This window comes from Yoonia sp. JB2-21, from assembly GCF_055693545.1.
Window position 1 is genome coordinate 2,861,065 of record NZ_JBVFUC010000001.1, and the last position, 55,049, is coordinate 2,916,113.

Annotated in this window: 62 protein-coding genes (2 of these 62 only partly in view); 39 read left to right on the forward strand and 23 right to left on the reverse strand. The window is 56.4% G+C overall.

Annotated features, from left to right (window positions below; genetic code table 11):
* Positions 1-166: the start of a choline ABC transporter substrate-binding protein gene (gene choX / locus ACZ1G5_RS14470; RefSeq protein WP_472733508.1), read on the reverse strand. 758 nt of this gene lie to the left of the window's left edge; the window shows 166 of its 924 coding nt (coding positions 1-166); its start codon is at positions 164-166; the stop codon falls past the left edge of the window.
* 80 nt (positions 167-246) lie between these two features.
* On the opposite strand from choX, the gene betI reads away from it, so the two are divergent.
* The 5 genes from betI (at position 247) to ACZ1G5_RS14495 (ending at position 5,109) form a co-directional block, all read left to right on the forward strand.
* Positions 247-831 (forward strand): choline-binding transcriptional repressor BetI, encoded by a 585-nt coding sequence (gene betI / locus ACZ1G5_RS14475; RefSeq protein ID WP_472733509.1) that lies wholly within the window; start codon positions 247-249, stop codon positions 829-831.
* On the forward strand, positions 828-2,336 hold the full coding sequence (betC, locus tag ACZ1G5_RS14480; RefSeq protein WP_472733510.1) for a choline-sulfatase: 1,509 nt from the start codon (positions 828-830) through the stop codon (positions 2,334-2,336). The genes betI and betC overlap by 4 nt, the downstream gene beginning before the upstream one ends.
* A 62-nt stretch (positions 2,337-2,398) precedes the next feature.
* Positions 2,399-4,057 carry a choline dehydrogenase gene (betA, locus tag ACZ1G5_RS14485; RefSeq protein WP_472733511.1) on the forward strand — a complete coding sequence of 553 codons (1,659 nt, stop codon included), beginning with the start codon at positions 2,399-2,401 and terminating at the stop codon, positions 4,055-4,057.
* Positions 4,058-4,143: 86 nt separating this feature from the next.
* Positions 4,144-4,788: a thermonuclease family protein gene (locus tag ACZ1G5_RS14490; protein WP_472733512.1), complete on the forward strand. Its 645-nt coding sequence runs from the start codon at positions 4,144-4,146 to the stop codon at positions 4,786-4,788.
* An 81-nt stretch (positions 4,789-4,869) separates the two neighbouring features.
* Positions 4,870-5,109, forward strand: a complete 240-nt coding sequence (locus ACZ1G5_RS14495; protein ID WP_472733513.1) for a YdcH family protein — start codon at positions 4,870-4,872, stop codon at positions 5,107-5,109.
* Here ACZ1G5_RS14495 and ACZ1G5_RS14500 read toward each other — a convergent pair whose 3' ends face one another.
* Genes ACZ1G5_RS14500 through ACZ1G5_RS14510 form a run of 3 tightly spaced genes read right to left on the reverse strand, consistent with a single transcriptional unit; the run spans position 5,110 to position 8,270 of the window.
* A complete protein-coding gene (locus ACZ1G5_RS14500) occupies positions 5,110-5,562 on the reverse strand; it encodes a CoxG family protein (protein WP_472733514.1) in 453 nt (150 codons plus the stop codon).
* Positions 5,563-5,606: 44 nt separating this feature from the next.
* Positions 5,607-7,007 (reverse strand): helix-turn-helix domain-containing protein, encoded by a 1,401-nt coding sequence (locus ACZ1G5_RS14505; protein ID WP_472733515.1) that lies wholly within the window; start codon positions 7,005-7,007, stop codon positions 5,607-5,609.
* 51 nt (positions 7,008-7,058) lie between these two features.
* Complete coding sequence (locus ACZ1G5_RS14510; protein ID WP_472733516.1) at positions 7,059-8,270, reverse strand: multidrug effflux MFS transporter; 1,212 nt, start codon at positions 8,268-8,270, stop codon at positions 7,059-7,061.
* Between the two features lie 174 nt (positions 8,271-8,444).
* Between ACZ1G5_RS14510 and ACZ1G5_RS14515 the strand changes: the two genes are divergently transcribed.
* The 6 genes from ACZ1G5_RS14515 (at position 8,445) to ACZ1G5_RS14540 (ending at position 13,887) form a co-directional block, all read left to right on the forward strand.
* Positions 8,445-9,974 (forward strand): acyl-CoA carboxylase subunit beta, encoded by a 1,530-nt coding sequence (locus ACZ1G5_RS14515; protein WP_472733517.1) that lies wholly within the window; start codon positions 8,445-8,447, stop codon positions 9,972-9,974.
* A 330-nt stretch (positions 9,975-10,304) separates the two neighbouring features.
* Positions 10,305-10,448 carry a hypothetical protein gene (locus ACZ1G5_RS14520; RefSeq protein ID WP_472733518.1) on the forward strand — a complete coding sequence of 48 codons (144 nt, stop codon included), beginning with the start codon at positions 10,305-10,307 and terminating at the stop codon, positions 10,446-10,448.
* 83 nt (positions 10,449-10,531) lie between these two features.
* Positions 10,532-10,885: a hypothetical protein gene (locus tag ACZ1G5_RS14525; RefSeq protein ID WP_472734347.1), complete on the forward strand. Its 354-nt coding sequence runs from the start codon at positions 10,532-10,534 to the stop codon at positions 10,883-10,885.
* A 336-nt stretch (positions 10,886-11,221) separates the two neighbouring features.
* A complete protein-coding gene (locus ACZ1G5_RS14530; protein WP_472733519.1) occupies positions 11,222-11,428 on the forward strand; it encodes a hypothetical protein in 207 nt (68 codons plus the stop codon).
* A gap of 96 nt (positions 11,429-11,524) precedes the next feature.
* Entirely contained in the window at positions 11,525-13,522 is a 1,998-nt protein-coding gene (locus ACZ1G5_RS14535; protein WP_472733520.1) for an acetyl-CoA carboxylase biotin carboxylase subunit, read from the forward strand.
* Positions 13,519-13,887, forward strand: coding sequence for a hypothetical protein (locus ACZ1G5_RS14540; protein WP_472733521.1), 369 nt, complete (start codon positions 13,519-13,521; stop codon positions 13,885-13,887). Before ACZ1G5_RS14535 ends, ACZ1G5_RS14540 begins: the two co-directional genes overlap by 4 nt.
* Before the next feature lie 10 nt (positions 13,888-13,897).
* On the opposite strand, the gene ACZ1G5_RS14545 is transcribed toward ACZ1G5_RS14540, so the two are convergent.
* Positions 13,898-14,359, reverse strand: coding sequence for a DUF4174 domain-containing protein (locus ACZ1G5_RS14545; RefSeq protein ID WP_472733522.1), 462 nt, complete (start codon positions 14,357-14,359; stop codon positions 13,898-13,900).
* 101 nt (positions 14,360-14,460) lie between these two features.
* Between ACZ1G5_RS14545 and scpA the strand changes: the two genes are divergently transcribed.
* From scpA to ACZ1G5_RS14575, 6 genes are read left to right on the forward strand one after another with little or no spacing between them, the layout of a single operon-like run.
* Positions 14,461-16,587, forward strand: coding sequence for a methylmalonyl-CoA mutase (scpA, locus tag ACZ1G5_RS14550; protein WP_472733523.1), 2,127 nt, complete (start codon positions 14,461-14,463; stop codon positions 16,585-16,587).
* A gap of 8 nt (positions 16,588-16,595) precedes the next feature.
* Entirely contained in the window at positions 16,596-17,195 is a 600-nt protein-coding gene (locus ACZ1G5_RS14555; protein ID WP_472733524.1) for a VOC family protein, read from the forward strand.
* On the forward strand, positions 17,192-17,659 hold the full coding sequence (locus tag ACZ1G5_RS14560; RefSeq protein WP_472733525.1) for a GNAT family N-acetyltransferase: 468 nt from the start codon (positions 17,192-17,194) through the stop codon (positions 17,657-17,659). The genes ACZ1G5_RS14555 and ACZ1G5_RS14560 overlap by 4 nt, the downstream gene beginning before the upstream one ends.
* 12 nt (positions 17,660-17,671) lie before the next feature.
* Positions 17,672-18,352 carry a TerB family tellurite resistance protein gene (locus ACZ1G5_RS14565; RefSeq protein WP_472733526.1) on the forward strand — a complete coding sequence of 227 codons (681 nt, stop codon included), beginning with the start codon at positions 17,672-17,674 and terminating at the stop codon, positions 18,350-18,352.
* Entirely contained in the window at positions 18,349-19,347 is a 999-nt protein-coding gene (locus ACZ1G5_RS14570) for an endonuclease/exonuclease/phosphatase family protein (protein WP_472733527.1), read from the forward strand. The genes ACZ1G5_RS14565 and ACZ1G5_RS14570 overlap by 4 nt, the downstream gene beginning before the upstream one ends.
* Positions 19,348-19,383: 36 nt before the next feature.
* Positions 19,384-19,761 carry an AAA+ family ATPase gene (locus ACZ1G5_RS14575; RefSeq protein WP_472733528.1) on the forward strand — a complete coding sequence of 126 codons (378 nt, stop codon included), beginning with the start codon at positions 19,384-19,386 and terminating at the stop codon, positions 19,759-19,761.
* A 21-nt stretch (positions 19,762-19,782) separates the two neighbouring features.
* On the opposite strand, the gene ACZ1G5_RS14580 is transcribed toward ACZ1G5_RS14575, so the two are convergent.
* Positions 19,783-20,985 (reverse strand): PP2C family protein-serine/threonine phosphatase, encoded by a 1,203-nt coding sequence (locus ACZ1G5_RS14580; RefSeq protein ID WP_472733529.1) that lies wholly within the window; start codon positions 20,983-20,985, stop codon positions 19,783-19,785.
* A gap of 320 nt (positions 20,986-21,305) precedes the next feature.
* Positions 21,306-22,928, reverse strand: a complete 1,623-nt coding sequence (locus ACZ1G5_RS14585; RefSeq protein ID WP_472734348.1) for a Ppx/GppA family phosphatase — start codon at positions 22,926-22,928, stop codon at positions 21,306-21,308.
* Positions 22,929-22,972: 44 nt separating this feature from the next.
* Between ACZ1G5_RS14585 and ACZ1G5_RS14590 the strand changes: the two genes are divergently transcribed.
* A complete protein-coding gene (locus tag ACZ1G5_RS14590) occupies positions 22,973-24,013 on the forward strand; it encodes a glycosyltransferase family 2 protein (protein ID WP_472733530.1) in 1,041 nt (346 codons plus the stop codon).
* On the opposite strand, the gene ACZ1G5_RS14595 is transcribed toward ACZ1G5_RS14590, so the two are convergent.
* The 5 genes from ACZ1G5_RS14595 to ACZ1G5_RS14615 all read right to left on the reverse strand — a co-directional run bounded on the left by ACZ1G5_RS14595 (position 24,010) and on the right by ACZ1G5_RS14615 (position 28,649).
* Complete coding sequence (locus ACZ1G5_RS14595) at positions 24,010-26,178, reverse strand: RNA degradosome polyphosphate kinase (RefSeq protein WP_472733531.1); 2,169 nt, start codon at positions 26,176-26,178, stop codon at positions 24,010-24,012. The genes ACZ1G5_RS14590 and ACZ1G5_RS14595 overlap by 4 nt on opposite strands.
* A 51-nt stretch (positions 26,179-26,229) precedes the next feature.
* Positions 26,230-26,538, reverse strand: a complete 309-nt coding sequence (locus ACZ1G5_RS14600) for a P-loop NTPase family protein (RefSeq protein ID WP_472733532.1) — start codon at positions 26,536-26,538, stop codon at positions 26,230-26,232.
* The gene (locus ACZ1G5_RS14605; protein WP_472733533.1) at positions 26,535-26,888 is read right to left on the reverse strand and encodes a P-loop NTPase family protein; all 354 of its coding nucleotides are present in this window, start codon (positions 26,886-26,888) and stop codon (positions 26,535-26,537) included. The genes ACZ1G5_RS14600 and ACZ1G5_RS14605 overlap by 4 nt, the downstream gene beginning before the upstream one ends.
* A complete protein-coding gene (locus ACZ1G5_RS14610; RefSeq protein WP_472733534.1) occupies positions 26,889-27,992 on the reverse strand; it encodes an AI-2E family transporter in 1,104 nt (367 codons plus the stop codon).
* A gap of 69 nt (positions 27,993-28,061) precedes the next feature.
* A complete protein-coding gene (locus ACZ1G5_RS14615) occupies positions 28,062-28,649 on the reverse strand; it encodes a YceI family protein (protein WP_472733535.1) in 588 nt (195 codons plus the stop codon).
* Between the two features lie 157 nt (positions 28,650-28,806).
* On the opposite strand from ACZ1G5_RS14615, the gene proS reads away from it, so the two are divergent.
* The 7 genes from proS to ACZ1G5_RS14650 all read left to right on the forward strand — a co-directional run bounded on the left by proS (position 28,807) and on the right by ACZ1G5_RS14650 (position 35,105).
* Positions 28,807-30,147 carry a proline--tRNA ligase gene (gene proS, locus ACZ1G5_RS14620; RefSeq protein ID WP_472734349.1) on the forward strand — a complete coding sequence of 447 codons (1,341 nt, stop codon included), beginning with the start codon at positions 28,807-28,809 and terminating at the stop codon, positions 30,145-30,147.
* Positions 30,144-30,716, forward strand: coding sequence for a peroxiredoxin (locus ACZ1G5_RS14625; protein WP_472733536.1), 573 nt, complete (start codon positions 30,144-30,146; stop codon positions 30,714-30,716). Before proS ends, ACZ1G5_RS14625 begins: the two co-directional genes overlap by 4 nt.
* A 103-nt stretch (positions 30,717-30,819) precedes the next feature.
* Positions 30,820-31,428: a DUF2937 family protein gene (locus ACZ1G5_RS14630; protein WP_472733537.1), complete on the forward strand. Its 609-nt coding sequence runs from the start codon at positions 30,820-30,822 to the stop codon at positions 31,426-31,428.
* On the forward strand, positions 31,425-32,135 hold the full coding sequence (locus ACZ1G5_RS14635; RefSeq protein WP_472733538.1) for a ThuA domain-containing protein: 711 nt from the start codon (positions 31,425-31,427) through the stop codon (positions 32,133-32,135). The genes ACZ1G5_RS14630 and ACZ1G5_RS14635 overlap by 4 nt, the downstream gene beginning before the upstream one ends.
* A gap of 57 nt (positions 32,136-32,192) precedes the next feature.
* Positions 32,193-33,458: an ABC transporter permease gene (locus ACZ1G5_RS14640; protein WP_472733539.1), complete on the forward strand. Its 1,266-nt coding sequence runs from the start codon at positions 32,193-32,195 to the stop codon at positions 33,456-33,458.
* Positions 33,451-34,131, forward strand: coding sequence for an ABC transporter ATP-binding protein (locus tag ACZ1G5_RS14645; RefSeq protein ID WP_472733540.1), 681 nt, complete (start codon positions 33,451-33,453; stop codon positions 34,129-34,131). Before ACZ1G5_RS14640 ends, ACZ1G5_RS14645 begins: the two co-directional genes overlap by 8 nt.
* Positions 34,131-35,105, forward strand: coding sequence for an Ldh family oxidoreductase (locus ACZ1G5_RS14650; RefSeq protein WP_472733541.1), 975 nt, complete (start codon positions 34,131-34,133; stop codon positions 35,103-35,105). Before ACZ1G5_RS14645 ends, ACZ1G5_RS14650 begins: the two co-directional genes overlap by 1 nt.
* On the opposite strand, the gene ACZ1G5_RS14655 is transcribed toward ACZ1G5_RS14650, so the two are convergent.
* Positions 35,089-35,523: a DMT family transporter gene (locus tag ACZ1G5_RS14655; protein ID WP_472734350.1), complete on the reverse strand. Its 435-nt coding sequence runs from the start codon at positions 35,521-35,523 to the stop codon at positions 35,089-35,091. The two genes, ACZ1G5_RS14650 and ACZ1G5_RS14655, sit on opposite strands and share 17 nt — an antisense overlap.
* A 106-nt stretch (positions 35,524-35,629) precedes the next feature.
* On the opposite strand from ACZ1G5_RS14655, the gene ACZ1G5_RS14660 reads away from it, so the two are divergent.
* Together ACZ1G5_RS14660 and ACZ1G5_RS14665 are read left to right on the forward strand one after the other, a co-directional pair.
* Positions 35,630-36,013, forward strand: coding sequence for a c-type cytochrome (locus tag ACZ1G5_RS14660; RefSeq protein ID WP_472733542.1), 384 nt, complete (start codon positions 35,630-35,632; stop codon positions 36,011-36,013).
* A 96-nt stretch (positions 36,014-36,109) separates the two neighbouring features.
* A complete protein-coding gene (locus tag ACZ1G5_RS14665; protein ID WP_472733543.1) occupies positions 36,110-36,751 on the forward strand; it encodes a DUF3047 domain-containing protein in 642 nt (213 codons plus the stop codon).
* On the opposite strand, the gene ACZ1G5_RS14670 is transcribed toward ACZ1G5_RS14665, so the two are convergent.
* Positions 36,748-37,461, reverse strand: a complete 714-nt coding sequence (locus tag ACZ1G5_RS14670) for a DUF1194 domain-containing protein (RefSeq protein WP_472733544.1) — start codon at positions 37,459-37,461, stop codon at positions 36,748-36,750. The genes ACZ1G5_RS14665 and ACZ1G5_RS14670 overlap by 4 nt on opposite strands.
* 168 nt (positions 37,462-37,629) lie before the next feature.
* Between ACZ1G5_RS14670 and ACZ1G5_RS14675 the strand changes: the two genes are divergently transcribed.
* A complete protein-coding gene (locus ACZ1G5_RS14675; RefSeq protein WP_472733545.1) occupies positions 37,630-38,607 on the forward strand; it encodes a hypothetical protein in 978 nt (325 codons plus the stop codon).
* A 4-nt stretch (positions 38,608-38,611) separates the two neighbouring features.
* On the opposite strand, the gene ACZ1G5_RS14680 is transcribed toward ACZ1G5_RS14675, so the two are convergent.
* On the reverse strand, positions 38,612-38,821 hold the full coding sequence (locus ACZ1G5_RS14680) for a cold-shock protein (RefSeq protein ID WP_472733546.1): 210 nt from the start codon (positions 38,819-38,821) through the stop codon (positions 38,612-38,614).
* Between the two features lie 176 nt (positions 38,822-38,997).
* On the opposite strand from ACZ1G5_RS14680, the gene ACZ1G5_RS14685 reads away from it, so the two are divergent.
* A complete protein-coding gene (locus ACZ1G5_RS14685) occupies positions 38,998-39,327 on the forward strand; it encodes an arsenate reductase family protein (protein ID WP_472733547.1) in 330 nt (109 codons plus the stop codon).
* 45 nt (positions 39,328-39,372) lie between these two features.
* Entirely contained in the window at positions 39,373-39,741 is a 369-nt protein-coding gene (locus ACZ1G5_RS14690) for a hypothetical protein (protein WP_472733548.1), read from the forward strand.
* Here ACZ1G5_RS14690 and ACZ1G5_RS14695 read toward each other — a convergent pair.
* The 5 genes from ACZ1G5_RS14695 to thrS form a co-directional block, all read right to left on the reverse strand.
* Entirely contained in the window at positions 39,725-40,273 is a 549-nt protein-coding gene (locus ACZ1G5_RS14695) for a DoxX family protein (RefSeq protein WP_472733549.1), read from the reverse strand. The genes ACZ1G5_RS14690 and ACZ1G5_RS14695 overlap by 17 nt on opposite strands.
* A 14-nt stretch (positions 40,274-40,287) precedes the next feature.
* On the reverse strand, positions 40,288-41,025 hold the full coding sequence (locus tag ACZ1G5_RS14700; protein ID WP_472733550.1) for an HvfC/BufC N-terminal domain-containing protein: 738 nt from the start codon (positions 41,023-41,025) through the stop codon (positions 40,288-40,290).
* On the reverse strand, positions 41,022-41,801 hold the full coding sequence (gene bufB, locus ACZ1G5_RS14705) for an MNIO family bufferin maturase (protein WP_472734351.1): 780 nt from the start codon (positions 41,799-41,801) through the stop codon (positions 41,022-41,024). The genes ACZ1G5_RS14700 and bufB overlap by 4 nt, the downstream gene beginning before the upstream one ends.
* A gap of 136 nt (positions 41,802-41,937) precedes the next feature.
* On the reverse strand, positions 41,938-42,240 hold the full coding sequence (locus ACZ1G5_RS14710) for a BufA1 family periplasmic bufferin-type metallophore (protein WP_472733551.1): 303 nt from the start codon (positions 42,238-42,240) through the stop codon (positions 41,938-41,940).
* Positions 42,241-42,477: 237 nt separating this feature from the next.
* Positions 42,478-44,424, reverse strand: coding sequence for a threonine--tRNA ligase (thrS, locus tag ACZ1G5_RS14715; RefSeq protein WP_472733552.1), 1,947 nt, complete (start codon positions 44,422-44,424; stop codon positions 42,478-42,480).
* Positions 44,425-44,631: 207 nt separating this feature from the next.
* On the opposite strand from thrS, the gene ACZ1G5_RS14720 reads away from it, so the two are divergent.
* Entirely contained in the window at positions 44,632-45,222 is a 591-nt protein-coding gene (locus ACZ1G5_RS14720; RefSeq protein ID WP_472733553.1) for a HupA family protein, read from the forward strand.
* Positions 45,223-45,331: 109 nt separating this feature from the next.
* Positions 45,332-45,577, forward strand: coding sequence for a hypothetical protein (locus ACZ1G5_RS14725; protein WP_472733554.1), 246 nt, complete (start codon positions 45,332-45,334; stop codon positions 45,575-45,577).
* Between the two features lie 66 nt (positions 45,578-45,643).
* Here the strand turns inward: ACZ1G5_RS14725 and ACZ1G5_RS14730 are convergent, their stop codons facing one another.
* Entirely contained in the window at positions 45,644-46,075 is a 432-nt protein-coding gene (locus ACZ1G5_RS14730) for an MAPEG family protein (protein ID WP_472733555.1), read from the reverse strand.
* An 11-nt stretch (positions 46,076-46,086) separates the two neighbouring features.
* Entirely contained in the window at positions 46,087-46,830 is a 744-nt protein-coding gene (locus ACZ1G5_RS14735; protein ID WP_472733556.1) for an ArsR/SmtB family transcription factor, read from the reverse strand.
* 91 nt (positions 46,831-46,921) lie between these two features.
* On the opposite strand from ACZ1G5_RS14735, the gene ACZ1G5_RS14740 reads away from it, so the two are divergent.
* The 5 genes from ACZ1G5_RS14740 (at position 46,922) to ACZ1G5_RS14760 (ending at position 51,420) form a co-directional block, all read left to right on the forward strand.
* Positions 46,922-47,677, forward strand: a complete 756-nt coding sequence (locus ACZ1G5_RS14740; RefSeq protein WP_472733557.1) for an alpha/beta hydrolase — start codon at positions 46,922-46,924, stop codon at positions 47,675-47,677.
* An 89-nt stretch (positions 47,678-47,766) separates the two neighbouring features.
* A complete protein-coding gene (locus ACZ1G5_RS14745; protein ID WP_472733558.1) occupies positions 47,767-49,104 on the forward strand; it encodes an MFS transporter in 1,338 nt (445 codons plus the stop codon).
* Positions 49,097-49,963 carry an alpha/beta hydrolase gene (locus tag ACZ1G5_RS14750; protein WP_472733559.1) on the forward strand — a complete coding sequence of 289 codons (867 nt, stop codon included), beginning with the start codon at positions 49,097-49,099 and terminating at the stop codon, positions 49,961-49,963. Before ACZ1G5_RS14745 ends, ACZ1G5_RS14750 begins: the two co-directional genes overlap by 8 nt.
* Before the next feature lie 80 nt (positions 49,964-50,043).
* Positions 50,044-50,760, forward strand: coding sequence for an alpha/beta fold hydrolase (locus tag ACZ1G5_RS14755; RefSeq protein WP_472733560.1), 717 nt, complete (start codon positions 50,044-50,046; stop codon positions 50,758-50,760).
* A 384-nt stretch (positions 50,761-51,144) separates the two neighbouring features.
* On the forward strand, positions 51,145-51,420 hold the full coding sequence (locus ACZ1G5_RS14760) for a hypothetical protein (RefSeq protein WP_472733561.1): 276 nt from the start codon (positions 51,145-51,147) through the stop codon (positions 51,418-51,420).
* Positions 51,421-51,578: 158 nt separating this feature from the next.
* On the opposite strand, the gene phaZ is transcribed toward ACZ1G5_RS14760, so the two are convergent.
* Positions 51,579-52,850 (reverse strand): polyhydroxyalkanoate depolymerase, encoded by a 1,272-nt coding sequence (gene phaZ / locus ACZ1G5_RS14765; protein ID WP_472733562.1) that lies wholly within the window; start codon positions 52,848-52,850, stop codon positions 51,579-51,581.
* A gap of 66 nt (positions 52,851-52,916) precedes the next feature.
* Here phaZ and ACZ1G5_RS14770 point away from each other — a divergent pair, with 66 nt between their 5' ends.
* Positions 52,917-54,713 (forward strand): PHA/PHB synthase family protein, encoded by a 1,797-nt coding sequence (locus tag ACZ1G5_RS14770; RefSeq protein ID WP_472733563.1) that lies wholly within the window; start codon positions 52,917-52,919, stop codon positions 54,711-54,713.
* Between the two features lie 145 nt (positions 54,714-54,858).
* Positions 54,859-55,049 carry the 5' portion of a phasin family protein gene (locus ACZ1G5_RS14775; RefSeq protein ID WP_472733564.1) on the forward strand. 259 nt of this gene lie beyond the right edge of the window, so the window shows 191 of its 450 coding nt (coding positions 1-191); it begins with the start codon at positions 54,859-54,861; its stop codon lies off the right edge, out of view.

The window sequence follows — 55,049 nt, forward strand, 5'->3', positions numbered from 1 at the left end:
TGATGTCGGTTTCATAGCCCAACGCTTCGAGAACGACCGTCGTGGCGGCGGTTGTTGCGGTGATGTCGGTCCAGCCCACGTCAGAGAATGTCACAGTGTCGCAATCGGCCAACGCCGGTGCCGCGGCGCAAATGGCCAGAACGGAAAGTGTGGATTTGAGGTTCATCAGTTTCTCCCAGGTTTTTCTTGATTGACGAGTCAATAAAGAACGATTTAAGTGCTCAGGTCCAGTACATTGAGGATCAGATGCCCAAGCTTGGAATGGAACCTATCCGCCGCGCGGCACTTGTTAAAGCCACGATTGACGAAATCGGGGCAGTCGGCAATCTGGACGTGACCGTCAGCAATATTGCCAAGCGCGCCGGCATGTCCTCGGCGCTGGCGCATCACTATTTTGGCGGCAAGGAACAGATTTTTCTGGCGGCGATGCGGCACACGCTGGCGCTCTATGCCGCCGAGGTGTGCGGCGCGCTGAAGGGGGCCAAGGGCCATCAGGCGCGGTTAGAGGCGATTATTCGCGCAGGGTTCACCTCATCCAACTTCCAGCCAGAGGTGATCGCGGCCTGGCTGAATTTCTATGTGCTCGCGCAGACGTCCACTCCCGCGCACGATCTGTTGCGCATCTACCAGCGGCGTCTGCACAGTAATCTAATGTATGATCTGCGCCCCCTGTTGGGCAACAGGTCCGCGGGGGCAGCTGCCCGGATTGCGGCACTGATCGACGGACTGTACCTGCGCCAAGGGCTATCGCGGGCCAAGAGCGAAGAATCGGATGCCACGACACAGGCGCTGGCCTTGCTGCACATTGAACTTGAAGGGCGAACCCAATGACCAAACCCAACATCCTGATCATCATGGTCGATCAGCTGAACGGAACGCTCTTTCCCGATGGGCCAGTTGACTGGTTGCACGCGCCAAACCTGAAAAAGCTCGCCGCCAGATCCACGCGTTTCGCCAATAGCTATACCGCGTCGCCGCTTTGCGCACCGGGGCGGGCATCATTCATGTCTGGGCTGCTGCCATCACGCACTGGTGTCTATGACAACGCTGCTGAATTTGCTTCATCCATACCGACCTACGCCCACCATCTGCGCCGCGCGGGCTACCAAACCTGCCTTTCAGGCAAAATGCACTTTGTGGGTCCCGACCAGATGCACGGGTTTGAAGAACGGCTGACGACCGATATCTACCCCCCTGATTTCGGCTGGACGCCGGACTATCGTGAACCGGGTGAGCGTATTGACTGGTGGTATCATAACATGGGCTCCGTCACCGGGGCTGGTGTGGCCGAGATCACCAACCAAATGGAGTACGACGACGAGGTTTGCTATAATGCGACCCGCAAACTTTATGATCTGTCACGCGGGCACGACGATCGGCCATGGTGCCTGACAGTCAGCTTCACGCATCCGCATGATCCCTATGTCGCGCGGAAAAAATACTGGGACCTTTACGCCGATTGCGATCACCTGCTGCCGCAGGTCGGTCCAATCCCATACGAGGACCAAGACGCCCACTCTCAGCGCATCCTCGATGCCAATGATCGCGATAATTTCGACATTAGCGAGGACGATATCAAACGCGCACGACGCGCCTATTTCGCGAATATCTCATACCTCGACGACAAAATCGGTGAGGTGTTGCAAACGCTCAAAGACACGAGGCAAGAGGCCACGATCCTCTTTGTGTCCGACCACGGCGATATGCTGGGGGAACGAGGGCTGTGGTTCAAAATGTCGTTCTATGAGGGGTCAGCACGTGTCCCGCTGATGATCGCCAGCCCGCAGATGGAACCGGGGCTGAACACCACGCCCGTCAGCAACATCGACGTGGCACCGACACTTTGTGATCTGGCAGGGATCGACATGTCCGAGGTGGAACCTTGGACGACCGGTGAAAGCCTCGTGCACCTAGGCCAAGGCGGCAGCCGCGACACGCCAGTGGCAATGGAATATGCCGCCGAAGGCAGCTACGCGCCACTGGTCTGCTTGCGCTATGGCAAATGGAAATACACGCGCTGCGCGCTTGACCCCGATCAACTCTTTGATCTGGACGCCGACCCGCACGAACTGACCAACCTCGCAGACGTCCCCGCTCATCAAGGCGCGCTCACCCAGTTGCGCGCCAAGTCAGAGGCGCGCTGGGACCTTGTCCAATTCGATGCCGCCGTACGCCAATCACAAGCCTGCCGCTGGGTGGTCTATGAGGCCCTGCGCAACGGCAGTTATTTCCCATGGGACTATCAACCGCTGCAAAAAGCGTCTGAGCGGTACATGCGCAACCATATGGACCTCAACGTCTTGGAAGAAAACCAACGCTTCCCCCGTGGTGAATAACCCCGTCTTTCTTCGTCCCTTCAAACTTCCGCCGGAGGCATCGGCCCTATGAAAGAATACCAATGCAAGCTGATTATGTGATCATCGGCGCAGGCTCTGCCGGTTGCGCCATCGCCTACCGTCTGGCCGAGGCGGGTAAACAAGTGCTGGTCATCGAACATGGCGGATCAGATGCAGGGCCATTTATCCAGATGCCGGCGGCCCTGTCCTATCCGATGAATATGAAACGCTATGACTGGGGTATGAAATCCGAACCCGAACCACATTTGGGCGGGCGTGAGATGGTCACGCCACGCGGCAAAGTCGTCGGCGGATCATCCTCAATCAACGGGATGATCTACGTCCGCGGTCACGCCTGCGATTACGACTATTGGGCTGAAAGTGGGGCACACGGCTGGTCCTATGCCGACGTGCTCCCGTACTTCAAACGGATGGAGCATTGGCACGACGGCGGGCACGGCGGTGACCCGGACTGGCGGGGCAAAGATGGTCCGCTGCATGTGACCCGTGGGCCCCGCAAGAACCCACTGACCCGGGCTTTTGTGGAGGCCGGACAGCAGGCAGGCTATCCCGTCACCGACGATTACAACGGCGAACAGCAAGAAGGCTTCGGTCCCTTTGATGCCACCATCTACAAGGGGAGACGCTGGTCTGCGGCAACGGCCTATCTGCGTCCGGCGCTCAAACGCCCCAACTGTACTATCACCCGCGCGCTGGCACGGCGTATCGTGATCGAAGACGGTCGCGCGACAGGCGTCGAGGTCAGCCGCGGCAGCAAGATCGAAGTGATCACCGCCAACAAGGAAGTCATTGTCGCTGCATCATCACTGAATTCACCAAAGCTTTTGATGCTGTCAGGGATCGGTCCCGCAAAACACCTGCAAGAGCACGGCATCGATGTGGTCGCCGATCGTCCCGGCGTGGGCCAAAACCTGCAAGACCATCTGGAACTCTATATCCAGCAATCAGCGACCAAACCGGTCTCGCTGTTCTCTTACTGGAATATCCGCGGCAAAGCCAAAATCGGGCTGGAATGGCTCTTGTGGAAAACTGGCCTCGGCAGTTCAAACCAGTTCGAAAGTGCCGGGTTCATCCGCTCCAAGGCGGGCGTCAAATACCCTGACATTCAATACCATTTCCTGCCTATCGCGGTCAGCTATGACGGTAAAATCATCCCCGAAGGCCACGGCTACCAAGCCCACGTTGGCCCTATGCGATCCCAATCGCGGGGGCAAGTCACCTTGCGATCCGCCGATCCCAATGACCACCCGAAAATCGCATTCAACTATATGTCTCACTCGCAAGATTGGGAAGATTTCCGCACCTGTATCCGGCTGACCCGCGAGATCTTTGCCCAGCCAGCCTTCGACGAATTCCGCGGCAAGGAAATCCAACCGGGCGACGATGCGCAAAGCGACGACGAACTGGATGCCGTCATCCGCGAACATGCCGAAAGTGCCTATCACCCTTGCGGGACCTGCAAGATGGGCGATCCAAATGATCCAATGGCGGTGGTGGACCCTGAAACACGGGTGATCGGGGTCGAGGGGTTGCGGGTCGCAGACAGCTCCATCTTCCCGCGTGTCACGAACGGGAACACCAATGGACCGTCGATCATGGTGGGTGAAAAGGCGGCGGATCATATCCTGCAACGCAACCCGCTCGCACCATCCAATGACAAACCGTGGATCCACCCTGATTGGGAAAGGGCGCAACGCTAAACGCGCTGTAACAGCGTTGACACATTATTAACCTTTCTTAACAAATTGGCTTGAAGGGCGGGGTGTAGACTCCCTAACTCGGGCGTATGGTCCGGCTCCTCACACTTCTGCTTATCATCCTCAGCGCGCCCGCATTGGCCGCCCCAAATGGTACCATCCGCGTCATTGATGCGGACACTATCGACGTAGGCGGCACCCGCGTGCGCCTGTTTGGGATTGACGCTCCGGAAATGGGTCAGCCATGTTCTGCAGATGGACGCGAATGGGATTGCGGCGCCTGGACCCGTGACGCAGTAAGCAACCGTTTCGAAGGTGCTTTTGCAGCTTGCCAAGCCCGCGACACTGACCGCTATGGCCGGGTTGTTGCGCAATGCACCGTTGATGGTCAGGACATGGGGCAGATGATTGTTTATTCTGGTCTGGCTTGGGCCTTTCGACGGTACTCTTCGCTCTACGACCTTGATGAAAAAGCGGCGGCGGTTGCAGGGCGCGGGGTGTGGGCCGTCGATGTTGAAACACCGTCTGACTACCGGGCGGCCCAAGTATCCGATCAGTCGGCACCGGAGCAGAACTGCGCGATCAAGGGCAACATCTCATCGGGTGGGCGGATCTATCACGTTCCGGGCCAAGAGCATTACAGTCGCACCCGGATCAATCCAACAAGTGGAGAGCGCTGGTTTTGTTCCCGGGCTGAGGCGGAAGCTGCTGGCTGGCGCGCCGCGCGCCGGTAAGCTCTGATTGTTGATCGGGATCAAGGCCGAAACCGGGTTCTTTGACTAAACTGGGACGGACACCAATCACAGGAGTCTATAATGTCCCATACGCCGCACGAACTTGTTGAAGAGTTCCCACACCAAATTGATGCGATACATGCGCTTAAGGAAAGCAACGCGCATTTTGCAAACCTGTCGGATGCCTACCATACGCTTAATCGCGCTATTCATCGGGCTGAGACTGACATCGAACCAACCGATGATCTGCACATGATCGAAATGCGGCAACAGCGTCTGGCGCTGAAGGATCAGATCGCCGCGATCTTGCGGGATGCTTGATCAAGCGGCTTCGGTATCTTCCACGGTTGTCTGAAAACGCTCAAAGAACTCGTCGGCCATCTTGCGGGCGAAACCACCGATAATCCGGCTCCCGAGTTGTGCCAACTTGCCCCCGACTTTGGCTTGGGCGGTATAAGTCAGTTCGGTGCCGCCTTCGACTGTTGCCAAAACCACGTCCGCTCCGCCTTTTGCAAAGCCGGCAACGCCGCCCTTGCCTTCTCCGGTGATTGTATAGCTCTGTCCCGGAACGACGTTTTCCAACGTCACTTCGCCTTTGAAGGTCGCTTTCACCGGACCGACCTTTTGTTTCACAACGGCGGCAAAACCCTCTTCGGGCGATCCGGTCAATTCCTCGCAGCCCGGAATACACGCTTTGAGGGTTTCAGGGTTATTGAGATGCGCCCACACCGTCTCAATATTGGCGGCGATGACTTTGGTGCCGTTCAGTTCCATCTTCAATCCTCCCAGAGACCACCATTGCAGCCAGATTTTGACGCCTAGTCAAGCTGATACGGCAATATGCCACGACGATCCGGATCAACCCGCAATTGGCGTTCCAGCGGCGGAACCGACCTTTGGTGGCAATGCCGCCGTTCACAAATGCGGCATGAAATTCCGATGGGCGCGTAGGCTTTTGCCGCGCCCACATCCATATGGTCAGCGTAGACGAGCGCGGGTGCATGGCGCACTTCGCAGCCGAGGCCGATCGCATAGCGTCGGGTAGGAACATCATAGGCACCGCCGGATTTGCTGACGTCCCGGGCAAGGCAGAAGTAGCGCGCACCGTCGGGGGTTTCGGCCAGCTGCCGCAGAAACTGTCCCGGCAATTCAAACGCCTGATGCACGTTCCACAAGGGACAAGCACCCCCATAACGCGCAAACTGGAGGGTCGTCGCCGAGTGGCGTTTGGTGATTGTACCTGCCTGATCGACCCGCACAAAAAAGAAAGGAATGCCTTTGGCACCCGGACGTTGCAACGTGGAGAGACGATGCGCGACCTGCTCAAGCGACGCGCCAAATCGGGCCGACAGGAGTTCGAGATCATGTCGTGTGCTTTGCGCCGCTGACAGGAAAGCAGCATAGGGCATCAAGGCTGCTCCTGCGAAGTAATTTGCCAGACCCACCTTCGCGATGCTGCGCGCCTCATCAGACTGAAAGCGGGCCAGATCCAAAGTGGCTTCCAGCAGGGGTTCTTGGCCCACCAATGCCAATTGCAGCAAAAGCTGAAAGGTCTGGGTCGCACTGCTGGCAACTTGCGAAATTGTCAGGGTTTTTGTGGTGGCATTGTAGTGTCTTACATCTGCGGCATCCCGGAACACCGTTTTGATCCCGTGGCTTTCAAGCATGCGGATCGCCGCGTCTGCCATCGCCTCTCCGGGGCTGGTGCGGGCGGCAAACCTTTCAGCGGCACGATCAACAGCGTCGATGTAGTTGTCGCAGTAGTGGAAAAAATCGCGCACTTCTTCCCAGGGGCTGGGTTGCAAGCGGGCGTCTTCGCGGCCAAGCGCTTCGTCGAGCGACGCCAGTCGTTCATGGGTTTGGCGGTAGGCGGCATGCAAATCCAGAAACGCGCGCGCCAACGCGGGTGCATTGGCGGCCGCAAGGCGCATGTCGGCAAGGGCGGGGGCGGGGCCGGTGAAGACCGGATCAGCAAGCGCTTCGCGCATGTCACCGACAAGACGGGCCTCATCTCCAGATTGCAGTTCGGTGACGTCAAACCCGAATTCCTGCGCCAATCCCAAAACCACCGCCGTAGAGACAGGCCGGTTGTTGTTTTCCATCTGATTGAGGTACGGCAGCGAAACGCTGAGTTTTTCTGCAAAGGCTTTTTGTGTCAGCCCAAGTCTGCCGCGCAGTTCGCGCAGCTTCGCACCCGCATAGAGTTTTTGAACAGCCATTTCGTTCCTTTGCAGATTTGCTAACAGACATTAGCTACTGCAAACTCGGCGTCAACCGACCCGCTTTTCCCGCCACACAACAAACAAAACCGACAAAAGCGCAAGGATGGATGTGCCAAGCATGATCAATTGCAAAGGCATCGTGCCAGTTTCGATCGTCAAAATTCCGCCAGCAAGCTGCGAAAGTGCCGCGCCGCCGCCAATCATGATCGCCCCGCCCAGACCGCTCGCTGTTCCTGCCAGATGCGGGCGCACGGAAATAGAGCCTGCCATCACGTTTGGTAGCATCACGCCATTGCCAAGCCCCAGAAATACGCAAAAGCCAAAGAAATTCAGCGGATGGTTCAGACCGCTGAGGGTCAGGGCGGCCGACAACCCAAGGCCAAGTATCGTGATGCCGGTACCGATAATGGCCATACGGTTGACACCAACGCGCACCGAATACCGCCCGGACCAATAGTTTCCGACAGCATACCCGATCGCGGGCGCGCCAAGAGCGATACCGCTCCACAGCGGGGATAATCCAAAAATTTCACTGGCAACAAAGGATGCGCCGCCCAACAGCGCAAAGAACGCACCAGAGCCGAATGCGGCACATAGCACATAGCCCCAGAACCGGGGTGAGCGAAACAGTTCAGGGTAGGTTTTGACTTGATCACGAAAGCTGGTGCCTGCGCCTTTGACGGTTTCGCCAAGATCGAAATACACAAGGGCCAAAGTGCCAAGCCCTGCGGCAGCCAGAAACACAAAGGTCGCGTGCCAGCTAAAGCTCTGTTCCAGTGCGCCGCCAATCATTGGGCCAACCATAGGCACCAAGGCCATGCCCATCGTGACATAGCCAATCATTGAGGCGGCTTCGTTCTGAGGAACGATGTCACGCACAATCGCCCGTCCAAGCGCCATTGAGGTAGCGACAGCCGCTTGCAGGATGCGGAAGAACAGGAAAACCTCAACTGTGGTTGCAAACAGCGCCCCAATGCTAGCGAGGACGAACACCGTTAATGAGCCCAGGACCAGAATGCGTCGACCAAACCGATCGGAAATCGGCCCGATAAAGACCTGTAGCACGGCTGTCGCTGCAAGATACCCTGACAGGGCAATCTGCATGATCGCATAATCGGTCTGGAAATAGGTTGTCATCGCCGAAAGTGACGGCAGAAAGATCGACATGCTTAACGCTGACATGCCGGTGATCAGCACGAGCGTGACGATATGAGGTGGTGTGGTCCGATCCAGAAAACGGATCGCCGGAAGAGTGGTCATGCACCAGATGTAGGCGTCCTGTGCTGGGTTGTCTATCGCGGTGTTCCACAAGTTAATTTGCGGATTTGCAAAAAATGAAATTAGCAAATCGGTAAGTTTGCAAATATGCCCTTTGCCCCTTCTGTCGGCCCGCACTTCGCGTTATGACACTCCAAAGTTGCAGGGGGCGATCCTATGGATGTGTTGCAAGAGCTGGAAACGCGGCGTGAAGCGGCGCGATTGGGTGGCGGCGAAAAGCGGATCGCTGCACAGCACAGCAAAGGTAAGCTGACAGCACGCGAACGCGTTGAGCTGCTATTGGACAATGGGTCATTCGAAGAGTTTGACATGTTCGTCGCGCACCGTTGTACAGACTTCGGTATGGAAAAAGAGCGGCCTGCGGGTGACGGCGTTGTCACCGGCTGGGGCACGATAAATGGTCGGTTGGTTTATGTTTTCAGTCAGGATTTTACTGTCATGGGCGGCTCTGTTTCTGAAACCCACGGACAGAAGATCTGCAAGATCATGGATATGGCGGTGCAGAACGGCGCGCCGATTATTGGGATCAACGATTCCGGTGGGGCACGTATTCAGGAAGGTGTCGCCAGTCTCGCCGCCTATGGCGAGGTCTTCCAGCGCAACATCACGGCCTCTGGTGTGGTTCCGCAGATCAGCTTGATCATGGGGCCGACGGCGGGTGGGGCGGTATATTCGCCTGCGATGACCGACTTTATCTTCATGGTCAAAGACAGCTCTTATATGTTTGTGACAGGACCTGATGTTGTCAAGACGGTCACTAACGAGCACGTCACAGCAGAAGAGTTGGGCGGTGCCGCGACGCATACACGCAAATCATCTGTCGCCGATGCGGCGTTTGAAAATGATGTTGAGGCCTTGGCCGAAGCGCGCCGCCTGATCGACTTCCTGCCGCTCAACAACCGTCAGAAGGCGCCAGTACGGCCCTTCTTTGATGATGTGAACCGGATGGAGGAAAGCCTCGACACGCTTGTGCCCGACAATCCCAACATGCCCTACGACATGAAAGAGCTGATCACGAAGCTGGCTGACGAAGGTGATTTTTACGAGATACAGGAAGAGTTTGCGAAGAACATCCTGACGGGTTTTATCCGGCTCGAAGGGTCAACCGTTGGCGTGGTGGCCAACCAGCCGATGGTTTTGGCCGGTTGTCTGGACATTGATGCCTCACGCAAAGCCGCGCGCTTCGTGCGGTTCTGTGATGCCTTTGAAATTCCGCTGCTGACGCTTGTGGATGTACCCGGCTTTTTGCCCGGCACGAGCCAGGAATATGGCGGTGTGATCAAGCACGGGGCCAAGCTGCTTTATGCGTATGGCGAAGCGACAGTGCCCAAAGTGACCGTTATCACCCGCAAAGCCTACGGTGGCGCATATGTTGTGATGGCGTCCAAGCACCTCAATGGTGATTTCAACTATGCGTGGCCCACGTCCGAGATTGCCGTCATGGGGGCCAAAGGCGCGACCGAGATTATTCACCGCGCCGATCTGAATGACCCTGAAAAGCTGGCGCAGCATACGCAGGACTATGAAGATCGCTTTGCGAACCCGTTTGTTGCGGCCGAAAAAGGTGTCATCGACGAGGTGATCATGCCGCAGTCGACTCGTAAGCGGGTGTGCCGGGCTTTTGCGTCTTTACGTGGAAAACAGGTGCACACGCCTTGGAAAAAGCACGACAATATCCCGCTGTGACGCCGATTTGCGCGCATATTGGCACGTTACTCGTGCCCCGGATCGCGTCTCTCAGCGAGAATACGCCATGCAGGCGCGCACAGCGTCGCGTCCAACGCTACCATATCTGGAGTGTAAGTTGAGTTTCGCCCAAAATATGGACGTTTGTGCAGTATTGCGCCGAAGGCTTGAGTCTTTGTTGCAACATTGCGCGCAGTTCGCCTCAGAGACCTTTGAGAATAAAGCGTTTTTGCCTAATATGATGTCACGCGAAGTGGATATCGCGCTCTCGTGGGGTCAAGGCGGCACAGATCGTCGAACACCCTGCACAACCAGAGGCAGGCAAGAAAAATGGTACAAGGACTTTTGGCTTTCACAGTTGCAGCGCTCATGGCGTTGGTTGCTGTGTCGGGCAGCCAAGACCGTGCTTTGCTGCAAGTTACGTCGGACGCAGCCGCACAACAGACGGTTGATTACAACCAGTTGGTTTACTAACGATTGCTTTTTTGGGCGGGCTTTCGGGCCCGTCCAATCCCACCTCCGACCACACGGAGGCGTATATGGCTAACCTTCCTTACATGGAAAAGCACCGGGGTTTTCCCGGGCGACTGCCGGGAACAGACTTTCAGTATACGCTGCGCCGGGCCAACAAAGGTGGCGCTACGCCCTTAATGCAACGTGTGCGCTACCCCGATCGAAGACCGCCAGACAAGCGCGCCGATGCAGGCTTTTTGCAGGCCTTGTGGGAGCATTTTGGCGAAGAGCCTTTTGTTCGTGGCAACCTAGATGCAGGCCGATTGAGCTGGTTTTTTGGTCGCGAAGTCGTTGCCGCGGAAGATCCGTTCGATCCCGAAAGTTATGAAGCGTTGCTGCGTATTGATGTGTCAGTGGCGCGGCAAAGCTTTCCTGAGATTTTGGGTGATGCCACATGAGCGCCCCATCGGTTCAAAAAGAACAGGAGAAACAATCTAAGCGGGAAGTCGCTTATTTGCCTGTTGCGCTGCGACAATGCTGTTCAATGAAGGCGTCTTCGGTCAGGGTTAACGCTGTAGATGTGCAGTCCAGCAATTGTACGTCTGCAAATTCTCTATACCGTTACCCTTCCCTAATCGGCCTGCTTACTCACCAAGCAGGCCGATAACGGTTTTCCGCCTGTCTGATGGAAAAATGACCGATGATATTGGATATCAAGCGGGAATTGCTATTCATCGGGGCGCAGTCGGCACCAATTCTGGGGCGACTTACAAAACAACGATAGGCTTAAGATTATGCAAAAGACATCAATCATCCTTGCAACAGTGGCAGTATTTGGTTTGGCGGGTTGCCTCGAAGGTGACGTGGAGCGCGGCGTGGCCGGCGCAGGTGCAGGTTTTGTTGCCGCAGAAGTGCTTGGCACAGACCGCACAGGTACAGTGCTTGCCGGTGCAGCCGCAGGCGTACTTTGCGACGACGCAGGCTTGCGCGCCTGTAAGTAAAACAGACACGCGCGCCCATGCCGGGCGCGCAATTTCTACAAACCGCCGTCGGGGTCATGCCTCGGCGGCGGTTTTGCGTTTTGGGGACGGATACTAATGTTCAAGAAAATTCTCATCGCCAACCGTGGTGAAATCGCCTGCCGTGTCATTAAGACGGCCCGTAAAATGGGGATCAAGACCGTTGCCATTTATTCAGATGCGGACCGCAATGCGCTGCATGTGAAGATGGCGGATGAAGCGGTGCACATCGGCCCGCCCCCGGCGAACCAATCCTACATTGTCATCGATAAGGTGATGCAGGCGATCAAAGACACAGGCGCCGAAGCGGTGCATCCGGGCTATGGTTTTCTGTCAGAAAATCCACTGTTTGCCGATGCGCTTGAAGCCGCTGGCGTGGTCTTTATCGGGCCGCCAAAGGGCGCGATTGAAAAGATGGGTGACAAGATCACCTCCAAGAAAATCGCCCAAGATGCCAATGTCTCGACTGTACCCGGATATATGGGTTTGATCGAGGACGCCGAGGATGCGGTGAAGATCTCAAATGAGGTCGGCTACCCGGTGATGATCAAAGCTTCTGCCGGTGGCGGTGGTAAGGGCATGCGTATTGCGTGGAACGATGATGAAGCCCGCGAGGGGTTCCAGTCGTCCAAGAACGAGGCTGCCAATTCCTTTGGCGACGACCGTATCTTTATCGAAAAGTTCGTCACGCAACCGCGTCACATCGAAATTCAGGTGCTTTGCGATGGGCATGGCAATGCCGTCTATCTGCACGAGCGTGAATGCTCGATCCAGCGCCGGAACCAGAAGGTGATTGAAGAAGCACCGAGCCCGTTTCTGGATGAGGCGACGCGCAAAGCGATGGGCGATCAGTCCGTCGCATTGGCGCAGGCCGTGGGTTACACCAGTGCAGGCACGGTCGAATTCATCGTCGATGGCGACCGGAACTTCTATTTCCTTGAAATGAACACGCGCTTGCAGGTGGAACACCCTGTGACAGAGCTGATCACAGGCATTGATCTGGTCGAACAGATGATCCGGGTTGCTGCGGGGGAAAAGCTGCCCTTTGCCCAGGATGATCTGAAGATCAACGGCTGGGCAATGGAAAGCCGCCTTTACGCCGAAGACCCCTATCGTGGGTTCTTGCCGTCTATCGGGCGTTTGACCCGCTACCGCCCCCCAGCAGAAGAGGCGACAAAGACACGTGCCGTGCGCAACGACACCGGCGTATTCGAGGGCGGTGAGATCAGCATGTATTACGACCCGATGATCGCCAAGCTGTGTACCTGGGCACCTGATCGGGCCACCGCGATTGAGGAAATGCGTTTGGCGCTCGATGGGTTTGAGCTGGAAGGGATCGGGCATAACCTGCCGTTCCTCGCCGCAGTCTATGATCACCCGAAGTTCACTAGCGGCAATATGACGACGGCCTTTATCGAGGAAGAATACCCCGAGGGATTTGAAGGTGTGACGCTGGATGACGACGCCTGCCAGCGCATTGCTGTCGCCGCCGCCGCCATGCACCGCGTTGCTGAAATCCGGCGCACCCGCATTTCGGGGCGGATGGACAACCACGAACGCCATGTGGGCGAGGATTGGGTGGTCAGTCTGCAAGGCAAATCACATGCAGTTGCGATCAAGGCCGATAAGTCCGGGGCTGACGTTGCGATTAGCGGTCAAACGCTGCGTGTGGAAAGCGATTGGACGCCCGGCGATCCGCTGGCGCGTTTGATGGTTGATGGTGCGCCTTTGGTCCTCAAGATCGGCAAAGTTTCTGGTGGGTTCCGGGTGCGCTATCGCGGCGCAGATGTGAAAGTGCATGTACGCACCCCGCGTCAGGCCGAATTGGCGGCGTTGATGCCCGAAAAGCTGCCGCCCGATACCTCGAAATACCTGCTCTGCCCGATGCCCGGCCTGATCGTGAAGGTCGATGTGGCCGAAGGTGACGAAGTGCAGGAAGGCCAAGCACTTTGCACCGTTGAGGCGATGAAGATGGAAAACATCCTGCGCGCCGAAAAGAAGGGTGTCGTCAAGGCGATCAAGGCCGGAGCAGGGGACAGCCTAGCCGTCGACGAAGTGATCATGGAGTTCGAATGAAGCCTTGGTTGGCATATGGCGGCGCTTTTCTTTGCGGTGTGGGCACCCTCGCGTTGCTGAATATGGCCGCCGTCACACTCTCACTTGCGGGATTGCAGGTTTCGGTCGCTGTCTTGCTCTTCGCAGGAATTATTGGTCCGGCCCTTGCGGGGTTCATCGTCTTCGGGCTGAGTTATGGAAAGTTCTCGGGAAAGCCGTTTTCCCAAGCTGAATGGGTGGTCGCATTCGTATTTTTTGCCATCATTATGGTGATTGCGGCTGTGCTTGTCGCGACTACGCTGCTTCCTAGCAGTATTTTAACCCTTGGTGCAGCATTGGTTCTTTTGGTTGGGGGCGCTGCAATATTACAGCGACGCCGCCAATGAAGGTGGCGCGCTACTGCCCCACAACCCGCCGGTCTGAAATCTCTTGCTGTCGCAACGGCATCTTGTCGATGGACCGCGATAACTCGCGAACGCTCCATGGGGCCGGTTTACGCAGGGCGACCCGCCCATCTTTGCCGACCAGGGCCATCATGTATCCGCGCGGACGCAATTGCATGCGCACATCGCTCATCTCGTCGCGGTTCGTGTCTGTGATGATGATGACATCGCGCACGGCGAGGCTTTCAATATCTGCCAAGAGCAAGTCCATTTGCTGTTGGAACCGTGGATCCTCTGGCGTATCGGCGAACACCACCAAGGGCCGCGCGACCCAATTCAGATCGTCGAGCACAATTTCGGCCCCGTCGAACACTTGCGTGCGGTCGTCTTCCCACCGTTCCAGAACGGTGCGTTCTTCGGCTGTGGCTGGAAATGCGATAAGCGCAGCGAGCGCGATGTTCGTCAATAACTTCATAATGCTAGATATAGAGGCGCTTGCGCCAAAAGCTAAGGGTCAACTGCCATTTGCTGCAAACAAATGCGCGTTACCCCATCCAACCCACGCCGGAGGCACCGATGTCTGATAAGAAAACATGGGAAGAGATTGCCCGCAAAGAGCTGCGTGGCAAGCCTTTGGAAGCGCTGACATGGGATACACTGGAAGGTATCCCTGTCCAGCCGCTTTATACTGCGGATGATACGGACGGATTGCCGCATATGGGTGGCATCCCCGGTGAGGCCCCGTTCACGCGCGGTGTGAAGGCCACGATGTACGCAGGCCGCCCCTGGACGATCCGCCAATATGCGGGGTTTTCGACGGCAGAGGAGTCGAACGCATTTTATCGCAAAGCGCTCGCTGCGGGGCAGCAGGGTGTGTCGGTGGCCTTCGATTTGGCGACCCACCGGGGCTATGACAGTGACCATCCCCGTGTTGAGGGCGATGTCGGCAAGGCCGGTGTGGCGATTGATAGCGTGGAGGATATGAAGATCCTCTTTGATGGCATCCCGCTGGATCAGGTTTCCGTTTCGATGACGATGAACGGCGCGGTTATTCCGATCCTCGCCAATTTCATTGTGGCCGGGGAAGAGCAGGGGCACCCGCGTAATGTGCTGTCTGGCACCATTCAGAATGATATTCTGAAGGAATTCATGGTCCGAAATACTTATGTCTATCCGCCTGAACCGTCGATGCGCATCATTGCGGATATCATTGAATACACAACGAATGAGATGCCGAAGTTCAACTCGATTTCAATCAGCGGCTACCACATGCAAGAGGCCGGTGCGAACCTGGTGCAAGAGCTGGCCTATACGCTGGCTGATGGTCGCGAATACGTCCGCACGGCCATTGCGCGCGGCATGGATGTGGATCAGTTCGCGGGGCGTTTGTCGTTCTTCTTTGCGATCGGCATGAACTTCTTCATGGAGGCTGCCAAACTGCGCGCCGCCCGCCTGTTATGGTCGCGGATCATGGCAGAGTTTGAACCAAAGAACCCCAAGTCGTCGATGCTGCGCACCCACTGTCAGACCAGCGGTGTGTCTCTGCAAGAACAGGACCCGTATAACAACGTGATCCGCACAGCTTATGAGGCGATGAGCGCGGTTTTGGGCGGCACGCAGTCGCTGCACACCAATGCGCTGGATGAAGCCATCGCGCTGCCCACCGAGTTTAGTGCGCGGATCGCGCGGAATACGCAGCTGATTTTGCAGGAAGAGACGGGCGTGACCAACGTGGTCGATCCGCTGGCGGGGTCTTACTATGTCGAAAACCTGACGCATGAATTGGCCGAGGCCGCTTGGGCCTTGATCGAAGAGGTCGAGGAACTGGGCGGCATGACCAAGGCGGTCGCCTCTGGTATGCCGAAGCTGCGGATTGAGGAAACGGCGGCCAAGCGGCAGGCCGGAATTGACCGGGGGACCGAAGTTGTTGTCGGCGTGAACAAATACCGCAAAGACAACGAAGACCCGATTGATATTCTGGACATCGACAATGACGCGGTGCGCTTGTCGCAAATCGCCCGGATTGAGGCCACGAAAGCGGCGCGCGACGATGCGGCTTGCGATGCGGCCCTCACCGAACTCACACGCCGCGCAAATGAAGGCGGCAACTTGCTGGAAGCGGCGGTCGAGGCATCACGTGCCCGCGCCACTGTGGGAGAGATTAGCATGGCAATGGAACAAGCATTCGGACGGCACCGCGCCGAGGTGAAGACTTTGGCAGGTGTCTATGGCGCGGCCTACGAAGGTGACGAAGGGTTCGCGGCAATCCAGTCGTCGGTCGAGGAATTTGCCAAGGATGAAGGCCGTCGCCCGCGCATGCTGGTCGTGAAGATGGGTCAGGACGGTCATGACCGAGGGGCGAAAGTGATCGCGACAGCCTTTGCTGATATCGGCTTTGATGTGGACGTGGGGCCGCTGTTCCAGACACCGGTCGAGGCGGCACAGGACGCCATCGACAATGATGTGCATGTGATCGGCATCAGTTCTCAGGCGGCAGGGCACAAGACGCTGGCACCAAAGCTAGTGGCGGCGCTGAAAGAGGCCGGGGCTGAGGACATCATCGTAATTTGTGGCGGGGTCATTCCGCAGCAGGACTATCAGTTCCTCTATGATAGCGGCGTGAAGGCGATCTTTGGTCCGGGGACAAATATCCCGAAGGCAGCGCAGGATATCCTGGGTCTGATCCGGGAAGCGCGCGGGTAGATGCCACGATGCTAAAGCTCGACCACCTTGCCATTGCCTGCACATCCCTTGCCGAAGGCACGGCATGGGTTGAGGACCAGCTTGGTGTCAAGCTCCACCCCGGCGGGCAACATGCGCGCTACGGGACACATAATGCCCTGCTTGGGCTTGCTGACGGGCTCTATCTGGAAGTTATCGCAAAGGATCCCGATGCCGCGCCAGAGGCCGGACATGCGTGGTTCGGGTTGGACCACTTCACAGGTCCGCCGCGACTGGCCAATTGGATTTGCCAAACAGATGACTTTGGCGCGGCTCCGGCCGAGGCCGGGAGGCCGCGCGCTCTGACCCGTGGTGATTTGTCTTGGCAGATTAGCGTGCCGGACGATGGCAGCCTGCCGTTTCAGGGCGGATATCCGACAGTGCTCCAATGGGCCGACGGTACCGTTCATCCGGCTGACAGGTTACCCGACAGCGGATGTCGTCTGGTTGCCTTGGATGTCAGGCACCCATCGGCCGCTTGGCTGTCGCAAATAGTTGGGCTTGATGATCCGCGTGTGACGATCGTGAGCGGGGCCATGCGATTGACAGCGACGTTTGAAACGCCCGGCGGTATCCGAACGCTGTCATGATCCGGACGGCCGTACTCAGCGATGCGGCCCAGATTGCGACGATCTGGAATGCGGCAATTCGGAACACGACGATCACGTTCAACCCGACAGAGAAATCAGACGAAGAAGTGGGAACACTTACGGCGCAGGATTGCCTTGTCTGGGAAGAGGACGGGCGCATCCTTGGTTTTGCGCGCTATTTCCCGTTTCGTGGTGGTGAGGGCTATCGCTTTACCGTTGAGCATACGATCATGCTGCATGCAGATGGCCGCAGACGGGGAGGAGGCAAACGTTTGATGGAGGCGCTTTGCGCGCTTGCCAAGTCCGCAGGCAAGCACAACATGTTTGCCGGTTGCAGCGCAGAAAACCCCGCCGCAGTGGCCTTTCATGCCCGCTTGGGCTTTCAAGAGGTTGCAACGCTGCCCGAAGTCGGGTTCAAGTTTGGGCGTTGGATTGATCTCGTTTTGATGCAGAAACGCCTTTAAAGGAAAGATTTTATGTCGATTTGGTCGCGGATGGCCGAAGCAATTGCCGCCCTTGCCAATGGCGAAGGGCTTTCGGCTGTTTTTGAAAAACTGCGCGCCTCACCAGACCGGACGGTGGCCTTCGCAATTGCCGTGATCGCGCTGGGTGCCAAGATGGCGAAAGCCGACGGGCTTGTGACCAAAGATGAGGTCGTGGCTTTCCGTGAGGTGTTCCTGATACCGCCTGAGGAAGAAGCGAACGCGGCCCGTGTCTTCAACCTCGCCCGGCAGGATGTTGCGGGCTATGACACCTACGCCCGGCGGATCAAGGCGATGTATGGGGATGATGACAGCCCCCTGTGCGACTTGCTCGAGGGGCTGTTTCACATCGCGATGGCGGATGGGGTCTATCACCCCAAGGAAGATGATTTTCTGCAAGAAGTGGCCGAAATCTTTGGCTTTGATGAACGACGCTTTCGCGGGATCAGGGCGCTCTTTGTCGCTGACGCGGATCGCGATCCACATGATGTTCTGGGCGTCGACCCGGACGCGCCAATGGCTGACGTCCGTGCGGCATGGCGCAAGCTGGTCCGCGAAACCCATCCCGATCAGATGATGGCGCGGGGCGTTCCAGAAGAAGCCGTCAAACTGGCGGAACGTCGTATGGTGGCGATCAATCGGGCTTGGGAAGAGATCCAGGGCGCACGCGGGTGAGGATCGCAACCTATAATGTCGAATGGTTCAACAGCCTTTTTGACAATGACGGCACCCTGATCGCTGATGACAGTTGGTCGGGCCGATGGGATGTCACAAAGGCCCAGCAGACAGCGAGTTTAGGCTTTGTTTTCAAATCATTAAATGCCGATGCCGTGATGATCATCGAGGCACCCGATACCAGTCCACGGCGTGACACCCGGACTGCGCTAGAGCATTTTGCGCAGCGGTTTGATCTGCGTGCCCGGTCGGCTGTCACCGGGTTCACCAATGACACACAACAGGAAATCGCGCTTCTTTATGATCCTGATGTTTTGCGTGCTAATCATGATCCTAAATCTGACGATGCTGCGCCGCAGTTCGACACAGAGATCCGGATGGATGTCGATGTCGACGCGCACCCCGATCCAATTCGATGGTCAAAACCGCCGCTTGAGATCGCGCTAAGCACGCCGAGCGGTCCTGTGCGCCTGATCGGCGTCCACGCGAAGTCCAAGGCGCCGCACGGTGCACGCAACGACGCCGAGGCCACCCGCATTTCGATCCAGAACCGTCGCAAGCAGTTGGCCCAATGTATTTGGCTGCGCAAGCGCGTGGAACAGCATCTTGCAGATGGCGACGATCTGATCGTTTTGGGTGATTTCAATGATGGTCCGGGTTTGGACGAATATGAAAAGCTGTTTGGTCGTTCAGGCGTTGAGATCGTCTTGGGCGAAGGCACGCAGGAACGCCTGTTTGATCCTCATGCACAGATGGTGCTGGGGCGCAGATTTGGTGCGGCCCCTGCGACGGCCCGGTTCAAGCGCAAGGGTGAACCCTTTTTACAGGCGCTTCTGGATTACGTAATGGTTTCGCCTGGATTGCGCCTGAAGTCGCCAAAGTGGCAAATCTGGCATCCGTTTGATCATCCGGAATGCTATGCCAATATCCCACTTCGCGAGGCATTACTGGCCGCTTCGGACCATTTCCCCGTCGTGCTGGACATTGATTTGTGATTTGAAATTGGGCGACTGTATTCCTATTTTGGCATTATGAGACAGTTCATCACAGTGACGTTCGTTGTGGGCATGTTGAGCGTTTCGGCTGCTGCCGAAGACACCCCAGACACAGAAATGGATGAAGGTCTGAACCTGTTGGAAGAGGGCGCGCGGATGTTTATGCGCGGGTTGATGACCGAGATGGAGCCCGCGATCGAAGGCTTGCGCGACAGCTTTGAAGAGCTTGGCCCGGCCTTTGGTGATTTTGTGCAGTCCGTCGGCCCTGCGTTTGCGGCCGTGCTCGAGCAAGTTGACGATTTTCGTCATTATCAAGCGCCTGAAATCCTGCCGAATGGTGATATCATCATGCGCCGCAAGCCGGATGCACCGATTTGGTTGCCACGAGAGGACGGTGCAGAGATTGATCTCTGATCTTGCCAAAGACGCTTTGGCTTAGTCCTTGTAGTAAGTCTGACCCCGATACCCATAAGCTTGGCGCTGTTTTGGCTCTGGCGGCGCCTTGGCGACCTCTTCTTTCGGCATTGTGTGTTCAACTTTGGGTTCGGTTAAATCTTCTCTAGACGCGACCAGTCTGACAATGCGCTTTCCAGCCGGTGCCTTTGGTGTAACGTCTGATGGCGTCTTTGATGCTGGCTCAACCGCTGATGCCGGAGGCACGACCTCATCATCGCGCTGCACCTGATAGGGTGCAAACTGCGCGACAAGTGGCGGGCGTGCTTCTTTTTCGTCAACCGGTACAGTGACAGGTGCTGCGTTGATATCAACGGTCTTGACGACATGGGTTGTTTTCAGTGACTTGAAATTGTCTTTGATCCCAGCGGTCTCAAACGTGTCATTCACATCGCAGACTTTGACAACTATGAAGGCTGTGTTGTCCTGGTTGGGGTCGCCTAGATCGTCGATTGCCTGCATCAAAGCCTCGGCAATGTGAGCGCTATGACAGGATTTCGTGGCGTGCAGGATCTTTGCGATCGCGTCATTGTCCAGAAATTGCAAGCCGTCGCTTGATGCCACGATGATGTCGCCTGCCACCAACGTTGTTGGTTCGTCCGGGCAGTCGATCTTGTCAATCTTTTCACCGGTAATGGCAGACGTCAGTGTGTTGCGGTCGGGGTGATCGCGGCCAACATCGGCAGGCATGGCGCCGACTTTGACGATCATGTCGATTTGTGGCGCCATTGAGTGATCTTTGTTCAACTGGCGTAACGTGCCGTTGCGGAACAAGAGCAACGGTGAATCGCCAATAGACACCCAATAAAGGTCGCGGCCGGTGATCACAGTTGCCAGCAATGTCGACCCCATGCCGTGCGTTTCCGGGTCTTCCGCGATGTGGCACGTCACGCGGTCATTTGCCGCGTTCGCGACCTTACTCAGCATTGCAGGAATATCCAGTGACGGATCATCGAGCTGCGTCTCATTCATTTTGAGTTCTGCGAACACTTCACACATAACAAGGGCGCTTGCGATATTTCCGGCAAGATGGCCCCCCATGCCGTCTGCCAAAACCGCAAACCCCGTTTCTTGACCAAGTGGAAAACTCGCGGCGAGGCTATCTTCTTGATAGTCTCGCGCACCCTGAGACGCCGCTGTTGCAGCGTCAAACTTCAGGGATTCTTTAAACAAATTCTTAACCATTAAAAACCGCTCAACTGCCCACTTTGGGCTGTCCTCAATACACTCATCGAAACAAGCTCTACGGCTAAATTCTCTCGATATGGCTCAAAAAGCTAGTCAATTAAGGCAAAAATTCGACTTTTAGGTGTCAGAAACGCGTTTGTTCATGTTCGGTTCATTTTTCACCCCAGTAACGGGAAGAAATCGTAAACAGTGACAGCATTATGTGCGCACTGTCTTCATTGACGTAACATCAGTTAAGAGGATTGTCCGCGCATCGCCACAAAATTGGCATGATTGAACGCCGTGGAGCCGACTCACTGACGTATTGTCCACCGCCCCTATTTGATAAAAATCACCTTGCTTGAAGCGCCCATTGCTGACGCCAGCGCATCGAAACGGGATTGCGCAACCTCACCAAAAAGTGGTCGTGCCTGTTCATGAAGCCTCAGGGTGAGTTCCTGTTTCTTTTGCTTCCACTGCAAGGTTCCGGGCTCTTCATCAGCCGTTAGCCACAGCATCGCGCCAAGGCGCATCGCCTTGCCCAGTATCTCGGCTTCTTTGATCTGGCCTGGTTCCAGCATGGCAAAGAGTGGGTCAAAGCGCGAGTTCGCTGTTTTGCTCGTGTAGCGGTTCATCAATGCCAGCCCCAGCAGGACGCGTTCGTAGTGCTTGAGCCCGCCAAGATTGGCCCGGGTCGCATTGTCAAAGGTGACTTCGGCGCGGTAATCTGGATGCGCGCGCCAGCTTACATCATGCAGCAGGCAGGCGGCTTTGATGATCCGCTTGCGTTGCCAATTGGCCCTTGGAAACAAGGGCTTAACAAAGTCATACAAGACGCGTCCAAACCCTGGCAAGCGGGCGTCCTTTGACTCGACAAACCGGCAGGCTTCAATCAGCGGATCACGTTCGCGCAGCTCGCGGGGCATTTGCTCGTAAAGCATTCCTTCACGGATACCGTAGGACGATACGGCCACATCTTTTGGTTTAAAGGTGCGCATCAACTCTTTCAAAACAATCGACGCAAGCGGCACCAACGCCATCCGGCTATCAGAGATGTTGCAGCGTCCCCGCAGGTCTTGCAGATCAGATTTTCGAATATACTCGGCTGTTTTGCTGATCTGGCGCGAAGTCATTCGGTATTCATGCAAAACCGTGAGCGGGTAGGCGCGCCGTTCCATATCCACGCGCGCTATTGCGCGCCATGACCCGCCGACCAAAAACAGCCGCATGCCGGTAACATTGCCCATGTCGTCATGTAGTTGCGCCATTGTCTCGCGGACATAGGCTTTGATGGCTTTCCTGCCCCCTTTGATCTCGCGCAGTTTCAGCGGACCCAATGCCGAGGTGACACGGCGCCCGACGCGCCCGTCTGCAAGGTCCGCCAATTCCATTGATGACCCGCCGATGTCACAAACAAGCCCGTAGCTCCCCGGCCATCCCAGCAGTACACCTTGGGCCGACAGACGAGCTTCTTCCTTGCCATCGATAATCCACAGTTTGATGCCGGTTTCGCGCAGGACTTCTTCTTTGAAATCCGATCCATCGGACGCTTCGCGCACGGCGGCTGTGGCAACGGCCGTCAACGGTGGGATCCCCATGCCTTTGGCCAGCGCAGCAAAGCGGCGAATTGCGGAAATGGCGCGCGCGCGGCCTTCGGGGTTCAAATGTCCGGTGTTTGACAGGCCTGCACCTAACGCACACATGATCTTTTCGTTGTAGAAGTACGCAGGAGAGCGTGCCGCTCCATCAAACACGACCAAACGCACCGAGTTTGAACCGACGTCGATAACACCAACGCGGCTTAGCCCCTTTGCAGCAGCATCCTCAAAGAGTGGACGTCCAAAAGGGCCCCAATCTATGGTGTCCACGTGTTTTGCTCCGTCATTAGCTCGGGCGGACGCTAGCCGAAAAGCCGCGCCTTTGCCAATTGTAGATTTGGTGGTAACCCAAACAAAGAACATCACAGCGACACGCGATGATATCCCGCGCGGTAAGAGATCAAAGAATGACAAACACGACGATCCGCGCCGTTTTGGACAAGTATAACGACCTGAAAGTCGTCGGCCGGGATTTGCGCGATCATGGCGGACTGACTTTGGTCAGTCTTGTTCATAACGAGATGTATTTTCTGCCTGCGTTCCTTGCGCATTACCGCGCTTTGGGCATCTGTCGTTTCATCTTTATTGATGACCGATCGACCGATGCGTCGCTCGCGTTTTTGGCAGATGAACCCGACGTCATGGTTTTGCACAGTCAGCATCGTTTTGGCGACAAGCTGGTATCTGAGGACGCACAGGTTTTTGGAAAATCGTCGATTTCCATGAACACGCTGTGGCGTCAGCTTTTGCTGTCGGAATATTGCACGGGCAGCTGGGCTGTCTGTGTGGATGTGGATGAGTTTTTTGATTTGCCCGACGGCATGACATTGCCCGATCTGGCAACGCGACTGGATGCCCAGAATGCACAGGGCGTCTGGTCTGTGATGCTGGATATGTATCCTGACCGCGTGCGCGAATTGGCCGAGATGCCGGGCAATGCAGGGTTAAATCTGGACGGCGCGTGGTATTTTGACGGTGAGCCGCACCTACAGTTGAACATCACCGGCGACCCAACACGTATCTACAGTGGCACCCGTGCGCGTCTACTACAACAATACGGGCTCAATCACCGTGTGAAACCTTGGAAAGCAGCCATCTCGCGTACGCTTGGGCGTCCACCTGCGCATTTCAACGACGTGCACAAGCCGGTCTTCCTGCGCTGGCGCGATGATGCGGTGATGACGGGTCCGCATACGGTGAATTTGACCTGTTCCGCGTCGATCCTGCTACCGATGCGCCACTACAAGTTTTCCGGGGAAACCTACCAACGAATTGATTGGGCCTTGAAGTCAGAAGGCTATGCGGGCGGATCGGTATACTATTCCAGCGTCGAGCGTTTGCTGCGGGTCATGGCAGAGGAAGATGCATCGTTCTTGTACCAGCGTTCTCGGTTGCACCGCGGCTTTGACGATTTTGTTATGACTGGAAATGCGCTTGGCTTTGACTAGTCTGCCGTGTGCGTCAATTGGGGGACATCCGACGCCCCCGCCGATCCGCGTCCAGACAGCGACGGATTTTCCATAAAGAACCTGTGGCAGTTAAATGCAAATTTGCCATCCGGGATCGTTGCGCGGGTAAAGCTGCCATCGGCAGACATAATCCAGCTTTGTGCAATATCGGCCATGTTGGCGGCCATGATTTGCCCAACGATCTGCGCTTTGACTGTCGCGTTCTTGATTTCGACCAATGTTTCAACACGGCGGTTCAGGTTGCGGCCCATCCAATCAGCAGAGCTGATATACACCTTGGCTTTTTTTGAGGGCAGATCGTTACCGTTGCCGAAACAAACGATACGCGAATGTTCAAGAAAACGCCCGACAACTGATTTGACCCGAATGTTTTCGGACAATCCCTTTACACCCGGTCGCAACCCACAAATACCGCGCACAACAAGGCTTATTTTCACGCCTGCCTGACTTGCCGCATAAAGCGCATCAATCACGTCGCTTTCGATCAGAGAATTCATTTTGGCCCAGATTACAGCCGGTTTGCCGTCCCTCGCGTTTGCCGCTTCGGTGTTGATACGATCCAAAAGCGTCTGTTTGAGCGTCAGCGGCGATATGTTGAGGTTTTCAAGACCTTCTGGCTGCGCATATCCCGAGATATAGTTGAAGACCTTGGTCGCATCCCGGCCCAGCTTTGCATCACAGGTGAAAAGGCTGAGGTCGGTGTAGATGCGCGCCGTAATCGGGTGGTAGTTGCCGGTCCCAAAGTGCGTGTAGGTCACCAGTTTGTCGCCCTCGCGACGGACGACAGTGCTAATCTTGGCGTGGGTTTTGTAGTTCAGAAACCCATAGACAACATGCGCGCCCGAGCGCTCTAATCTTCGCGACTGACGGATATTCGCAGCCTCATCAAAGCGCGCCTTCAATTCCACCAATGCGGTGACTGATTTGCCATCCTCGGCGGCCTCACAAAGTGCTTCGACAATCGGGGACCGCTTCGATGTTCGATAGAGCGTCTGTTTGATTGCCACGACATTGGGATCACGCGCGGCTTGGTTCAAGAACCGCACAACCATATCGAACGTTTCATACGGGTGATGCAGCAGCATGTCCTTTTGGCGGATCGCGGCAAACATATCGCCGTCATGGTCTTGGACCCGTTCCGGCACACGCGGCGCAAAGGCAGGCCACAGCAGGTCAGGGCGGCTGTCCAGCACCAGTTCCCCCAGATCAGCGATCCCGATAAGTCCGTCGACCTCGACAACGGTTTCTTCGGTCACATGCAGTTCCGACATGATCAGCGATTTCAGCGCACCCGGCGCCCCGGCTGACATCTTAAGGCGCACAACTTCGCCCCGGCGGCGACGTTTGAGCGCTGTTTCAAACTCGCGGACAAGGTCCTCGGCTTCGTCTTCCAGTTCCAGATCACTGTCCCGCAGCACTTTGAACGCACAATGCCCCTTGATTTTGTACCCAGGAAAGAGGCGTTCTATATGCAGCAGCAGAAGTTCTTCGAGAGGCAAGAACCTGTGGCCGGTTTTCGCAGGCAGGGCCACAAACCGGTCAATTTGGGCTGGAACCGGTAAAAGAGATCGCAGCTGCCGCTTGTCGCTGGGGCGTTCCAGTTGCAACGCCAAGGCAAAGCCTTCGTTGGGTAGAAACGGGAAGGGATGTGCTGGATCAATCGCCAATGGCGAGAGCACGGGAAAAACCTGCTCGATGAAAACATTTTCAAGATAGCCGATATCGTCTTTGCTCAGGGCATGACGGTCCAGAATATGGATGTCCTCGGCGGCCATCTGTTGTTGCAACTGCGTGAAAATAATCTGCTGGCGCGACATCAGCGCGCGTGCGTCCCGATCAATAACCACCAGTTGTTCGGCAGGTGTCAGACCATCAAGACCGGGCGTTGTGTTGCCTTCGTTTGATAGCTCGCGCAGGCCCGCGACACGTACCGTGTAGAATTCGTCAAGGTTTGTTGCCGATATGGACAAGAAACGGAGCCGTTCCAGCAGCGGCATGCGCGGGTTCTCGGCTTCCTCCAGCACACGCCAGTTAAAGCTGATCCAGCTTAGCTCTCTGTTCACGAAACGCGCAGGGCTTTCGAGGTCAATATCAAGCGTGGTTGGTGAGGGGTATGCGCCCTCTAGGAAATCTGCATTGGTCATGGGGGCCTTCTGCACCGCATATGTCGCGGTTCTGTGACAAGTATCGCGCTGTCAGCCTGCGTTGTCCAGTAACTCGGCGGCGAGTTGCTTGTTGATCTTGCGGCCCTGGGCTAGTGCTGCGGTGTCGAGGCGGGCGACGATATCGGCGGCGGCGGCGAAGGATCGTTCAATCCGGGTGGCCAGATATTGCACCAGCGCGGGCTGCGGATTGATTTGCCGGTCAGCAAACAGTTTCATAATCAGTGCCGATAGCAATGCGTCGTCCGGGTCCGCGATCCGCACCACGGTCATGGCCTGCATGCGGCTGGCAAGGTCGGGCAGGGCAATGGGCCAGCGGCTTGGGGGAAGTGCTGCGGTCAATAGCAGCGTCCCCCTGCAGCGCGCAGATTGTTATGCAGATGAAAAACAGCTTCTTCGGCGGCACTTGACAGCGTTTCCATGTCCTCGATGATCACAGTCGTTGCAGCTGTCTGAAAATCCGGTGTGATGTCAGCGGCTGGTTGCAGCAGCGCATCGCATTGGGCCTGAAAAACTTGTGCGAGGTGGCTCTTGCCACACCCCTGCGGGCCGATCAGCGCCAGTTTGCCCTCGGGCCATATCTCTGGGGTGCTGAGCATGGAAAACGCCTGTGCGTTTGCTTCCGAAACAAAAAAATCGCCCGGTCCCAGCGCAACACCTGTTGGCCAGTCAAATGCAAGCTGACCTGCCATCTAATCGCCCCCGGATTGTCCGCGAAACAAGAGGCTGTCTTTGTATTGGACAATACCCCAGCGAGCCACGACACCGATGATGGCTGCGATCGGGACTGCGACCAACATGCCGACAAAGCCGAACAGCGAGCCGAAGACAGACAAAGCAAAAAGCAGCCAAACAGGGTGTAGTCCGACCGAACCACCCACAAGCTTGGGCGTTAGGATGTTGCCCTCAAGGAACTGCCCAAGTCCAAAGATACCCGCGACGATCCCAATCCGAACCCAATTGGTGACATATGAAACGGTCTCGCCATCGGTAACTTCAACAGAACCCCAGAATTGGAAGATCGCCAGACCAACAGCCAAGACGCCACCGACCAGCGCACCAACGTAAGGGATAAAGGTGATCAGCCCGGCGATGAAACCAACGATAAGCCCAAAGTTCAGCCCCGCAATCATCAGCGCGACGGCATAGTAAGTGCCCAGCACAAGGCAAACGGTGCCTTGGCCGCGGATAAAGGACGCCAGCGTCGCGTCGATATCTCGTGCCAACATGCGCACGGTTTCGACATGATCACGCGGTAGCATCTCGTCGATCTTGGCGGTCATGTTGTCCCAGTCGAGCAGCATGTAGATTGCCACGACGGGTACGATCACAAGTAAGACAACAACGTTCAATAGCCCAATTGCGGAGCTGAGGATGCCATTGGCGATCTCACCGCCCCTGGATTGGATTGCTTCGCGTAGCGAGACAAACTGCTGGTACGCCGCACTTTCTTCGTCAAAAAGCTGAGGAAAGCGTTCCCGCAAACCTTCGCTTACTGTGTCGAACAGCTCTGGCGCCGTGTTGATCAGCAATGTTGCCTGTTCCACTAGATTTGCGACAACTAAGAACGTTAGTGGGATGATGACGACGATCGCTGTCAATGTGATGATCGCGACGGCGGCGATCCGGCTACAACCGGCACGCTCGAGCCTGTCAGCGATTGGATCAAGGCAGTATGCGATCGCGCCACCCAATACAAACGGCAGGATCACATCGCCCAGAAACCAAAGAGCCACCAAAAAGACGGCGGACGTGATGCCCCAGTATTTCGCTTGTTGTCCGACAGGAAGTGCCATGCATGATCCGTAGCTGCTTACCGCAATAGATGCGGTATGCGGCCTACTCGTGCAAGGGCCGGGGGCAAATTACTCGGCTCTTACAACCCGTGCTGCGATGTCAAGCTGGATCATATCAGCCACAAGATCACCATAGCCGCTGGCCCCAAAAGCCGACCGGCTGACCGCGCCACTGATGCGAAAGCTTAGCTGGCTCAGATCACCCGCCGCGGTGCCTTGCTGACGAAACAAGGAGGCATCCAGCGTGACGGGTTGCGTGACCCCCTTGATCGTCAAAAGCCCATCAATTTTGCCACCAGCGGATAGATTGCGTAGGTCATTGGGGCGGATTGCTGTAGATCGAAAACGGATCGTTGGATGGTTGCGCGCGTCCAGAACGCTGCCTGCTTTCAGGGCTTCGGTCGCAAAAATCAGACCGGTGCGTGTACCGCGAACGTCAACAGATACATCCACGGATGAAGCGGTGAATGTGTCGAAATCAATAACGATGTGCGCCTGCGACACGGGCATCGTGCCACGGTTTTCCGCGCCGGAGAGCGTGTAAATGAAGCCAACGTCTGAGCGATCAGATTGCAAAGCATAGCTAACGGGCGCCGCAAGGGCAGAAATGGGCGCAAGCAGCAATGCGATGAGGGTGAAATTGAAAAGACGGACCATTGGAGCAGTTCCTTTGAATGCGTGAAGACTACTCTGCTTACGTCTCGACCCGCGATTTTATTCAGCCTCATCGCTTATCTGTGATCTGAGCGCTTGCGAGGCACCGCAGCCCGGCTTACACCAAACCCCAACATTTACATCCATGAAGGTCGCCGCCATGCGCATGAGCCGCTATTTCCTGCCTGTCCTGAAAGAAACGCCCCGCGAGGCACAGATCGTCAGCCACCGCTACATGTTGCAGGCGGGGATGATCAAGCAAGCCACGGCGGGGATTTATTCATGGCTACCGTTGGGCTTCAAAATTCTGCGCAAGCTTGAAAACATCGTGCACGAAGAACAGCAGCGCGCGGGCCACTTGCCTATGCTGATGCCGACACTGCAACCGGGTGAGTTGTGGGAAGAATCCGGTCGCGATAATTCCTACGGTCCAGAAATGCTGCGCATCGTTGACCGTCACGGTCGTAAGATGCTTTATGGTCCAACGAATGAGGAAATGATCACCGATATCTTCCGCAGCCATGTGGGTAGCTACAAAGAACTGCCGCTGACGCTTTATCATATCCAATGGAAGTTCCGCGACGAGGTGCGCCCCCGTTTTGGTGTCATGCGCGGCCGTGAGTTCTTTATGAAAGATGGCTACAACTTCGACCTTACGAAAGACGACGCGTTGCACGCCTACAACCGCCACTTGGTCAGCTATCTGCGGACGTATGAACGTATGGGCCTCAAAGCGATCCCAATGCGTGCGGACAGTGGCCCAATTGGTGGCGAAGACACGCATGAGTTCCTTGTTTTGGCCGAAACCGGCGAGAGCGAGGTGTTCTATGACAGTGCTGTCACCGACCTGCATCTGGGCGACCGTGCTGTCGACTATGACAGCGTTGAACAATGTCAGGCGATCTTTGATGAATGGACAACGCCTTACGCGCGGACCGACGAAACCCATGACGCCAGCGTTTTTGCGGATGTTCCCGAAGACAGACAGCGCACTGCCCGTGGGATTGAAGTAGGACAGATATTCTACTTTGGCACCAAATACTCTGAAACGATGGGTGCTTTGGTTGATGACGGTAAGGGTGGGAAAGTTCCCGTCCACATGGGCAGCCACGGCATTGGCGTGTCGCGTCTGCTGGGTGCGATCATCGAAGCCAACCATGATGACAAAGGTATCATCTGGCCCGAGGGCGTGACCCCGTTCCACTGCGGTATCCTGAACATGCGGTCCGGTGATGAAGCTGCCGACGCGGCCTGCGAGGCGATCTATGCGTCGCTGACGGCATTAGGGCTGGAGCCACTTTATGATGACCGGGACGAACGGGCAGGGGCCAAGTTTGGCACGATGGATATGATCGGTCTGCCGTGGCGGATTACCGTTGGGCCGCGCGGGCTCAAGAACGGTGTTGTGGAACTGACCAGCCGCCGCACGGGCGAAAGCGAAGAACTGCCACCAGAAGAGGCGATCGCCAAGATCGCGAAGATCTATGAAGGTATCGCGTGAGCCTGACTGACGTCGATTGGTCGCTGATCCCGTCACCTTCGGATGACGGGAAGGCAGCGCATCTGGAAGGCACAGCGCTGCCCGATGTGACCTTGACCGCGACTGATGGGGCCGCAGTGACGCTGAGCACGCTGACCGGTCTGACCGTGCTTTACGTCTACCCGATGACAGGGCGCCCTGACCGTGATTTGCCCGATGGATGGGACCAAATTCCCGGTGCGCGCGGCTGCACACCGCAGTCTTGTGCGTTCCGCGACCACTTTGCGGAACTCAGCGAGTGGGGTGTGACGGGGCTTTATGGTGTGTCGATCCAGACCTCTGAATATCAGAAAGAAGCCGCCGCGCGGCTGCATCTGCCATTCCCGCTGTTGTCGGATGCGGATCAGGCCTTGGGCAAGGCGTTGGACCTGCCGGCGCTCGATGTTGACGGCCAGCATCTGCACAAACGCCTGACGATGATTGCCAAAGAGGGTGTGATCGCCAAAACCTTTTACCCGGTCTTTCCGCCCGACCAAGACGCCGCCAATGTGATTGATTGGCTACGCCGGGACGTGGATGCGCGCGCATAGGTGACAGGGGCGTTAACACCTCCGCAAAAACCTGCTACATTATGGCAAAACAAAATGTCACGAGGCAGCAGATGACACGATATTCCCAGAAATGGGCTCTGATATGATCAGGGCCCTTTGTCTAGTTGGTGGACTGACAGGTGCGGCAGGCCTGTCCCAGTTCCCTGAATTTTCTCAGCAATATATGCAACGTCTCGGCGGGCAGGTGGACGAGCTGACACGGCAGGTTATGGATTTTGACCAAACTGCACTGGCCGAGGGGCTGGGGCGCGAAGAGATGTTGCAAGCCATGTCCGACACACCCGTGGTGGCCGCGCAAGAAGCGATGTGGCGGCGCACCTTCGCCCGCCATGCGCGGTTAAGCGAAAATCTGATTGCACTGCGCGACGCGACGCCGCTTCAGCGTCTCGCATTGCCGCACCGCATGGCCGATGCCGCGACAGTGCAGGCTGTGTGGGCCGATTTCACCCCGGCAATGCCGTTGAGCGTTGCGGGTGCAGCCTCTGCTGGTACAGGTTTCTTGGGCGGATGGATCAGCTTTGCTGCGATCTTCGCCTTTTTCTCCATCCCGTTCAAAAAGACAACAAAACAGCGCGCAGAGCCGGTTAAACGCCGCGCCCCAGCCGTGAAATTGGATCCGCCAGTGACGCGGCCAACGCTTGTGGCCACTGCACCAGATACCCGTCCAAGACTAGCAGGTGTCCAACGATGAAGACTGCATTGATCGTTTGGGGTGGCTGGGACGGGCATGAGCCCGACAAAGTTGCCGAAATTTTCCGCGACCTGTTGGAAACGGCGGGGGTGCAGGTCACTGTGTCAGACAGCCTTGCGGTGTTTGACGATGCCGATGCCTTGCAAACCTATGACCTGATCGTACCGGTCTGGACCGATGGCACACTCAGCCGGGAGGCCGCAACGAATGTGGCTGAAGCCGTCGCGCGCGGCACTGGTCTTGCCGGATGCCATGGCGGGATGTGTGACGCGTTCCGTAGCAGCCCGCTGTGGCAATTCATGACCGGGGCCAATTGGGTGGCACATCCGGGTGGCGACGATGTGCGCTACCGTGTCAATATCACATCCGACGATCCATTGGTTGCAGGCTTGCCCGACTTTGATGTGCATTCAGAGCAATATTATCTGCACGTTGATCCCGCCAATACGGTTCTGGCCACCACCCGCACAGATGCTGTGACCTGGTATCACAGCCCGAACGGCCCGGTTGATATGCCCGTTGTCTGGACCCGCACGTGGGGCTTGGGACGCGTTTACTATAACGCACTGGGCCACCAGGCTGAGACGATCGCCTCTGGTCCCGCCTATGAGATGCTCAAGCGTGGCTTGTTATGGGCACTTGAGAGCAAGAGCCATGCCACTGGGCAAGATCACACGCAATTTCACAGCCCCGGAAACCACTGGTAGCTTGACCATTCCGACCGTCCGCACCACGTTGCGCGCAAAGACCAAGCAGGAGCAGACATGTCTGAGGTGAGGACCACGCGTCCCTTTGCGAAATTCGAATGGATGATCGCGTGGCGCTATATCCGCGCCAAACGCGCCGAGGGCGGCGTTAGCGTGATGACGTGGATCAGCCTTGTGGGCGTGACGCTGGCCGTGTTTGCTTTGATCGCGACCTTGGCGGTGCGCTCTGGGTTCCGGGCTGAATTCATCGACACGATTGCGGGTGCGAATGCCCACGTCAGTGTGGTGCAGCCGCGTGCTGTGATCGAAGAGTTTGAAGAGGTCGCAGATCGCATTCGCAGCGTTGAAGGTGTGCAATCTGTCGCGCCCTTGGTGCGCGGGCAGGCGATGGCCTCTGGTTCTGGTCGGATCGGGTTGGCGGATATCTACGGTATCCGGCTAGAGGACCTCAAAGCCTCTGACGCGATTGTCGATAGTGAGCGGACTGTTGGGAATATCGACGATCTGCCCAATGGGATCGCGATTGGCTCTGCTTTGGCTGATAATTTGGGCCTTGGGATCGGCGACCGGATTGAGATCACAACACGGTCGGGTGCGGCCACCCCGATGGGCACATCGACCCGGCGCAATGCCTATGACGTGGTCTTTATCTTCTCAACCGGGCGGTTCCAGATTGATGAGGTTCGCGCCTATCTGCCCTTTGACGTCGCCCAATCGGTTTTCAACCGGGATGGCGTTGCAGATGAGTTGGAAATCAGGCTTGATGATCTGAACCAATCCGAAATCCTCAAGCAAGAGATCGCGAATGTCGCGGGGCCGGGCATGTGGGCCTATAGCTGGCAAGACCGGGTTGGGCGTTTCCTGCGAGCGCTGACGATTGAAGACAATGTGATGTTTATCATCCTGTCGATCCTCGTCCTTGTGGCGTCGATGAATATCATCAGCGGCTTGATTATGCTGGTCAAAAACAAAGGCCGCGACGTGGGTATTCTACGCACGATGGGCCTGACCGAAGGATCGATCCTGCGGGTGTTCTTCATCTGTGGCGCGGGCATTGGCACGATTGGGACCGCGCTGGGCGTGATCCTCGGGTGCCTCTTTGCCATCTACATTGATCAGATTTTCAGCCTCGTGAACTATGTCGCTGGGGGTGGTGTTTGGGATCCGTCCATCCGCGGCATCTACAACGTGCCTGCTGAACTACGCCTCGTCGATGTGATCAAGGCGATGTCCCTCTCGCTGGGTCTGTCATGGATCATCACGATTTTCCCCGCGCGCCGTGCCGCCCGCATGAACCCGGTTGAGGCGCTGCGCTATGAGTGATCACACATTACAAGTGGCGGACCTGACCAAATCCTACAACGCCGGCAAACCGGGCGAAGTGCGCGTGCTACAGGGCGTGTCGCTTGATGTGGCACCGGGCGAGGTTGTGGCGTTGGTCGCCCCCTCCGGCGCGGGCAAATCAACGCTGCTGCATATCGCGGGGCTTCTTGATACGCCTGACGCGGGGTCTGTGGTCATTCAAGGCACGGATATGAGCGGTCTGTCAGATCGCAAACGCACAGCGGTGCGGCGGTCGACGGTCGGGTTTATCTATCAATTCCACCACCTGCTGCCCGAATTTACCGCGCTGGAAAACATCGTACTGCCGCAACTGGCAAACGGCGTATCAGAAACGGCGGCCCATGCACGTAGCATGGCCTTACTTGACCGGGTTGGCATCGCAGAGCGTGCGTCGCATCGCCCAGCGGCCCTGTCAGGCGGTGAACAACAGCGCGTTGCGTTCTGTCGGGCTTTGGCGAATGAACCGGCCTTGTTGCTGGCCGATGAACCGACGGGCAACCTAGACCCCGACACCTCCGACCGTGTGTTTGATGCGCTGATGGGGCTTGTCCGCGACACCGGACTGGCCGCTGTGATCGCCACCCACAACCTAGAGCTTGCCGCGCGCATGGACCGTCAGGTCCGGCTGAACGGCGGCGTATTGGAGAGCTGATGCAAGTATCTGTCACAGACATCGAAGCACAAAGCCGCGCGGCATTGTTGGCGCATGGCGCAGGTGACATGCAAGCGGCTGCCGTGGCCAAAGCCGTGGCACGGGCAGAGGCACTGGGGAACGTGATTTGCGGTCTCTACTATCTGGAAAGTTATTGCACGCAGCTGGCCTCTGGTCGCGTGAACGGCACTGTTGATCCGGTCGTGACACGTCCGCGCCCCGGTGCGGTGCTGGCGGACGCGCAGTTCGGCTTTGCCCAACCGGCGTTCGACGCGGCACTCCCACAGGCCATTGCGGCCGCGCAAGAAAACGGCGTGGCCACTTTGGCGGTCGCACATGCACATACCTGCACCTCGCTTGGGTTTTTCACCGAACAGATCGCGGCGGCAGGGCTGATCGGGATCGGTTTCACCAACGCATCCCCTGTCGTTGCACCTCCGGGGGGCAACAAGCGGGTGATCGGTACGAACCCAATTGCGATGACGGTGCCGGGTGATGGCGACCCGACGATGCATTTCGACTTCTCAACCTCTGCCGTGGCGCTTGGTAAAATCACGATGGCAAAGGCTGCGGGGGAAAGCATCCCAATCGGTTGGGCCGTGGATGAAAACGGTGAGCCGACAACTGATCCAGAGGCGGCCCTCAAAGGCGCGTTGGTCAGTGCTGGCGGTTATAAAGGCTGGGGCTTTGGCCTGATGGCGGAACTCTTGGCGGCTGGCATGACCGGATCGGTCAATTCGCTGGACGTTGCGGGTCTTAAGGTGGCTGAGGGCAAACCGCATGATCTGGGGCAGTTCTACATCCTTATGGACCCAGGCACTTACCACGCTGGTTTTGGCGCACGTTTCGCGCGGGTGGCCGAGGCTGTGGCGGAACAAGAGGGCGCGCGTATTCCCGGTGCGGGGCGCAGGGCGATGAACGAAGTTGATGTGCCTGATGCGCTTTGGGATCTGGTTCTTAAGCTTTCTGCGTGACAAAAACCCCTGTCGCCATCAGCGCAATTCCGGCGGCGCGCGTGAGCGTCAGCGGCGACGATTGCGCGCTGAACAGACCGAAGTGATCTATTGTAGCTGCAGCAATCAATTGTCCCAACAGTACGAAGAACACCGCGTTCCCGACGCCCATCGTGGGCGCAATCCAGGTGATGGACAGGACGTAGAAAGCAATCAGCGCACCCGCAAAGAACAAATGCTTCGGGGCTGTGGCGAGTTTGATTGCGGCCTGCGGGCCGGTCATTAAGGCCACCAGTGCAGAGACCGTCAACGCCACGACAAACAGCACCGTTGCCGCGACCGCGGGTGATCCGATGTGCCGACCTAAAGCGGCATTCAGCGCCGCTAGAACGGGTATGCCGATCCCGGCGGCAAGCATGATGAAGATATGGTGCGGCATGGGCGGTCCTTTGCTGGTTTTGACCCAGCTTAGGGCCCATATGATCCAGATCATAGCGGTACGCCCCGTGGATTTGTTACAATTTGGTCAAAACAGGAGGCAAATGATGCGGTACATCTTGATAGTTGCAGTCCTAGGTCTGGCGGCCTGCGTAGAAGAGCCGGTAAATGGCCAAACGATGTTCATGGAAAACTGCGCGAGCTGTCATGGGGCAGACGGGACGGGTAATGGCCCTGCGGCGCGTGGATTGGCTGTCGCACCGCCGGACCTGACCACAATTGCGGCCCGAAACGGCGGTATTTTCCCCACAAATCAGGTGATGAGCACGATTGACGGGCTGGACCGTGGCGCGCATTTTAGTGCTGCGATGCCCGAATTCGGGGCCGGTGATCTGGGCGAAACAGTGATCGTTGAAAACGAAGGTTTGGGCACGCCAGTGCCGACAAAGCTGCTTGTCCTCACGGAATATCTGCAGACTATTCAACAGTAACCAAAGCTGACATTCGCGTGAAATCAGCCGCTTATTGGTTTCGTGGGCGCTTGAGTGCGGTAGGTCTATGCCAACCGCTCATAAAGGATATTCCCCATGCGCCTTCTTCTTTCGACTGTTCTTGCTCTTTCCACGGCTGTCAGCGCGACAGCCGGCCCCATTAGCTTTGCCAATGGCTGGCAAGAACAACGCCTGTCGCTGTTTAGCTCTAACGACTATAGCTTTGGTCAGAACCTTGGGCTGGTCTCTGATGGGTCCGTTTCTATCGCCTGGACCCGTGTGGGCCGTGGGGAATGGGGTTCTAACGGGGCCAGCTGGAGCTGGACCGTCGAACAATCTGTCCCCGCCACTGACCTGAGCCGTAAGGGTGGCGACGACCGCAACATTTCGCTCTATTTTGTATTTGTACCCGAAAGCATCGCACCCAGCTTGGAAGGCGCGAACATCCGCAGCCTCTTGGGCAACAGCGACGTGCGCATCATGCAGTATGCATGGGGTGGCAACCATTCACGTGGTCAGGTGATTGCGTCACCCTATGGCCCCGCTGGACAAGGTGTGACGGTTGCATTGCGTCAGGCTGGCACAGGGTCGCACAGCGAAAGCGTTGATCTGGCGGCTGACTATGCCCGTGCTTTTGGTGGCGAAAAAGGCGCGCTGGTCGGTCTGGCGGTGTCCGGCGACAGTGATGACACCAACAGCACAATCCGTGCTGCGATTGGTAACCTTAGCCTACGTTAATCAAGCGGTGCCAGCAGCAGCGCCGCAAACTGGGTTTGCGGCGTGGTGCCTGCTATCTCTAGGATCAATTTGCGGCGCACGGCATCCGTGAACTCTGGCCCACTTTGGGCGGGCATGACAAAGGCGTTTGGCCCGCCGATGATATTCTGCTCATAAGCCAAAGGCAGGCTGTTGGCTGCAAATGCGTCATTGCGCAGAATAGGCAGCGCGTTGATCGTGATCCCATCGGCGACAACGGTATCACGGGCTTGCGTGATCGGCGGGCCGTAGGAATTTCCCATCGTATCGCCTGAAAAGTCGATGACCCGGCGAAAGCCCTGAATGTTATTGCCGTTGATTTGCTCCATACCAAAAAGCAGAGCGGACCCGATCGCATTGCGTCCACTTGCCTGACGGGGCGGGCCGACCAGTGCATCGGCAAAAGCCGTCGCACTTTCCGCATCGGCAATGATGGTCCAGTCAACGACGGTGGCTTGATTTTGCGCCCACTCAACGTAAGTCACGGCAATTGAACCATAAAGCGTATTCTCAATCGCTGAAATGACGGCCGGATCCGTGATTGCTGTGGCGTAGGATTGACGCTGAAAAGCCAGCTCGTCCGCATCAATGGACCCTGACGCGTCAGCGAGCAACACAAGTTCCAGATCCGCCTCTATCGTCTGGGCGACGGACGCAGTTGCGAAAAATAAGGCGAGCAAGAAATACCGCATAACACAAAGCTAGCGCATCAAGGTGCTTGGAAAAGGGGGTGCTTGCGATCCGTCGGATGGGGAACGAATGACACACTTGACCTGCTTCTTTATCTGAGGCCGAGTTTTTGCCTTCACTGGCTTGTCTGAACCGGATAACCGAGAAAGGTATTCTTTGTGGAGTTCGGAATGATTTTCCTGCGCGCAATTCCTTTCTCGTTCTCGGTGCTATGGCGCTACGCAATCGTGTTGCCGTTGTTGATCGTCGCGATCATTATGTTTGGCATTGTCGCGATTGTCCCGGTATTGATCGTCACTCTGATCGCGCCTTTTCTTGGCGTGTTAGTCGCAGCGTCTTTTGGTGCGGCGGCCGGTATTGTTCCGATCATGGTCGGAACGCGCGTCGGTATGCAGGCCAAAAGACATCGGCCCAAAAACACCTATCTGGGTCTGATTTTGCCTGCGGTTGGCTATGGCATGTTCGAGGCGATTGCCGTTCTTTTCATCGCGATTGCCGCAGTTGCCGCATATGTTTTCATGACGCCCTTAACGCTGGCTGATTTTGAAGCCATTGACGCCAGCAATTCGGAAGCTGTTATCGCGCTACTGATGGGTACCAGTCCTGCGCTGTCATGGGGCTTGCTCTTGGGTGGCGGCGTCTTGATGTTTGCGTTGCGTGCGTGCTTGCTAATGCCGATCACGGGGGCCTCTATTGGTGCTGATCCGAGCGGACGCGCGCACACGCCTTTTTATGGGGTGGGCAGTGGTTTTGCATCGCTTTTCCCACTCGTTGTTCTGTCTCAGATCGGCACATATTTGGTGGTGCCAATCGTTGTTGCCTTGTCGATACCGCTTGGTATCGCAGATGCGCTAGCGGTCAAGCTGGCGCAAGCTGGCGAATTTAATTCGATAAGCGACCTCAAGCTATTTATGGGCGCTGAGGGTGCAACTTTCGTTGGGCTGTGCATCTTCTTCTTTTTGTTCTTCTTCAGCTTGCAATGTGCGGGCGGGGTGTTGGTCTACATGCGCCACCTGAAAGCTGCTGAAGAAAAGGATGAGGAATATGCCAAATCCGTCGAGGAGTATTTGGAGGCTGAAAAGCCTGCCCAGTCAGAGGGCGATATGATGGACCTTGTTCGCAGTCGTATGCAGAACAAAGGGCCGTGATCCTCTATTCAACGGCGGCGATATTACCGGCCATTTGGCGACCATCGCGCCCTTCGACCAGATCGAATGTGACTTTCTGGTCATCAGCCAGTCCAGTCAGCCCTGATTGTTCAACCGCTGAAATGTGCACAAAGATATCCGCTCCGCCATCCTCGGGGGCAATAAATCCATAACCTTTTGTGGTGTTGAACCACTTTACGGTGCCGTTTGGCATTGTCCGCTCTCCTTTTGTCGTACCCCCACCTGGGGCTGGGCTAGCACTTGGGCCCCGCGACATGCGGACTTCCCTTGGCCTTCATGTCCTAAGAATTATATGTTTTGTACAAAAGGCAAATGACACGTCGTCGCATTGCCGCGATCCGGTCAATCTTTGCTCAAAGAGGAGGCGTTATGCGTTTTTTTGGCCTAAAATCCTGCGATACCTGCCGCAAAGCGCTGAAATCATTAGCACAAGCGGGTCATGCACCCACGATTGTTGATGTGCGCGCTGATGGCCTATCGGATGAGGACCGCGCGTCTATTGTGGCGCAGTTTGGTAATGTTTCGGTCAACCGCGCATCAACCACATGGCGCGGGCTGAGCGATGCAGAAAAAGCGTCTGACCCTGTTGCCCTCTTGGCAGCTCACCCAACGCTTATGAAGCGACCGGTCATTGAACGGGATGGTGTCTGGACCATTGGCTGGAAAGCGGATGTTCAGGCACAATACCTTGGCGATTGATGCCTTTCTGCTTATGTAACTAATTGAGCAGTAAGGAGAAGACCCATGCGTAACGCCGCAAGTATACTCGGCATCATTGGTGGATTGATTGGCATTCTGGTCGGCTTATTTGGCTATGGCTATGCCGAACTGTCGGAAAACGTGACCGAAGTGGGTGAGGTTTTTGGCTTTCTGGACAACCCCGGTTTCATTCGTTTTGCAAGCTTCATCGCACCGTTGCTGGCAATCGCTGGCGGCGCAATGGCGAAAGCACGCGCGCTGTGGGGCGGCATCCTGATGTTGCTGAGTGCTGCTTGCTTTTATGCCGCTTTCGGTTTCAACGTCGGCACGATGTTCCCAATTGGCTTTGTCGCTCTCGGCGGCATCTTGGGGATTGCCGCCGGTAAACCGGATGAGCCTAAGGCGCACTTCTGAAAAGGCCGCGGTCGATCGAGATTGTACCAGCACCCTTGAACACAAGGATCAGCAGGCAGAGCACCCAAAAGGCGCGTTGATCGAGGATCAGCGCGTCTGACATGCGGTCAAACCATGCGCCCAGCGTACCTTCATGGGCGATCCCGCCATGACCATAGAGATCAGTCAAGGACTGCACGACAATAAAGCCGATCATGCCAACGGCTGCCAGTCGGGTAAACAAGCCGATGACGATCAGGATTGGCAAGACAAACTCGGCGATTGTGCCACCGGTGACAACGGCCCAGTGAAAGATGGTCAGTTGTGATGTATCATAGCCTGCAGCTTCCATCGCCTTTGGAAAGATCTGGACATAGGCACCTGAAGAGGGTTGCAGGATGCCAAAGATCCCGTCGCCCAGCTTGGTCAGGCCAGAATTCCAGTAGTACATAAAAAGAACTCCGGCAAAGACGAGCCGCGCAAGAATTGGCAGAGCTTCGTCACCGGCACGATTGATGGGGTGGGCCATTTCGGCAAAAGGGGAAGACGTCATCAGAGTATGGCCTTTCAGTAAATTTCAGTCACGGCACCTTGGGCCAACAATAGACCTAAGACGGCACCCAAATCGAGCGTGTCATCTGCGGTGGCCATGGCCTGCCCAAGCGACTGCCCATCCTTGAGCGCGTTGATGCAATCGGCACCTGCCGCATTGATCAGATGCATTGCGGGATCAAACCCTGCGCGCGTGATCAATACCGCTTCGGGCTGCGTCACCGGTTTTGGCGCATCAGCTTGGGTATTGACGCGATAGATCGCATGAATTGGATATTCCGAAGTCACGGTCTGGGTCGCCGGTGCAATCCTCAGTTTGGCGCTCATCAGTGCATCTGGCGCGATGGCGCCAAGCGCGTTGGCGTCAACGGGTGTGGTGTCAGCAGCGTGGTAGGCATGTCGCATCGCCAGTTCAATTTTGGCAATGTCCGGCAAATACCCGAACTTTTTGGTGGGTTCGAACCGGTCCAGAAACTGTGGCATCGCATCCCCGTAGAACATCATCAGCGGGGACTTTGGGGGATGTTTGCGCAAGTAGACACCTGCCATGGCGCGAAAGAACTCGTCGCCAAGCAATTTGCGGACGACGGGAAAGGCGGCTTCCAATGCGTCAGACAGGCTCACGGCCACATTGTTGCGATAAACGTCGAAGCGTTTGCTTGCGGCCGCGCCATCCGGGTTAACGATACCATCCGGCACGTCGACGGCTGGATCTAACATCGCGGTCTTAAAGGCGGTCTGCGTAACGGTCATGGTGTGATCAGCGCAAGAGCACTGTCAGCCCGCCTGATTTCATCCGCAAGAACGGGCCAATCAGGAACATCGGTATCCCACTCGATCAAAAGCGGCTTGGGGCCCGATTTTGCCAAAGTGTAGTCCAAAAGGGCCCAGACGGGATCGACAACCGCCTTGCCATGACTGTCGATCAGAAGTGGCGCGCCAGTTTCGTCTTCATCTTCGTCATGGCCGCCGAGATGGATCTCTCCTACGGCGTCCAAGGGAAAATCATTGATATAGTCCTGCGGCGACGTCTTGAGGTTCGTGGCGCTCACGAAGACGTTGTTGACGTCCAAAAGCAGCCCACAGCCAGTGCGTTGGGTGAGTTCGCGCAAGAAATCGGTTTCGGACATCGTGCTTTCAGCAAATGCCAGATAGCTGGACGGATTTTCCAGCAACATCCGCCGACCAACCGTCTCTTGAACTTGGTTGATATGCGTGGCGACACGGGCGAGCGTCTTGGGCGTGTAGGGAAGCGGGAGCAGGTCGTTAAAGAAGTGGCTGTCATGCGTCGACCATGCCAAATGCTCGGAGAAGCTGGCGGGGTTCAACCATGAAACAAGGTGCTTGAGGCGGGCAAGGTGAGCAGTGTCCAAGTCGCCTTCACCGCCAATGGACAAGCCGACACCGTGGACCGAAATAGGGAAGCGTTCGGCGAGGTGGCGCAATTGCGCCATGGGGCGGCCGCCATCGCCCATATAATTCTCAGCGTGAACTTCCAACCAACCCAACGGGCCGGGGTTTTCCAAAATGGCGCTGTAGTGCTGTGCTTTGTAGCCGACACCGGGACGCGGGGGAGAGTGGGGTTTGCTGTCGCGTCTAACATGTCAGGGCCTTTGGTCTTGGGGTTGGTAAGGTGGGGTCAACCCCACCTTACCATATTTTAGCTTATGCTGGCAGGTCGCGCTCAAGCGCTTCCAAAGAACCCATGCGCTCAGCGCCATCAGCAGCCGCTGGCAGTTCCATTGTTTCGCATGTGCCCGCAGGAACCAGTGTCCATGCGTTGCCCTGGTAGTCAACTGTGGATGTGCCTGCACATGTTGTGCCTGGGCCAGCTGCGCAGTCGTTTTCACCAGCGAGTGATACGCCGAAGCACTTGACGTCGCCCTCAGCAGCGGCAGTTGTGGACAGGCCTGCAACGGCAGTTGCAACAGCAGATGCGAGTACGAGAGTTTTTGTAGCGTTGGACATCGAAGTTTCCTTTGAGTTGGGTCATATTTGATCGTCACCGTTCTCCGGCGATGCCCAGACACTAACCGTCTCGTTTGCTGATATTCCATTCACAGGCCCGTGCATCGCGCTCCCGTGAGGTGATGTGAGCGGGCGTTTGCCTGCGGCAGCCTGCCGCAACCCGGATTAGCCTTAAAAAACAAGTCACCCGCCGATGTTTCCATCGGCGGGTTTGTTACAACTTCCAGCGCTGGAATGTTACAAAAGGTCCGGTGGCGTCGCGGACTTACCCAACTCTGCAACAATTTCTGCAAGAGTTGTTACAGAAGTCTTGTTTTCGCCCAACCTGCGGGCCGTCACAGTCTTTTCTTCCACTTCCCGCGCACCCAATGCCAGAATCACCGGCACTTTGCCGACAGAGTGTTCGCGGACCTTAAAGTTGATCTTCTCATTTCGCAGATCAGCCTCGGCCCGCACACCTGCGGCCTTGAGAGCCGCGACAACTTCCATCGCATAGTCATCCGCATCAGACACAATCGTCGCCACAACCACCTGACGGGGGGCCAGCCAGAACGGCAGCTTGCCTGCGTGCTCTTCGATCAGGATACCAATGAACCGTTCAAACGATCCCAATAGCGCGCGGTGCAGCATCACGGGCCGGTGCTTGGCCCCGTCTTCGCCGATATATGTCGCGTCCAGACGTTCGGGCAGCACAAAGTCCACTTGGTGCGTGCCGCACTGCCAATCGCGGCCAATCGCATCCGTCAGCACGAATTCCAGCTTGGGCCCATAAAATGCCCCTTCGCCGGGGTTCAACTCCGGTTCGATCCCGGCTGCGCGTGTGGCAGATAGCAATGCCTCTTCCGCGCGATCCCAGACCTCATCACTGCCCGCTCGCTTTTCAGGCCGGTCCGAAAACTTCACTTTGAAGTTCTCAAACCCAAGGTCTTTGTAAATGCGGCTCAGGAACGCGATGAACTCGGCGGTCTCGGACTCAATCTGGTTTTCCCGACAGAAGATATGCCCATCATCTTGGGTAAATCCGCGGACCCGCATGATGCCATGCAGGGCGCCAGAGGGCTCATACCGGTTGCATGATCCAAATTCGGCCATGCGCAAGGGCAGGTCGCGGTAGGATTTCAGACCTTGGTTAAAGATCTGCACGTGGCAGGGGCAGTTCATTGGCTTCAGCGCATTGACCGCCTTTTCGCGGGCATGTTCCTCGTCCACTTCGACGATGAACATATGGTCCTGATACTTTTCCCAGTGACCAGAGGCTTCCCACAGCTTGCGGTCCACCACTTGCGGTGTGTTCACCTCGACATAGCCGCCTTTGCGTTGTTGGCGGCGCATGTAGTCTTGTAGCTCGGTATAGACGGTCCAGCCATTGGGGTGCCAAAACACCTGACCGGGGGCCTCTTCCTGCATATGAAACAGGTCCATTTCGCGGCCAAGTTTGCGGTGGTCTCGCTTGGCGGCCTCTTCCAGCATATGCAGGTGGGCCTTCAGGCCTTCCTTATTTGTGAAGGCTGTCCCGTAAATCCGCTGCAACATCGCGCGGTCGCTGTCGCCACGCCAATAGGCACCCGCGATAGACATCAGTTTGAAACCATCGGCCGGAACTTGACCGGTATGCTGTAAATGCGGGCCACGGCACAGGTCCTGCCAGTCGCCATGCCAATACATGCGCAGGGGTTCATCGCCGGGGATGCTCTCGATCAGCTCGACCTTATAAGGCTCGCCCCGGTCCTTGTAGTATTGGATCGCGATATCGCGTTCCCAAATCTCGGTGCGGACCGCATCACGCTTGTTGATGATCTCTTTCATCTTCTTTTCGATCAGGCTGAGGTCTTCGGGTGTGAAGGGTTCCTTGCGGTCAAAGTCGTAATACCAGCCGTCTTTGATGACGGGTCCAATGGTGACTTGCGTGTCAGGCCAGATTTCCTGCACGGCACGGGCCATGATGTGCGCCAGATCGTGGCGGACGAGTTCCAACGCAGGTTCCTCGTCCTTCATTGTGTTGATGGCGATGCTGCCGTCGGCCTCAATCGGCCATTGCAGATCCCAGTGCTGGCCGTTCACAGTGGCCGAGATCGCCTTTTTGCGCAGGCTCGAGGAAATATCAGCGGCAATATCAGCAGCGGTGACGCCAGCGTTATACTGTCGGGCATTGCCATCGGGGAAAGTTAGGGAAATTTGTGCCATCTTGGGCTGTCTCCTCGTCTGTTTGGCGCCTACAAAACGCCCGGTTGCGGGTTATGTGTCGCGCTAAATGACCACAGTTCGAAAGAGTGTCAACAACAAGGGTCCAAGCTTGTTGATAATTCGCTCAGATCATCGCTAAGATTTCAGGGGGGCATCTATCACGCCAGATTTGTTTGAAGGGGCGAAAATTTGAAACGAGAATTTTTCATGTCTAGCGCGGCAATGCTGCTCTTGATGGGCTGCGGCGGTTCTTCTTCGGGGGACAATGTCACACAGAATGCATTCGCATTCGAAACATTTACGGATGGGGCCGCAAGCTTTGTGGCGTTGCAGGGAAGTGCGCTGCCACAAGGCACTGACACACCAATAACAGATCGTAGTGACCTGCCGGCGACGGGTGGTGCTACCTATGATGGTCTGATGTCTGTCGGCCTCGACAATGGCACTGCTGATGAAGTTTTGGGCACAGTGCGACTGACCACAAACTTTGGAAACAACACGTTCACAGGATCAGCGGGGTCATTTGTCAATACAAGTGATGAGGCGGTCAATGGATCGCTGTCCATTTCGAATGGTGTCTTTACATCTAGTGGTACAACTGCCGGAACGGCGGATGTGAACGGGACGATCGGCTTCGCGGCGGGCACGATGGTGGTGAGTGGCACTGCGACGCACGGGTTCAGCGGTGACACGGGCCAATATAACATCGGCGCGTTCCTTGATGGTGACGGCACAGCTCAGCCAACGGTAGGTGGGCCGATCGATGTGGATATGGCTTGGGTCACTGAGCGGCAATAGCGGTAGATTGCGCAGTCAATTGTATGCCCAGATATACGTTGACTGCGACACTCATCCCGTTAAAAGCGACATAGTTTCCGATCCGAAACCTATATGTTGGGGAAGTCACATGCCGAGCTACAACCGTACTTTTGATCTGAGCATTAACGATGTCGACCTGATTGAAGAGGCGTTGCGTGCCCGTGGCCGCGAATTGTCGGGTATGCGGTTGGCTTTGAAGGACGACAACCCCGCCCATTTGGAATCGATCCGGGTGGTTGAGCAGGACCAGCGCCAGACCGAAGAGCTGCTTGGCCGTCTGCACGACCAAAAAATCTTTTATCGTCCTAAAAAGTCGGTCTACGTCGGCGGCTAAATGTGCGCAAATAACCTGTACAGAAGCCGTACAGACAGCGTACATACGCTGTCTGTTCTTTGTTGATCAGAACCCTGCAGCAAACACCGCGTAAGTCATGATCAGGCAGCAGACCCATCCGGCGGTAAAGATGATCGGGCGCAGCGGGAAACCCGCCTTACCGCTGATGTAGCCAATGGCATGGGCGACGCGCAGCCAAAAGAAGGCAATCGCAGTCCAATATGTCAGCGCTGTAAACCCCTCGACCCGGTCAAGGATCAGCACCAGTATTGCAAATGGCACCAGCTGTTCCAGCAGGTTCAGATGCGCGCGGTACGCCCGCTGCACCCAAGGGCGATGCAGTCTTGGGTCCGCGATGCGAGTGAATCCATCGGGCGCATCAGCGGGCAGGGATCCTTGGGGTGCTGATGCGGCTCCGACGATGTAAGGCACCCAAAGGGAGGCGGCGAGGATTGCAAGGCATGTCAGAATGCCCAGTTCGGTTGGGAAGCTTTCCATGATCACACTCCTTACATGGCCGCTCTGAGGGCGGCGCCGGTTTCCAGATAACTTTTGAGCGATGAAGCCAAACGCGCCCAGCCTTCGGCGAAGCCTTCCTGACCGGGGGCTATGTCATAATGCTCAATCGTTAGCTTGCATTGCTCGCCCTGCGGCTCAATCAGATAAACCATGTGACTTGCCGGGGCGTCCGGCCCCATGAACAGTGGTTCAAACGTCATGGCGATCCGGCTTTTGGGGTCCAGTGCTGTGGTGGTCTGCTTCAGCATTGCACTGCCATCGGGGCGGATGAAGGCGGTGGTTTCATGGACCGCTGCGTTCCCTTCGACCACATTGCAGGCAAAGTGGTAAGCCGCCATTTGATCGGCCTCGGTTAATGCTTTCCAGAGCGCATCTTGGCTGCAGCGGATGAATGTTTGCATCATGAAATCGGGTTTTGCCATAGCGGTGTCTCTCTCTAACTTCGCTTTCAATTCAGTCACAGCGCGTGCTTGGCGTTGCAAAAAAGGGGCGGCCCATCTGTCCATGACGTCCTGCAAGGGCAGGGCATTCAGGTAGTGGTATTTGAACCGGCCATCCTTTCGGGTGACGATCAGGTTGGCCTCTTCTAAGACCTTCAGATGCTTCATCACGCCAAAACGGGACATCTCAAGCACCTGTTCAAGGTCGCTCAGGGATTGGCCATCGCGCTGGCGCAGACTGTCAAGCAGGTCGCGCCGGGCGGGGTCGTTGAGAGCTTTGAAAATTGCATCCATGGGAAACCTTATAGGTTACTAAATAGTCACGTGACAATAGGATAACTTAAAAAAACTTGCAGCCTTTGCCGGTGTGTGATGCTGTAAGTGCATGGAAAACAATAGTGAAACACCGATCTTTGTAACGCCGCAAGGCCGGCGCATTGCTTATCATTTGACGGATGGCACGGGTCCTGCGGTCGTATTTCTGGGCGGGTTCAAGTCCGACATGGGCGGCACAAAGGCCATTTTTCTTGAAAAATGGGCGCGTGATTCGGGGCGCGCTTTCTTGCGGTTCGACTATTCCGGTCATGGCGAGAGCAGCGAGGCTTTCACAGATGGCTGCATCGGCGATTGGTTCGAAGACGCCTGTGCAGCGCTTGGTCTTCTTGCGGGCAAGGTGATCTTGGTCGGCTCTAGCATGGGCGGGTGGATTTCATTGTTGGTCGCGCGGCAGATGCCAGAGTGCGTGGCGGGGATGGTGACAATCGCCGCCGCCCCGGATTTCACCGAAGACAGCATGTGGGCCGGGTTCGATGAAGTCCAAAAGGCGGAATTGATGGCGGGGCAGGTGGCTTTGCCGTCCGACTACGGGGATCCCTACATCATAACCCGTCGCCTGATCGAAGAGGGGCGCGACAGGCTGGTTTTGCGCGACCCGCTGCCGCTGCCCTTTCCGGTGCGGTCTTTGCAGGGAACCGCGGATGTCGACGTGAAAATGTCAGTGGCGTTGCGGCTGTTAGAGCACGCTGAAAGCCCTGATATGCGCCTGACCTTGGTTGATGGTGCGGATCACCGTTTTTCGGATGAAGATTGCCTCGATCTGATTGTGAGTGCTGTTGAAGATGTTTTGGGGCAGGTGGGTTGAAACCCACCTTACGCTCTGACGCCACGTTCTCCTTTGGGATCTCGGCCGCGCCTGATTAGGGTGCCCCAAATCCTTGGGAGGGGACGCGCATGGCATTATCACTGGGACAAAAGGCAGGCTGGGGTCTGGCAGACATGGGCATTGTTGTCTTTGTGATCGTCAAACAGTTGCTGATCCTGACCTATCTGACGACTGTTTTGGGCGTACCTGTCGGTATCGCAGGGTTTGTCACCACTGCCGTCCTTGTCTTTGATATGGTGACCGATCCCGTAATCGGATACCTTAGCGACCGGACGCAGAGCCGGTTTGGCCGTCGTGCCCCGTGGATGTTTCTGGGTGTCTTGGTCATGGCCGCTGGCATGGTCGGATTATTTTCGACGCCCGCAGGCATGCAGACGACTGGTAACCTGATTTGGGTCGTCTCCTTTTTCGTTCTTGCAACCGTTGGATTTACAATGGTCGCTATACCCTACGGCGCGCAGTCCGGTGAGATCACCCAAGATCCCAAAGAGCGCTCGGCCATGACCGGGTTTCGCATGGCGTTTGCGAGTATCGGTATCTTGATCGGGGGCGCGCTCATTCCGGGGTTGGCGGGGTCAATGGGGTATGCAACGGCGGCCTTGGTCGTCACGCCGCTGATGATTGGCGCAGTCTGGCTATCGCTTTGGGCGACGCGCAACGCGCCAAGGGTTGAGAACGCCGCGCAGGTCAACCTGTCGGGCATGTTCAGTCTGGTCTTTGCCAACAAGGCCTTTGTGGTTCTGGTTCTGATCTATGGGGTCATGACCCTTGCGATTGCAATGATCACCGCGGGGCTGCCCTTTGCCGCGCTTTATCTGATCAACGACAGTGGCGATACGATGCTATCGGGGGCCGCGACCGCATTGACCACACTCAGCCTGATGTTCGCGACATTTGTTGTTGGGTCCATACTGAGCCAGGCGATTTGGGTGATGTTGTCCAACCGTCTTGGGAAAGTTGGTGCCTTAATGCTGGGGCTGAGCCTTTATGTGGTCCTGCTCTATGCGCTTTATACAATGCTGCCGTCGATCAATGTCACCGCCATTGCAGGGATGTTCGTGCTGGCAGGCATGACAAACGGGTCTTATCAGCAGATCCCTTGGGCGATTTATCCTGATCTGATGGATATCACGCGCCGTGAGAGCGGCGTCGCAATCGAAGGGGCGTTTTCGGCAATCTGGCTGTTTGGGCAAAAGTTGGCCAATGCCGTTGCACCCGCAGTGCTGGGAATGACACTGGCCGCCGCAGGCTGGCAGGAGACGACGGACGGCGTGGTGACGCAGACCGACGGTGCGCTGGCCACCTTGCAGATGTCAATTACGGTGATCCCGGCCGCGATTTTGCTGGTCGCCATTTTTGGACTGGCCGTGTTGTATCGCCCGATGGCACGGCGCGCGCTTGCATGATTTGGCAGACATAGAGGCGGAACTCGCGGCCGCCGAAGCGCAGGTGCCACATTTGCGCGCGGGATGCGAAAAGCGGATCATCTGGGCCGATAAGCCCGCCACCAAGACGCCAGTGTCGCTGCTTTATGTCCACGGTTTCTCGGCCACGGGAGAGGAGTTGCGGCCCCTGCCAGACCGGGTGGCCGCAACGCTTGGCGCGAACATTCACTTCACCCGGCTGACCGGGCATGGGCAGGACGGCGACGCGATGGGGCGGGCGACGCTGTCGGATTGGCGCCGTGATGTCGCCGAGGCGATTTTGATCGCAGAGGCGCTGGGTGATGAGGTGATCATCATGGGATGTTCGACCGGGTGCACCTTGGTCACGCTCGCTTTGGCCGAAGGGGCCAAGGCGCGAGGGGTGATCCATGTCTCACCGAACTTTGGCTTGCGACACCGCGTCGTCCAGACCCTGCTGGATTTGCCCGGGTCACGCCATTGGTCAAAATATGTCGCCGGACGCTCGCGGTCGTTTGAGCCGATCAGCGAGGCGCATGCCGCCTATTGGACCGTAGAATATCCCACCGCTGCGGTGCACGTCATGGCAGATGCGGTGCGAGCCGTGCGCCATGCGGATTTGTCGGCCATTGGCACGCCAGCGCTTTTTTGTTTCAACGAGGCCGACCAGGTCGTCCATCCTAACGACACGCAAAAGGTTATTGCGCGCTGGGGCGGCGCGACACACACGGTCTTGCTGGAACAGACGCCAGATGACGATGAAATGGGGCATGTGATGGCGGGCGATATCTTTTCTCCCGGCCAAACTGCGCCGCTGGCTCGGCAGATATCAGCTTGGCTGGAAGCTTTGCCGGCACTTTGAAAGACTTGCGATAAAGGCCGCGACCGGTCACACTGTAAAAAACCTAAAAGGGTTGAGCAGATTGACAGGGCCATTTCTAAATGCCGCGTGAAACGCTGGTTATGATCCCGCCTATGCTATCTGACGCGCGGGTCTTTGCGCATCAGATGCAGGTTTTGTCGCGCGGTCATGCCGTCATGGTGGCACCACCAACCTGTGGCGAACGGATTGAAGAGATTGCCAGTCAAATTCTGACGTGGACACCTTCAAAATTCGCGCTTTGTGGGATGGGCATGGGTGGCATGGTCGCAATGGAGCTGCTGCGCCGCGCGCCAGAGCGGATCACGCGTATTGCGCTGCTCAGCACCAGCCCGCAAGCCGATACGCCAGAGGCCGCAGCCGCGCGTGAGCCACATATCATCGCAGCCCGCGCTGGTCGTTGGGAGGATGTCTTGCAGCATGAAATCAACTCGACCTGGATGGCGCCGAACACCGACAAGGTCGATCTTGTGCGACAACTGACGGACATGGGGCGCGATATTGGTCCTGATATTTACGTCAAGCAGGCGCGCGCGATGCAGCGGCGCAAGGACCAGCAGGCGACACTCCGCCAGATCGAACAGCCGGTTGCGGTGATGTGCGGGCGCCACGACGGACAATACCACCTGAAACGGCACGAGTTTCTGGCCGAGCTGATCCCCTATGCCACGTTAGAGATCATCGAAGGGGCGGGGTATCTGCCGACGCTTGAAGCGCCAGAGGCGACGACAGATGCGCTACAACGCTGGATGGCACAGCCACTGATGTTGCGTCCTTGATGCGCTGGATGATCCGTAACTAGAAGTCAGATGGCGACGCTGCATACATTCGCTATGCGAGCGTCTACGTTTGGCGAAACAGGCAGTACAGACAAGGTCGTTTTGTCAGTTGCAGACCCCCGTCGGCAAAGGTGCTAAACCCTTTTTTGCACGTAAAAGAAGAATTTGACCAATTGATGCTGCGTGCACCTGTTGCGCCAGGGAAAGGCTGAATGTACGCTTAACGTGTTTCGTTCTCATGTTTCTTCTTGAGTTTGAGCATGTTGCCTAAGTCACCCTTTGAACGCCAGCATGTTCCAATTGACCAAATTCTTTGCACGGTAAGGTAGTGCCGATACTATTGATATGCCGAAGAGGCGCAGTCGCAATGGAGCAAGCAAGAAAATGAAGTTGGTTGTTAATGTCGTCGTGGGATTGGCGGTCATTGGGGTTGTGGCCGGGGGTGTTCTTTGGTGGATGAACGCCAACGCACTTGACCGCAATGTCCGTGCTTGCCTCGAATTGAATGATCGGATCACTGGCAATTCTCATCAGGTTGATATGACAGAAGTTGTCTACACAGAGCCCCTCAAGTCCTACACAGATGGCACTGCAAGCTACCGCGTTCTCTACAAGGTCTCAGGCTTTGACAATTCGATTGAGACACGGTGTGTCTGGTAGCATATGTCGCCGCGCCGACATCGCGTCATTGCAATTGTTCTTGCACGCCTTGGTACTCGGTCCGCTGGAACGACGGTTTTTTGATCGTACGGGCGCAATTCGACCAGTCGTTTCGACCACAAACGCCAGTGCACTCTGATCCAGCCGCACCTTCGTCGCTACTTAATCGCAACGACCTTCGCTGATTTCCGCTTTGGCGCACCTGCATTGCTGTCAATGAAATCCAGCACCAATGGCCGGATATTGTTTCGCCAGCTACGTCCGGCGAAGATACCATAGTGGCCCGCACCGGGCTCTAGGTGTGACGCCTTTTTGTCGTCAGGCAATCCCGTCAGCAGGTCGAGTGCGGCAAGACATTGGCCCGGCGCGGAAATATCGTCTTCTTCGCCTTCGACAATCTTTACGGCAACGGTTGTGATCTTGCTCATGTCGACTTTGTGGCCAGCGACCACGAATTCGTTTTGTGCGATCTCGCGGCCCTTAAAGATACGTTCAACGGTTGAAAGATAGAATTCTGCCGTCATGTCCATCACAGCAAGATATTCGTCATAGAACGCGTTGTGACGGTCATGTTCGGATGCTTCGCCTTTTGCCACACGAATGATTTCGTCGCGGAACGCATTGGTATGGGTCTCGGCGTTCATTGAAATGAAAGACGCCAGTTGCAGCAGACCTGGATAGACCATGCGGCCGACGCCATCATATTTGAAGCCGACCCGTTGGATCATCGTTTCTTCCAGCTGTCCCATAGTGACCGAACGGCCAAAGTCGGTCACCTCGGTTGGGTTGGCATCTGGGTCCACGGGACCACCAATAAGGGTAAGCGAGCGCGGCTGGGCGTCTGGGTCAAGTTCCGCCAGATATGCGGTGGCCGCCAGAGCAAGGGGGACAGGTTGGCAAACCGCAATCACATGGATGTCTGACCCAAGTGTGCGCATAAACTCCATCAGGTAGAGCGTGTAATCTTCGATATCGAATTTGCCCGCGCTGACAGGGATGTCGCGTGCGTTATGCCAATCTGTCACATAGACGTCGGCATCCGGCAGCAGGCTGACGACAGTTTTGCGCAGCAGTGTGGCATAGTGACCCGACATTGGGGCCACAAGCAGGACGCGGCGCTTGCTGGGTTTCCGGCCGGGCATGGTAAAGTGGATCAGATCGCCGAAGGGTTTTTCAACGACGGTTTCGACAACAACAGGGTAGTCCTTGCCTTTTTCGCCTGAAACCGGGGGAATATTCCAGTCTGGCTTCATCACCATCCGTGCGAAAGTACGCTCTGTTACCTCGCCCCAGGCCTTGAGCCAATCCATCGCCGGATTGGCCCCCCAGGACATTACAGGGTAGGATGCAAAGGCATGTGCGGTCGCGCCGAGCCACTGATTGGTGTTGCGCATGCTTTCCATCAGGTCGTAGGTCATCATATACTTCATCTACAGGTCTCCGATGGTAGGCGCGGCATTATGCTGCACCTGCAGCATAGGCATAGGAACGTCAAAATGACAACAAACGATTTCGGTGTACAAGAAACAGTTGGCAAAAATGCGGCGAAACTGGAAGCTAATCTTGCACGTGTCGAGGAGCTGACCCAACGTTTGTTGAAGGTGATGGGCCACGGTCGCCAAGTGGCACCCTCGCTACAGGGCCCCAGCCAAGAGCTCTATGTCAAAGCGGCCACTGCCTATATGACTGAAATGATGCACAATCCTGCCAAACTGATCGAGCATCAGTTGGAATTTTGGGGCAAATCGGTGAAGCATTATGTCGAGGCGCAGCACCTTCTGGCGCAGGGCAAGCTGGAACCGCCAACAGACGAGACCCCCAAAGATCGTCGCTTTAGTCACGAACTGTGGGAAACGAACCCCTACTTCAACTTTATCAAGCAGCAATATCTGATGAATGCTTCTGCGGTGCAGCAGGCGGTTGAAGATATCGACACGCTCGATTCTGAGGAAAAGAAGCGGTTGCGCTACTTTAGCCAGCAGATGGTTGATATGATCAGTCCAACCAATTTTCTGCCCACAAACCCCGAAGCATTGGCATTGGCCGCCGAAACAGAAGGCGAAAGCCTTGTGGCGGGGTTAGAGAATATGATCGCCGACCTGGAAGCCAACGACGGCGATCTGGTTGTGACCTTGGCCGACAAGAACGCGTTTACCTTGGGGGAAAACCTGGCCACGACCCCCGGTTCCGTTGTTTTCCGCAACCATATGTTTGAGTTGATCCAATATGCACCCACCACCGAGAAAGTGTATGAGACACCGCTCATCATCTTCCCGCCTTGGATCAACAAGTTCTACATTCTTGACCTCAAACCGCAAAACAGCCTGATCAAATGGGCGGTTGAACAGGGTTATACAGTATTTGTGGTGTCATGGGTGAACCCTGACGCGGGCTATCGCGACACGTCGATGACCGACTATGTCGAAGATGGGTATCTGACGGCCATCAAAGAGGTGAAGGATATTTGTGGCGTCAAGAAGGTGAATGCCGTTGGCTATTGCATTGCAGGCACGACGCTGTCCCTCACACTCGCGTTGATGAAAAAGCGCAAGGATACTTCGGTGAATAGCGCGACGTTTTTCACCACACTGACTGATTTCTCTGACCGGGGTGAGGTCGGGGTTTTTCTTGACGACGACTTTGTCGATGGGATCGAGGCCGAAGTGGAAGAAAGCGGCGTGCTGGATTCGTTCTTTATGTCGCGGACCTTCTCTTATCTGCGATCCAACGACCTGATCTATGGCCCCGCGATCAAAAGTTATATGATGGGCAAGGCGCCCCCGGCGTTTGATTTGCTCTATTGGAACGGGGATGGAACAAACCTGCCCGCCAAAATGTCGGTCGAGTACCTGCGGGGGCTTTGTCAGAACGACAGGTTTGCGACCGACGGGTTCGAGATCGCTGGCGAAACCGTAACGATCAACGACGTCACCGTCCCTCTATGCGCGATTGCCTGTGAAACCGATCATATCGCCGCGTGGAAAAGCAGCTATACCGGGGTCACCAAAATGGGATCCAAGGACAAAACATTCATTCTATCTGAAAGTGGCCATATTGCTGGCATCATCAATCCGCCCGCCAAAAAGAAATACGGTCACTATACGAACCCAGAGTTGGGGCTGACGGCGGATGATTGGCTGGATGCCGCGGACAAACATGAAGGATCCTGGTGGCCGCGTTGGGATGCCTGGTTGTCCAAAAAGTCAGGCAAAAAAGTCACAGGACGCACGCCAGGAGACGACAATCACCCGGTTTTGACCGCGGCACCGGGGACGTATGTCATCAATAAGTAGCCGAAATCTCAAGGCAATTCGCGATCGCAGAAAAATTATGCTGCAGTGCAGAAAAAATACTTGAAATGCTGCAGTGCAGCACGCATATTGGTGTCACGAGATAACAGCGGGTGTCCCCCGCACCCAACCCGAAAGGCTGATTACAATGGCTACGAAAACACAAGACTTCACAGCGATCTTCAAAGACATGACAGGCGCGTTCCCGGTCGACACCAAAGCAATGGAAGCGCAGTTCAAGAACCAGACTGCTCTGGCCGAGAAAATGTCCGCAGTCGCAATCGACGCAGCTGGTAAATCTTCCGAGCTGTCCGCAAAGTGGACACAGGACACACTTGC

Excerpts from the sequence above, each read along its gene's own strand:
- ACZ1G5_RS14540 (WP_472733521.1), top strand. The coding sequence starts at position 13,519 with ATGAAGCCTTGGTTGGCATATGGCGGCGCTTTTCTTTGCGGTGTGGGC.
- ACZ1G5_RS14515 (WP_472733517.1), top strand. The coding sequence starts at position 8,445 with ATGGATGTGTTGCAAGAGCTGGAAACGCGGCGTGAAGCGGCGCGATTG.
- ACZ1G5_RS14500 (WP_472733514.1), bottom strand. The coding sequence starts at position 5,562 with ATGGAACTGAACGGCACCAAAGTCATCGCCGCCAATATTGAGACGGTG.
- ACZ1G5_RS14690 (WP_472733548.1), top strand. The coding sequence starts at position 39,373 with ATGCGTAACGCCGCAAGTATACTCGGCATCATTGGTGGATTGATTGGC.
- ACZ1G5_RS14605 (WP_472733533.1), bottom strand. The coding sequence starts at position 26,888 with ATGGCAGGTCAGCTTGCATTTGACTGGCCAACAGGTGTTGCGCTGGGA.
- betC (WP_472733510.1), top strand. The coding sequence starts at position 828 with ATGACCAAACCCAACATCCTGATCATCATGGTCGATCAGCTGAACGGA.
- ACZ1G5_RS14535 (WP_472733520.1), top strand. The coding sequence starts at position 11,525 with ATGTTCAAGAAAATTCTCATCGCCAACCGTGGTGAAATCGCCTGCCGT.
- ACZ1G5_RS14730 (WP_472733555.1), bottom strand. The coding sequence starts at position 46,075 with ATGGAAAGCTTCCCAACCGAACTGGGCATTCTGACATGCCTTGCAATC.
- ACZ1G5_RS14580 (WP_472733529.1), bottom strand. The coding sequence starts at position 20,985 with ATGGTTAAGAATTTGTTTAAAGAATCCCTGAAGTTTGACGCTGCAACA.
- ACZ1G5_RS14630 (WP_472733537.1), top strand. The coding sequence starts at position 30,820 with ATGATCAGGGCCCTTTGTCTAGTTGGTGGACTGACAGGTGCGGCAGGC.
- ACZ1G5_RS14560 (WP_472733525.1), top strand. The coding sequence starts at position 17,192 with ATGATCCGGACGGCCGTACTCAGCGATGCGGCCCAGATTGCGACGATC.
- ACZ1G5_RS14760 (WP_472733561.1), top strand. The coding sequence starts at position 51,145 with ATGAAGTTGGTTGTTAATGTCGTCGTGGGATTGGCGGTCATTGGGGTT.
- betA (WP_472733511.1), top strand. The coding sequence starts at position 2,399 with ATGCAAGCTGATTATGTGATCATCGGCGCAGGCTCTGCCGGTTGCGCC.
- ACZ1G5_RS14575 (WP_472733528.1), top strand. The coding sequence starts at position 19,384 with ATGAGACAGTTCATCACAGTGACGTTCGTTGTGGGCATGTTGAGCGTT.
- ACZ1G5_RS14675 (WP_472733545.1), top strand. The coding sequence starts at position 37,630 with ATGATTTTCCTGCGCGCAATTCCTTTCTCGTTCTCGGTGCTATGGCGC.
- proS (WP_472734349.1), top strand. The coding sequence starts at position 28,807 with ATGCGCATGAGCCGCTATTTCCTGCCTGTCCTGAAAGAAACGCCCCGC.
- ACZ1G5_RS14685 (WP_472733547.1), top strand. The coding sequence starts at position 38,998 with ATGCGTTTTTTTGGCCTAAAATCCTGCGATACCTGCCGCAAAGCGCTG.
- ACZ1G5_RS14525 (WP_472734347.1), top strand. The coding sequence starts at position 10,532 with ATGGAAAAGCACCGGGGTTTTCCCGGGCGACTGCCGGGAACAGACTTT.
- ACZ1G5_RS14665 (WP_472733543.1), top strand. The coding sequence starts at position 36,110 with ATGCGCCTTCTTCTTTCGACTGTTCTTGCTCTTTCCACGGCTGTCAGC.
- ACZ1G5_RS14660 (WP_472733542.1), top strand. The coding sequence starts at position 35,630 with ATGCGGTACATCTTGATAGTTGCAGTCCTAGGTCTGGCGGCCTGCGTA.
- ACZ1G5_RS14755 (WP_472733560.1), top strand. The coding sequence starts at position 50,044 with ATGCCGCGTGAAACGCTGGTTATGATCCCGCCTATGCTATCTGACGCG.
- ACZ1G5_RS14700 (WP_472733550.1), bottom strand. The coding sequence starts at position 41,025 with ATGACCGTTACGCAGACCGCCTTTAAGACCGCGATGTTAGATCCAGCC.
- ACZ1G5_RS14655 (WP_472734350.1), bottom strand. The coding sequence starts at position 35,523 with ATGCCGCACCATATCTTCATCATGCTTGCCGCCGGGATCGGCATACCC.
- ACZ1G5_RS14670 (WP_472733544.1), bottom strand. The coding sequence starts at position 37,461 with ATGCGGTATTTCTTGCTCGCCTTATTTTTCGCAACTGCGTCCGTCGCC.
- ACZ1G5_RS14635 (WP_472733538.1), top strand. The coding sequence starts at position 31,425 with ATGAAGACTGCATTGATCGTTTGGGGTGGCTGGGACGGGCATGAGCCC.
- ACZ1G5_RS14590 (WP_472733530.1), top strand. The coding sequence starts at position 22,973 with ATGACAAACACGACGATCCGCGCCGTTTTGGACAAGTATAACGACCTG.
- thrS (WP_472733552.1), bottom strand. The coding sequence starts at position 44,424 with ATGGCACAAATTTCCCTAACTTTCCCCGATGGCAATGCCCGACAGTAT.
- ACZ1G5_RS14610 (WP_472733534.1), bottom strand. The coding sequence starts at position 27,992 with ATGGCACTTCCTGTCGGACAACAAGCGAAATACTGGGGCATCACGTCC.
- ACZ1G5_RS14505 (WP_472733515.1), bottom strand. The coding sequence starts at position 7,007 with ATGGCTGTTCAAAAACTCTATGCGGGTGCGAAGCTGCGCGAACTGCGC.
- betI (WP_472733509.1), top strand. The coding sequence starts at position 247 with ATGCCCAAGCTTGGAATGGAACCTATCCGCCGCGCGGCACTTGTTAAA.
- ACZ1G5_RS14495 (WP_472733513.1), top strand. The coding sequence starts at position 4,870 with ATGTCCCATACGCCGCACGAACTTGTTGAAGAGTTCCCACACCAAATT.
- ACZ1G5_RS14740 (WP_472733557.1), top strand. The coding sequence starts at position 46,922 with ATGGAAAACAATAGTGAAACACCGATCTTTGTAACGCCGCAAGGCCGG.
- scpA (WP_472733523.1), top strand. The coding sequence starts at position 14,461 with ATGTCTGATAAGAAAACATGGGAAGAGATTGCCCGCAAAGAGCTGCGT.
- ACZ1G5_RS14510 (WP_472733516.1), bottom strand. The coding sequence starts at position 8,270 with ATGACCACTCTTCCGGCGATCCGTTTTCTGGATCGGACCACACCACCT.
- ACZ1G5_RS14770 (WP_472733563.1), top strand. The coding sequence starts at position 52,917 with ATGACAACAAACGATTTCGGTGTACAAGAAACAGTTGGCAAAAATGCG.
- ACZ1G5_RS14555 (WP_472733524.1), top strand. The coding sequence starts at position 16,596 with ATGCTAAAGCTCGACCACCTTGCCATTGCCTGCACATCCCTTGCCGAA.
- ACZ1G5_RS14520 (WP_472733518.1), top strand. The coding sequence starts at position 10,305 with ATGGTACAAGGACTTTTGGCTTTCACAGTTGCAGCGCTCATGGCGTTG.
- ACZ1G5_RS14725 (WP_472733554.1), top strand. The coding sequence starts at position 45,332 with ATGCCGAGCTACAACCGTACTTTTGATCTGAGCATTAACGATGTCGAC.
- ACZ1G5_RS14640 (WP_472733539.1), top strand. The coding sequence starts at position 32,193 with ATGTCTGAGGTGAGGACCACGCGTCCCTTTGCGAAATTCGAATGGATG.
- ACZ1G5_RS14490 (WP_472733512.1), top strand. The coding sequence starts at position 4,144 with ATGGTCCGGCTCCTCACACTTCTGCTTATCATCCTCAGCGCGCCCGCA.
- ACZ1G5_RS14720 (WP_472733553.1), top strand. The coding sequence starts at position 44,632 with ATGTCTAGCGCGGCAATGCTGCTCTTGATGGGCTGCGGCGGTTCTTCT.
- ACZ1G5_RS14735 (WP_472733556.1), bottom strand. The coding sequence starts at position 46,830 with ATGGATGCAATTTTCAAAGCTCTCAACGACCCCGCCCGGCGCGACCTG.
- ACZ1G5_RS14565 (WP_472733526.1), top strand. The coding sequence starts at position 17,672 with ATGTCGATTTGGTCGCGGATGGCCGAAGCAATTGCCGCCCTTGCCAAT.
- ACZ1G5_RS14710 (WP_472733551.1), bottom strand. The coding sequence starts at position 42,240 with ATGTCCAACGCTACAAAAACTCTCGTACTCGCATCTGCTGTTGCAACT.
- ACZ1G5_RS14545 (WP_472733522.1), bottom strand. The coding sequence starts at position 14,359 with ATGAAGTTATTGACGAACATCGCGCTCGCTGCGCTTATCGCATTTCCA.
- phaZ (WP_472733562.1), bottom strand. The coding sequence starts at position 52,850 with ATGAAGTATATGATGACCTACGACCTGATGGAAAGCATGCGCAACACC.
- ACZ1G5_RS14695 (WP_472733549.1), bottom strand. The coding sequence starts at position 40,273 with ATGACGTCTTCCCCTTTTGCCGAAATGGCCCACCCCATCAATCGTGCC.
- ACZ1G5_RS14645 (WP_472733540.1), top strand. The coding sequence starts at position 33,451 with ATGAGTGATCACACATTACAAGTGGCGGACCTGACCAAATCCTACAAC.
- ACZ1G5_RS14585 (WP_472734348.1), bottom strand. The coding sequence starts at position 22,928 with ATGTTCTTTGTTTGGGTTACCACCAAATCTACAATTGGCAAAGGCGCG.
- ACZ1G5_RS14595 (WP_472733531.1), bottom strand. The coding sequence starts at position 26,178 with ATGACCAATGCAGATTTCCTAGAGGGCGCATACCCCTCACCAACCACG.
- ACZ1G5_RS14530 (WP_472733519.1), top strand. The coding sequence starts at position 11,222 with ATGCAAAAGACATCAATCATCCTTGCAACAGTGGCAGTATTTGGTTTG.
- ACZ1G5_RS14745 (WP_472733558.1), top strand. The coding sequence starts at position 47,767 with ATGGCATTATCACTGGGACAAAAGGCAGGCTGGGGTCTGGCAGACATG.
- ACZ1G5_RS14615 (WP_472733535.1), bottom strand. The coding sequence starts at position 28,649 with ATGGTCCGTCTTTTCAATTTCACCCTCATCGCATTGCTGCTTGCGCCC.
- ACZ1G5_RS14650 (WP_472733541.1), top strand. The coding sequence starts at position 34,131 with ATGCAAGTATCTGTCACAGACATCGAAGCACAAAGCCGCGCGGCATTG.
- ACZ1G5_RS14680 (WP_472733546.1), bottom strand. The coding sequence starts at position 38,821 with ATGCCAAACGGCACCGTAAAGTGGTTCAACACCACAAAAGGTTATGGA.